The 54,267-nt window shown below is 64.4% G+C and carries 58 protein-coding genes and 1 tRNA gene (2 of these 59 cut by a window edge); 36 read left to right on the top strand and 23 right to left on the bottom strand.

Annotated features, from left to right (window positions below):
• The 5 genes from sucC to AC1DGP_RS24220 form a co-directional block, all read left to right on the top strand.
• Positions 1-574: the 3' end of an ADP-forming succinate--CoA ligase subunit beta gene (gene sucC / locus AC1DGP_RS24240; RefSeq protein ID WP_441492436.1), read on the top strand. 623 nt of this gene lie to the left of the window's left edge; the window shows 574 of its 1,197 coding nt (coding positions 624-1,197); its start codon lies beyond the left edge, outside the window; the stop codon is at positions 572-574.
• A gap of 9 nt (positions 575-583) precedes the next feature.
• Positions 584-1,468, top strand: a complete 885-nt coding sequence (sucD, locus tag AC1DGP_RS24235; RefSeq protein ID WP_476775534.1) for a succinate--CoA ligase subunit alpha — start codon at positions 584-586, stop codon at positions 1,466-1,468.
• A 111-nt stretch (positions 1,469-1,579) separates the two neighbouring features.
• Positions 1,580-4,537, top strand: coding sequence for a 2-oxoglutarate dehydrogenase E1 component (locus tag AC1DGP_RS24230; protein ID WP_441492437.1), 2,958 nt, complete (start codon positions 1,580-1,582; stop codon positions 4,535-4,537).
• Positions 4,538-4,582: 45 nt separating this feature from the next.
• Positions 4,583-5,809: a 2-oxoglutarate dehydrogenase complex dihydrolipoyllysine-residue succinyltransferase gene (gene odhB / locus AC1DGP_RS24225; RefSeq protein WP_441505794.1), complete on the top strand. Its 1,227-nt coding sequence runs from the start codon at positions 4,583-4,585 to the stop codon at positions 5,807-5,809.
• 165 nt (positions 5,810-5,974) lie between these two features.
• Complete coding sequence (locus AC1DGP_RS24220; protein WP_441505793.1) at positions 5,975-6,400, top strand: VOC family protein; 426 nt, start codon at positions 5,975-5,977, stop codon at positions 6,398-6,400.
• Positions 6,401-6,426: 26 nt separating this feature from the next.
• Here the strand turns inward: AC1DGP_RS24220 and AC1DGP_RS24215 are convergent, their stop codons facing one another.
• Entirely contained in the window at positions 6,427-8,088 is a 1,662-nt protein-coding gene (locus tag AC1DGP_RS24215) for an L-lactate permease (RefSeq protein WP_441505792.1), read from the bottom strand.
• Between the two features lie 221 nt (positions 8,089-8,309).
• On the opposite strand from AC1DGP_RS24215, the gene lpdA reads away from it, so the two are divergent.
• The gene (gene lpdA, locus AC1DGP_RS24210) at positions 8,310-9,707 is read left to right on the top strand and encodes a dihydrolipoyl dehydrogenase (RefSeq protein WP_441505791.1); all 1,398 of its coding nucleotides are present in this window, start codon (positions 8,310-8,312) and stop codon (positions 9,705-9,707) included.
• Positions 9,708-9,845: 138 nt separating this feature from the next.
• On the opposite strand, the gene folD is transcribed toward lpdA, so the two are convergent.
• A complete protein-coding gene (gene folD, locus AC1DGP_RS24205) occupies positions 9,846-10,709 on the bottom strand; it encodes a bifunctional methylenetetrahydrofolate dehydrogenase/methenyltetrahydrofolate cyclohydrolase FolD (protein WP_441505790.1) in 864 nt (287 codons plus the stop codon).
• Between the two features lie 223 nt (positions 10,710-10,932).
• On the opposite strand from folD, the gene AC1DGP_RS24200 reads away from it, so the two are divergent.
• From AC1DGP_RS24200 to AC1DGP_RS24180, 5 genes are all read left to right on the top strand, one after another.
• Positions 10,933-12,261, top strand: coding sequence for a cytosine deaminase (locus AC1DGP_RS24200; RefSeq protein ID WP_441505789.1), 1,329 nt, complete (start codon positions 10,933-10,935; stop codon positions 12,259-12,261).
• Entirely contained in the window at positions 12,258-13,685 is a 1,428-nt protein-coding gene (locus AC1DGP_RS24195; RefSeq protein ID WP_069878773.1) for an FAD-binding oxidoreductase, read from the top strand. The genes AC1DGP_RS24200 and AC1DGP_RS24195 overlap by 4 nt, the downstream gene beginning before the upstream one ends.
• Positions 13,686-13,687: 2 nt before the next feature.
• Positions 13,688-14,269, top strand: a complete 582-nt coding sequence (locus AC1DGP_RS24190; protein WP_441505788.1) for an NAD(P)H-dependent oxidoreductase — start codon at positions 13,688-13,690, stop codon at positions 14,267-14,269.
• A 93-nt stretch (positions 14,270-14,362) separates the two neighbouring features.
• Positions 14,363-14,845 carry a MarR family winged helix-turn-helix transcriptional regulator gene (locus AC1DGP_RS24185; protein WP_441480592.1) on the top strand — a complete coding sequence of 161 codons (483 nt, stop codon included), beginning with the start codon at positions 14,363-14,365 and terminating at the stop codon, positions 14,843-14,845.
• A 97-nt stretch (positions 14,846-14,942) separates the two neighbouring features.
• Positions 14,943-15,857, top strand: coding sequence for a DMT family transporter (locus tag AC1DGP_RS24180; protein ID WP_441505787.1), 915 nt, complete (start codon positions 14,943-14,945; stop codon positions 15,855-15,857).
• A gap of 13 nt (positions 15,858-15,870) precedes the next feature.
• Here the strand turns inward: AC1DGP_RS24180 and AC1DGP_RS24175 are convergent, their stop codons facing one another.
• Complete coding sequence (locus tag AC1DGP_RS24175; protein WP_476832623.1) at positions 15,871-16,788, bottom strand: NAD(P)-dependent oxidoreductase; 918 nt, start codon at positions 16,786-16,788, stop codon at positions 15,871-15,873.
• 98 nt (positions 16,789-16,886) lie between these two features.
• Here AC1DGP_RS24175 and AC1DGP_RS24170 point away from each other — a divergent pair, with 98 nt between their 5' ends.
• On the top strand, positions 16,887-17,966 hold the full coding sequence (locus tag AC1DGP_RS24170; protein ID WP_441505785.1) for a LacI family DNA-binding transcriptional regulator: 1,080 nt from the start codon (positions 16,887-16,889) through the stop codon (positions 17,964-17,966).
• 7 nt (positions 17,967-17,973) lie between these two features.
• Here AC1DGP_RS24170 and AC1DGP_RS24165 read toward each other — a convergent pair whose 3' ends face one another.
• The 5 genes from AC1DGP_RS24165 to AC1DGP_RS24145 form a co-directional block, all read right to left on the bottom strand.
• Positions 17,974-18,873, bottom strand: coding sequence for an NAD(P)-dependent oxidoreductase (locus tag AC1DGP_RS24165; RefSeq protein WP_441505784.1), 900 nt, complete (start codon positions 18,871-18,873; stop codon positions 17,974-17,976).
• 47 nt (positions 18,874-18,920) lie between these two features.
• Positions 18,921-19,826 (bottom strand): carbohydrate ABC transporter permease, encoded by a 906-nt coding sequence (locus AC1DGP_RS24160; protein WP_441505783.1) that lies wholly within the window; start codon positions 19,824-19,826, stop codon positions 18,921-18,923.
• Positions 19,827-19,837: 11 nt separating this feature from the next.
• Entirely contained in the window at positions 19,838-20,737 is a 900-nt protein-coding gene (locus AC1DGP_RS24155; RefSeq protein WP_441492533.1) for a carbohydrate ABC transporter permease, read from the bottom strand.
• Between the two features lie 129 nt (positions 20,738-20,866).
• Positions 20,867-22,186 carry an ABC transporter substrate-binding protein gene (locus tag AC1DGP_RS24150; protein ID WP_441492451.1) on the bottom strand — a complete coding sequence of 440 codons (1,320 nt, stop codon included), beginning with the start codon at positions 22,184-22,186 and terminating at the stop codon, positions 20,867-20,869.
• A 179-nt stretch (positions 22,187-22,365) separates the two neighbouring features.
• Positions 22,366-23,418: an ABC transporter ATP-binding protein gene (locus AC1DGP_RS24145; RefSeq protein WP_069878780.1), complete on the bottom strand. Its 1,053-nt coding sequence runs from the start codon at positions 23,416-23,418 to the stop codon at positions 22,366-22,368.
• 258 nt (positions 23,419-23,676) lie between these two features.
• Between AC1DGP_RS24145 and AC1DGP_RS24140 the strand changes: the two genes are divergently transcribed.
• From AC1DGP_RS24140 to AC1DGP_RS24130, 3 genes are all read left to right on the top strand, one after another.
• Positions 23,677-24,438, top strand: coding sequence for a FadR/GntR family transcriptional regulator (locus AC1DGP_RS24140; RefSeq protein WP_441505782.1), 762 nt, complete (start codon positions 23,677-23,679; stop codon positions 24,436-24,438).
• A 171-nt stretch (positions 24,439-24,609) separates the two neighbouring features.
• Entirely contained in the window at positions 24,610-25,569 is a 960-nt protein-coding gene (locus AC1DGP_RS24135) for a 2-hydroxyacid dehydrogenase (RefSeq protein ID WP_441505781.1), read from the top strand.
• A gap of 134 nt (positions 25,570-25,703) precedes the next feature.
• Positions 25,704-26,381, top strand: coding sequence for an AprI/Inh family metalloprotease inhibitor (locus AC1DGP_RS24130; RefSeq protein ID WP_441492454.1), 678 nt, complete (start codon positions 25,704-25,706; stop codon positions 26,379-26,381).
• Positions 26,382-26,486: 105 nt separating this feature from the next.
• On the opposite strand, the gene AC1DGP_RS24125 is transcribed toward AC1DGP_RS24130, so the two are convergent.
• On the bottom strand, positions 26,487-27,809 hold the full coding sequence (locus AC1DGP_RS24125) for a dicarboxylate/amino acid:cation symporter (RefSeq protein WP_441492455.1): 1,323 nt from the start codon (positions 27,807-27,809) through the stop codon (positions 26,487-26,489).
• A gap of 134 nt (positions 27,810-27,943) precedes the next feature.
• Complete coding sequence (gene hppD / locus AC1DGP_RS24120; protein ID WP_441505780.1) at positions 27,944-29,077, bottom strand: 4-hydroxyphenylpyruvate dioxygenase; 1,134 nt, start codon at positions 29,075-29,077, stop codon at positions 27,944-27,946.
• 117 nt (positions 29,078-29,194) lie between these two features.
• On the opposite strand from hppD, the gene AC1DGP_RS24115 reads away from it, so the two are divergent.
• Together AC1DGP_RS24115 and AC1DGP_RS24110 are read left to right on the top strand one after the other, a co-directional pair.
• Positions 29,195-29,674, top strand: a complete 480-nt coding sequence (locus tag AC1DGP_RS24115; RefSeq protein WP_441505779.1) for an Lrp/AsnC family transcriptional regulator — start codon at positions 29,195-29,197, stop codon at positions 29,672-29,674.
• A gap of 106 nt (positions 29,675-29,780) precedes the next feature.
• Positions 29,781-30,674 carry a tellurite resistance TerB family protein gene (locus tag AC1DGP_RS24110; protein ID WP_476832622.1) on the top strand — a complete coding sequence of 298 codons (894 nt, stop codon included), beginning with the start codon at positions 29,781-29,783 and terminating at the stop codon, positions 30,672-30,674.
• Positions 30,675-30,694: 20 nt separating this feature from the next.
• Here the strand turns inward: AC1DGP_RS24110 and AC1DGP_RS24105 are convergent, their stop codons facing one another.
• Together AC1DGP_RS24105 and AC1DGP_RS24100 are read right to left on the bottom strand one after the other, a co-directional pair.
• Positions 30,695-31,027: an NIPSNAP family protein gene (locus tag AC1DGP_RS24105; RefSeq protein WP_441505815.1), complete on the bottom strand. Its 333-nt coding sequence runs from the start codon at positions 31,025-31,027 to the stop codon at positions 30,695-30,697.
• A 2-nt stretch (positions 31,028-31,029) separates the two neighbouring features.
• Positions 31,030-32,214, bottom strand: a complete 1,185-nt coding sequence (locus tag AC1DGP_RS24100) for a pyridoxal phosphate-dependent aminotransferase (protein ID WP_476768431.1) — start codon at positions 32,212-32,214, stop codon at positions 31,030-31,032.
• A gap of 366 nt (positions 32,215-32,580) precedes the next feature.
• On the opposite strand from AC1DGP_RS24100, the gene AC1DGP_RS24095 reads away from it, so the two are divergent.
• The 11 genes from AC1DGP_RS24095 (at position 32,581) to denD (AC1DGP_RS24045) (ending at position 43,346) form a co-directional block, all read left to right on the top strand.
• Complete coding sequence (locus AC1DGP_RS24095; RefSeq protein WP_441492460.1) at positions 32,581-34,401, top strand: IlvD/Edd family dehydratase; 1,821 nt, start codon at positions 32,581-32,583, stop codon at positions 34,399-34,401.
• Between the two features lie 31 nt (positions 34,402-34,432).
• Entirely contained in the window at positions 34,433-35,335 is a 903-nt protein-coding gene (locus tag AC1DGP_RS24090) for a LysR family transcriptional regulator (RefSeq protein WP_441505776.1), read from the top strand.
• Positions 35,336-35,425: 90 nt separating this feature from the next.
• Complete coding sequence (locus AC1DGP_RS24085) at positions 35,426-36,439, top strand: tripartite tricarboxylate transporter substrate binding protein (protein WP_476768430.1); 1,014 nt, start codon at positions 35,426-35,428, stop codon at positions 36,437-36,439.
• A 9-nt stretch (positions 36,440-36,448) separates the two neighbouring features.
• Positions 36,449-37,480: a zinc-dependent alcohol dehydrogenase gene (locus AC1DGP_RS24080; RefSeq protein ID WP_441505774.1), complete on the top strand. Its 1,032-nt coding sequence runs from the start codon at positions 36,449-36,451 to the stop codon at positions 37,478-37,480.
• Positions 37,477-38,133, top strand: coding sequence for a hypothetical protein (locus tag AC1DGP_RS24075; RefSeq protein ID WP_476832621.1), 657 nt, complete (start codon positions 37,477-37,479; stop codon positions 38,131-38,133). Before AC1DGP_RS24080 ends, AC1DGP_RS24075 begins: the two co-directional genes overlap by 4 nt.
• A gap of 125 nt (positions 38,134-38,258) precedes the next feature.
• Positions 38,259-39,098, top strand: coding sequence for an isocitrate lyase/PEP mutase family protein (locus AC1DGP_RS24070; RefSeq protein WP_441505772.1), 840 nt, complete (start codon positions 38,259-38,261; stop codon positions 39,096-39,098).
• Entirely contained in the window at positions 39,095-39,421 is a 327-nt protein-coding gene (locus tag AC1DGP_RS24065) for a hypothetical protein (RefSeq protein ID WP_476832620.1), read from the top strand. Before AC1DGP_RS24070 ends, AC1DGP_RS24065 begins: the two co-directional genes overlap by 4 nt.
• Positions 39,418-40,542 carry a GNAT family N-acetyltransferase gene (locus AC1DGP_RS24060; RefSeq protein WP_476832619.1) on the top strand — a complete coding sequence of 375 codons (1,125 nt, stop codon included), beginning with the start codon at positions 39,418-39,420 and terminating at the stop codon, positions 40,540-40,542. Before AC1DGP_RS24065 ends, AC1DGP_RS24060 begins: the two co-directional genes overlap by 4 nt.
• A gap of 32 nt (positions 40,543-40,574) precedes the next feature.
• Positions 40,575-41,321, top strand: a complete 747-nt coding sequence (locus AC1DGP_RS24055; protein ID WP_441492468.1) for an SDR family oxidoreductase — start codon at positions 40,575-40,577, stop codon at positions 41,319-41,321.
• Positions 41,322-41,340: 19 nt separating this feature from the next.
• A complete protein-coding gene (gene denD, locus AC1DGP_RS24050; RefSeq protein ID WP_441505770.1) occupies positions 41,341-42,336 on the top strand; it encodes a D-erythronate dehydrogenase in 996 nt (331 codons plus the stop codon).
• A 26-nt stretch (positions 42,337-42,362) separates the two neighbouring features.
• Complete coding sequence (gene denD, locus AC1DGP_RS24045) at positions 42,363-43,346, top strand: D-erythronate dehydrogenase (protein ID WP_441505769.1); 984 nt, start codon at positions 42,363-42,365, stop codon at positions 43,344-43,346.
• A gap of 60 nt (positions 43,347-43,406) precedes the next feature.
• Here the strand turns inward: denD (AC1DGP_RS24045) and AC1DGP_RS24040 are convergent, their stop codons facing one another.
• The 3 genes from AC1DGP_RS24040 to rplU all read right to left on the bottom strand — a co-directional run bounded on the left by AC1DGP_RS24040 (position 43,407) and on the right by rplU (position 45,236).
• On the bottom strand, positions 43,407-44,042 hold the full coding sequence (locus AC1DGP_RS24040; RefSeq protein ID WP_069878797.1) for a GNAT family N-acetyltransferase: 636 nt from the start codon (positions 44,040-44,042) through the stop codon (positions 43,407-43,409).
• Between the two features lie 153 nt (positions 44,043-44,195).
• The gene (gene rpmA, locus AC1DGP_RS24035) at positions 44,196-44,462 is read right to left on the bottom strand and encodes a 50S ribosomal protein L27 (RefSeq protein ID WP_043241804.1); all 267 of its coding nucleotides are present in this window, start codon (positions 44,460-44,462) and stop codon (positions 44,196-44,198) included.
• A 99-nt stretch (positions 44,463-44,561) separates the two neighbouring features.
• Positions 44,562-45,236, bottom strand: coding sequence for a 50S ribosomal protein L21 (rplU, locus tag AC1DGP_RS24030; RefSeq protein ID WP_069878798.1), 675 nt, complete (start codon positions 45,234-45,236; stop codon positions 44,562-44,564).
• A gap of 303 nt (positions 45,237-45,539) precedes the next feature.
• On the opposite strand from rplU, the gene AC1DGP_RS24025 reads away from it, so the two are divergent.
• Positions 45,540-45,629, top strand: a tRNA-Ser gene (locus AC1DGP_RS24025).
• A gap of 61 nt (positions 45,630-45,690) precedes the next feature.
• On the opposite strand, the gene AC1DGP_RS24020 is transcribed toward AC1DGP_RS24025, so the two are convergent.
• On the bottom strand, positions 45,691-45,981 hold the full coding sequence (locus tag AC1DGP_RS24020; protein ID WP_441505768.1) for an I78 family peptidase inhibitor: 291 nt from the start codon (positions 45,979-45,981) through the stop codon (positions 45,691-45,693).
• Positions 45,982-46,025: 44 nt separating this feature from the next.
• Complete coding sequence (locus tag AC1DGP_RS24015) at positions 46,026-46,559, bottom strand: hypothetical protein (protein WP_441505767.1); 534 nt, start codon at positions 46,557-46,559, stop codon at positions 46,026-46,028.
• A 262-nt stretch (positions 46,560-46,821) separates the two neighbouring features.
• Here AC1DGP_RS24015 and AC1DGP_RS24010 point away from each other — a divergent pair, with 262 nt between their 5' ends.
• On the top strand, positions 46,822-47,217 hold the full coding sequence (locus AC1DGP_RS24010; protein ID WP_069878801.1) for a PRC-barrel domain-containing protein: 396 nt from the start codon (positions 46,822-46,824) through the stop codon (positions 47,215-47,217).
• 606 nt (positions 47,218-47,823) lie between these two features.
• On the opposite strand, the gene AC1DGP_RS24005 is transcribed toward AC1DGP_RS24010, so the two are convergent.
• Positions 47,824-47,985, bottom strand: coding sequence for a hypothetical protein (locus AC1DGP_RS24005; protein WP_476768423.1), 162 nt, complete (start codon positions 47,983-47,985; stop codon positions 47,824-47,826).
• A 579-nt stretch (positions 47,986-48,564) separates the two neighbouring features.
• Between AC1DGP_RS24005 and AC1DGP_RS24000 the strand changes: the two genes are divergently transcribed.
• Positions 48,565-48,783, top strand: coding sequence for a DUF4167 domain-containing protein (locus AC1DGP_RS24000; protein ID WP_476768422.1), 219 nt, complete (start codon positions 48,565-48,567; stop codon positions 48,781-48,783).
• A 10-nt stretch (positions 48,784-48,793) separates the two neighbouring features.
• On the opposite strand, the gene AC1DGP_RS23995 is transcribed toward AC1DGP_RS24000, so the two are convergent.
• From AC1DGP_RS23995 to AC1DGP_RS23985, 3 genes are all read right to left on the bottom strand, one after another.
• Entirely contained in the window at positions 48,794-48,964 is a 171-nt protein-coding gene (locus AC1DGP_RS23995) for a DUF2934 domain-containing protein (RefSeq protein WP_476768421.1), read from the bottom strand.
• 162 nt (positions 48,965-49,126) lie between these two features.
• Entirely contained in the window at positions 49,127-49,651 is a 525-nt protein-coding gene (locus tag AC1DGP_RS23990; protein ID WP_476768420.1) for an L-2-amino-thiazoline-4-carboxylic acid hydrolase, read from the bottom strand.
• A gap of 326 nt (positions 49,652-49,977) precedes the next feature.
• The gene (locus AC1DGP_RS23985; protein ID WP_441492477.1) at positions 49,978-50,982 is read right to left on the bottom strand and encodes a SphA family protein; all 1,005 of its coding nucleotides are present in this window, start codon (positions 50,980-50,982) and stop codon (positions 49,978-49,980) included.
• A gap of 201 nt (positions 50,983-51,183) precedes the next feature.
• Here AC1DGP_RS23985 and AC1DGP_RS23980 point away from each other — a divergent pair, with 201 nt between their 5' ends.
• Positions 51,184-51,462, top strand: coding sequence for a hypothetical protein (locus tag AC1DGP_RS23980; RefSeq protein ID WP_476769460.1), 279 nt, complete (start codon positions 51,184-51,186; stop codon positions 51,460-51,462).
• A 114-nt stretch (positions 51,463-51,576) separates the two neighbouring features.
• Here AC1DGP_RS23980 and AC1DGP_RS23975 read toward each other — a convergent pair whose 3' ends face one another.
• Positions 51,577-51,882, bottom strand: coding sequence for a hypothetical protein (locus AC1DGP_RS23975; protein ID WP_476775522.1), 306 nt, complete (start codon positions 51,880-51,882; stop codon positions 51,577-51,579).
• 209 nt (positions 51,883-52,091) lie between these two features.
• Between AC1DGP_RS23975 and AC1DGP_RS23970 the strand changes: the two genes are divergently transcribed.
• Together AC1DGP_RS23970 and AC1DGP_RS23965 are read left to right on the top strand one after the other, a co-directional pair.
• Complete coding sequence (locus AC1DGP_RS23970) at positions 52,092-52,355, top strand: hypothetical protein (RefSeq protein ID WP_441492480.1); 264 nt, start codon at positions 52,092-52,094, stop codon at positions 52,353-52,355.
• Between the two features lie 120 nt (positions 52,356-52,475).
• Positions 52,476-52,781: a hypothetical protein gene (locus tag AC1DGP_RS23965; protein ID WP_084651267.1), complete on the top strand. Its 306-nt coding sequence runs from the start codon at positions 52,476-52,478 to the stop codon at positions 52,779-52,781.
• A gap of 191 nt (positions 52,782-52,972) precedes the next feature.
• Here AC1DGP_RS23965 and AC1DGP_RS23960 read toward each other — a convergent pair whose 3' ends face one another.
• The gene (locus AC1DGP_RS23960) at positions 52,973-53,575 is read right to left on the bottom strand and encodes a hypothetical protein (protein ID WP_476832618.1); all 603 of its coding nucleotides are present in this window, start codon (positions 53,573-53,575) and stop codon (positions 52,973-52,975) included.
• A 192-nt stretch (positions 53,576-53,767) separates the two neighbouring features.
• Between AC1DGP_RS23960 and AC1DGP_RS23955 the strand changes: the two genes are divergently transcribed.
• Both AC1DGP_RS23955 and AC1DGP_RS23950 read left to right on the top strand, forming a co-directional pair.
• On the top strand, positions 53,768-54,037 hold the full coding sequence (locus tag AC1DGP_RS23955; protein WP_441492482.1) for a hypothetical protein: 270 nt from the start codon (positions 53,768-53,770) through the stop codon (positions 54,035-54,037).
• Between the two features lie 115 nt (positions 54,038-54,152).
• Positions 54,153-54,267, top strand: partial view of a polyhydroxyalkanoic acid system family protein gene (locus AC1DGP_RS23950; RefSeq protein ID WP_476769458.1) — the start only. It continues 206 nt past the right edge of the window; the window shows 115 of its 321 coding nt (coding positions 1-115); its start codon is at positions 54,153-54,155; its stop codon lies off the right edge, out of view.

The following is a 54,267-nucleotide window of genomic DNA, read 5'->3' as shown; positions in this document are numbered from 1 at the left end:
CAACCCGCTGATCGTGACGACGCAGGGCCAGCTCAAGTGCCTCGACGCCAAGGTCTCGTTCGATTCCAACTCGCTCTATCGTCACCCCGAGGTGATGACGCTGCGCGACGAGACGGAAGAGGATGCCAAGGAGATCGAGGCGTCCAAGTATGACCTCGCCTATATCGCGCTCGACGGCACGATCGGCTGCATGGTCAACGGCGCGGGCCTCGCCATGGCGACGCTCGACATCATCAAGCTCTACGGCGAGGAGCCGGCGAACTTCCTCGATGTCGGCGGCGGCGCCTCGGAAGAGAAGGTCACTGCAGCCTTCAAGATCATCACCGCCGACCCGCAGGTGAAGGGCATCCTGGTCAACATCTTCGGCGGCATCATGAAGTGCGACGTCATCGCGCGCGGCGTCATCGCCGCCGTGAAGGCGGTCGGCCTCCAGGTCCCGCTGGTGGTGCGCCTCGAGGGCACGAATGTCGAGGAAGGCAAGGAGATCATCCGGACCTCCGGCCTCAATGTCATCCCGGCGGACGACCTCGACGATGCGGCACAGAAGATCGTCGCTGCGGTCAAGAAGGCTTGAGGAAAAACAATGTCCATCCTGATCGACAAGAACACCAAGGTCATCTGCCAGGGCTTCACCGGCAAGAACGGCACCTTCCACTCCGAGCAGGCGATCGCCTATGGCACGCAGATGGTCGGCGGCACCTCGCCCGGTAAGGGCGGTGCGCTGCATCTCGGCCTGCCGGTCTTCGACACCGTCGCCGAGGCGCGCGCCGCGACCGGGGCCGATGCCTCCGTCGTCTATGTGCCGCCTCCGGGCGCGGCCGACGCGATCTGCGAGGCGATCGACGCCGAGATTCCGCTGATCATTTGCATCACCGAAGGCATCCCGGTGCTCGACATGGTGCGGGTCAAGCGTTCGCTCTCCGGCTCGAAGTCGCGCCTGATCGGGCCGAATTGCCCGGGCGTCGTCACCGCCGGCCAGAGCAAGATCGGCATCATGCCGGCCAATATCTTCAAGCCCGGCTCGGTCGGCATCGTCTCGCGCTCCGGCACGCTGACCTATGAGGCCGTATTCCAGACCACCCGCGAGGGTCTCGGCCAGACCACGGCCGTCGGCATCGGCGGCGACCCGGTCAAGGGCACCGAGTTCATCGACATGCTCGAGATGTTCCTGGCCGACCCCAAGACCGAGTCGATCGTCATGATCGGCGAGATCGGCGGCTCGGCGGAAGAGGACGCCGCGCAGTTCATCAAGGACGAGGCCAAGCGCGGCCGCAAGAAGCCGATGGTCGGCTTCATCGCCGGCCGCACGGCTCCTCCCGGCCGCCGCATGGGCCATGCCGGCGCGATCATCTCCGGCGGCAAGGGCGGCGCGGAAGACAAGATCGCCGCGATGGAAGCGGCCGGTATCCGGGTCTCGCCTTCGCCGGCTCGCCTCGGAAAGACCTTGGTCGACGTGTTGAAGGGCTGAACGCCCACGCGACGAGATGGCCGGGCCAGCCCGGCCATCTTACTTAAGACGCAATGACGGCATGAGACGCTCCGGGAACGGGGCAGGACGACGGTAGAAGGCAGGACGACAATGGCTCGCCAGGACATCAACGAGGCTCTCGCGCAGACGGGTTTCCTCTATGGCGGCAACGCGGCCTATATCGAGGACCTCTATGCGCGCTATCAGGCCGATCCGAATTCGGTCGACGAGCAGTGGCGCGGGTTCTTCGCCGGGCTGAAGGATGATGGCCCGGCCATTATCCAGAACGCCAAGGGTGCGTCCTGGACGAAGCCGAACTGGCCGATCCATGCCAACGGCGAGCTCATCTCGGCGCTCGATGGCCATTGGGGCGTGGTCGAGAAGGTCATCGGCGACAAGCTCAGCGCCAAGGCCAAGGCTGCCGGCGCGACGCTCAGCGCGTCGGACGTGCAGCAGGCGACGCGGGATTCTGTGCGCGCCATCATGCTCATCCGCGCCTACCGGATGCGCGGCCATCTCCACGCCAAGCTTGATCCGCTCGACATTGAGCAGGCGAGGGATCCCGAGGAGCTGTCGCCGGCCACTTTCGGCTTCACCGACGCCGATCTCGACCGCAAGATCTTCATCGACAACGTGCTCGGCATGGAGTTCGCCACGCTTCGCGAGATGGTCGCGATCCTGCAGCGGACCTATTGCAACACGATCGGCATCGAGTTCATGCACATCTCCGATCCGGAGCAGAAGGCATGGCTGCAGGAGCGGATCGAGGGGCCGGACAAGGAGATCGCCTTCACCCGCGAAGGCAAGAAGGCGATCCTCAACAAGCTGGTCGAGGCCGAGGGCTTCGAGAAGTTCATCGACCTGAAATATACCGGCACCAAGCGCTTCGGCCTTGATGGCGCCGAGGCGCTGATCCCGGCGCTGGAGCAGATCATCAAGCGCGGCGGCGCGCTCGGCGTGCGCGACATCGTCTTCGGCATGGCCCATCGCGGCCGCCTCAACGTGCTGACCCAGGTGCTCGGTAAGCCGCACCGCGCGCTGTTCCACGAGTTCAAGGGCGGCTCCTTCGCTCCCGACGATGTCGAGGGCTCGGGCGACGTGAAGTACCATCTCGGTGCCTCGTCCGACCGTGAGTTCGACGGCAACAACGTCCATCTCTCGCTGACCGCCAACCCGTCGCATCTCGAGATCGTCGATCCCGTGGTGCTCGGCAAGGTCCGCGCCAAGCAGGACCAGTTCGGCGATATCGTCGAGCGCTCCAAGGTGCTGCCGCTGCTGCTGCATGGCGATGCCGCCTTCGCCGGCCAGGGTGTCGTGGCCGAGTGCCTCGGGCTGTCCGGACTGAAGGGCCATCGCACCGGCGGCTCGGTGCATTTCATCATCAACAACCAGATCGGCTTCACCACCTATCCGCGCTATTCGCGGTCCTCGCCCTATCCGTCCGACGTGGCGAAGATGGTCGAGGCGCCGGTCTTCCATGTGAACGGCGACGACCCCGAAGCGGTCGTGTTCGCCGCCAAGATCGCGATCGAGTTCCGGCAGAAATTCCACAAGCCGGTCGTCATCGACATGTTCTGCTATCGCCGCTTCGGCCATAACGAAGGCGACGAGCCGGGCTTCACCCAGCCGCTGATGTATCGCAAGATCCGCGGCCACAAGACCACGCTGGAGCTCTACGCCACCAAGCTGGAAGCCGAAGGCGTGGTGCAGCCGGGCGAGTTCGACGAGATGAGGGCGGCCTGGAAAGGCAAGCTCGAGATCGAGTTCGACGCCGGCCAGACCTTCAAGCCCAACAAGGCCGACTGGCTGGACGGGCGCTGGGCCGGCATGAAGGCGATCCGCGCCGACGAGGACGACCCGCGCCGCGGCGCGACCGGCGTTCCGGCCGCGGTGCTGAAGGAGATCACCGAGAAGATCACCTCGACGCCGCCCGGCTTCAACGTCCATCGCACGATCCAGCGCTTCCTCGACAATCGCCGCAAGGCGGTCGAGGCCGGGCAGGGCATCGATTGGGCGACGGCCGAGGCGCTCGCCTTCGGCTCGCTGCTGCTCGACGGCCACCCCGTGCGTCTCTCCGGCCAGGATTGCGAACGCGGCACCTTCTCGCAGCGCCACTCGGTGCTGATCGACCAGGAGACTGAGGCCCGCCATACGTCGCTGAACAACATCCGCGAAGGCCAGTCACGCTACGAGGTCATCAACTCGATGCTCTCGGAAGAGGCGGTGCTCGGCTTCGAATACGGCTACTCGCTGTCGGAGCCCAACGCCCTGACTGCCTGGGAAGCGCAGTTCGGCGATTTCGCCAATGGCGCGCAAGTCGTGTTCGACCAGTTCATCTCGTCGGGTGAGCGCAAGTGGCTGCGCATGTCGGGCCTCGTCTGCCTGCTGCCGCATGGCTATGAGGGCCAGGGGCCGGAGCATTCCTCGGCCCGCCTCGAGCGCTTCCTGCAGATGTGCGCCGAGGACAACATGCAGGTCGCGAACTGCTCGACCCCTGCGAGCTATTTCCACATCCTGCGCCGGCAGCTGAAGCGCGACTTCCGCAAGCCGCTGATCCTGATGACGCCGAAATCGCTGCTGCGCCACAAGCGCTGCATCTCCGACCTGTCGGAGCTGGCCGAGGGCTCGACCTTCCACCGCGTGCTGCATGATGATGCCGAGCGCGGCCGGTCCGAGACGAAGCTGGTCAAGGATGGCAAGATCCGCCGGGTCGTGCTGTGCTCCGGCAAGGTCTATTTCGACCTGCTCGACGAGCGCGAGAAGCGCGGCATCGACGACGTCTACCTGATGCGCGTCGAGCAGCTCTATCCGTTCCCGCTGAAGACGCTGGCGCAGGAGTTGGCGCGCTTCAAGGCCGCCGATGTGGTCTGGTGCCAGGAGGAGCCGAAGAACATGGGCTCCTGGACCTTCGTCGAGCCCTATCTCGAATGGGTGCTGGGCCATGCCGGCTCGAAGCCGAAGCGCCCGCGTTATGTCGGACGCCCGGCCTCGGCCGCGACAGCGACCGGCCTGATGTCGAAGCATACCGCCCAGCTCGCAGCGTTCATGGACGAGGCCTTCGCGGCCTGACCCTGTCCGAAGACGCCAGACAAAGACACGAACAAGAGGCCTGATATGGCGACCGAAATCCGCGTACCCACACTCGGCGAATCCGTCTCGGAGGCGACGATCGGCAAATGGTTCAAGAAGCCGGGCGAGGCTGTGAAGGCCGACGAGCCCCTGGTCGAGCTCGAGACCGACAAGGTCACGCTCGAGGTGAACGCCCCGGCTGCCGGCGTCCTCGGCGAGATCGTCGCCAAGGAAGGCGAAACGGTCGGCGTCAACGCCCTGCTCGGCTCGATCTCGGCCGGTGACGGCGTGGCTGCAGCTCCGGCAAAGCCTGTCGCGGCTGCCGAGGCTGCGAAGCCTGCCGCTGCTCCGGCCGCTGCTGCTGCGCCGGCGACCAAGGCTGCCGATTCCGGCCCGGCCGTCGCGCGCCTCGCCGCCGAGAGCGGCGTCAATCCGGCGAATGTCGCGGCGTCTGGCAAGGACGGTCGCGTCACCAAGGGCGACATGCTGGCCGCCATCGCGACGGGTTCAGTGGCTGCGGCCGCGCCCGCAGCTCCGGTCCAGGTCCGCGCCCCGTCGGCTCCCGATGACGCTTCGCGCGAAGAGCGCGTCAAGATGACGAAGCTGCGCCAGACCATCGCGCGCCGCCTCAAGGAGGCGCAGAACACTGCCGCCATGCTCACCACCTTCAACGAGGTGGACATGTCGGCTGTGATGGCGCTGCGCAACCAGTACAAGGACGTGTTCGAGAAGAAGCACGGCGTGAAGCTCGGCTTCATGGGCTTCTTCGTGAAGGCCTGCGTGCAGGCCCTGAAGGAAATCCCCTCGGTCAATGCCGAGATCGACGGCACCGATATCGTCTACAAGAACTACTACCATATCGCGGTCGCGGTCGGCACCGACAAGGGCCTCGTCGTGCCGGTGGTTCGCGATGCCGACCAGCTCTCGATTGCCGGTGTCGAGAAGGAAATCGGTGTGCTCGGCAAGAAGGCGCGCGATGGCGCGCTCAAGATCGAGGACATGCAGGGCGGCACCTTCACGATCTCGAATGGCGGCGTCTATGGCTCGCTGATGTCGACGCCGATCCTGAACGCGCCGCAGTCGGCTATCCTCGGCATGCACAAGATCCAGGAGCGCCCAATGGTGGTCGGCGGCCAGATCGTCGTGCGCCCGATGATGTATCTGGCGGTCAGCTACGATCACCGCATCATCGACGGCAAGGAGGCTGTGACCTTCCTCGTTCGCATCAAGGAAGCTCTTGAGGACCCGGCACGTCTCGTCCTGGACCTCTGAGTTCGCATAGGACTGCGGGAACCGTGCCCGTGCCCGGCACGTCGCTCAGGCGGCCATCGCCGGGTGCGAGCTTGGTTCCCATTTCAAGGGCCTGATCCGGCTGCGCGACCACTCGGCTTGTCTTGCGGTCTCGCGCTGGGATCAGGGATAGGGAAGGAGTTCGCGATGGCTTTTGGCCCCAATCCTCCCTCGCTCCAGGCGCATCTTTGCGTCAAGGGCGGCCTCCAGGCGATCGCCTTCTACGAGAAGGCTTTCGGCGCCGAGTGCACCTTCAAGCAGATGGCGCAGGATGGCGTGCGGGTGTTGCACGCCAATCTTGCGCTGTTCGGCAGCGAAATCCTGCTGCATGACGAGTTCCCGGAATTCGGGGGGCCTGTCGCTTCGCCGCATGCACATGGCGGCGCCAGCATCGCGCTCAACGTCAATCTGCCGAGCCCGAGCGATGTCGACGCGGCAATGGCCCGGGCGGAAGCTGCGGGCGCAATCACCTTCATGCCGGCGGGCGATGTGTTCTGGGGCGCGCGTTACGGCCGCCTGACCGATCCCTTCGGCCATGTCTGGGCCTTCAACGCGCCGCTGGCGCCGGGCTGAAGCCTAAGCCCGATCGCGCCATTGCTTCAGTGCACGACCATCGCCGAGAAGGGGTGGACATAGGCCTGCAGCATCACGAGGCCGCCGACGAGGCAGGCTAGCGCGATCGAATGCCAGAAGACGAAGCGCAGGATCGTGCCCTCGTGCCCGAACCAGTTTGTCGCCGTGGAGGCGACGACGATCGACTGGGCATCGATCATCTTGCCCATGACACCGCCGGACGAGTTCGCCGCCCCCATCAGGATCGGCGAAAGGCCGAGCTGTTCTGAGGTGACCTTCTGCAGATTGCCGAACAGCACGTTCGAGGCGGTGTCCGAGCCCGTCAGCGCCACGCCGAGCCAGCCGAGCAGGGTGCCGAAGAAGGGATAGAGCACCCCGGTTCCGGCAAAGGCGAGCCCGAGGGTGGCATCGATGCCTGAGAGCCTGGTCAGGGTACCAATCGCCAGCATGGCCGAAATGGTGATCAGAGAATAGGCGCAGAGCCTGATCGTCCGGACATAGGTCATGATCATGCGACCAGGCGTGAATCCCATGACGAAGCCGGAAATGATCGCTGCGATCAACATGCCCGAGCCGGTATAGGAGAGCCAGGTGAACGAGAACACGGCGGCCTCCGGTGTCGGACGTGGCGCAACCGGCGCCACCTTGGCGATCTGGTTATGGAGATCCGGCACCGGATAGCTCCACACGGCCCAGGAATTCACACTGGTCTTGAACCAGTCCGTGCCCCAGATCAGCAGGATCGCGCAAACGATGATCCAGGGCGCCAGGGCCATCCAGACCTGCGCAGGTGCGGATCGCTCCGTGGATACAGCCGGTATGATTCGCCCCTCGGCGGAGACGTCATGGCCGCGCAGGGCCGGTGAGGCCCAGATCTCGCGGGGCTTCCAGATCTGCAGGAAGCCGATCAGGCAAGCCATCGAGATCAGCGAGGCGCCGATATCGACGATCCAGGGATTGATGAAGTTCGAGATGAGGAACTGCGGCACCGCAAAAGAGACGCCGGTGACCAATATGGCCGGCCAGATCTGCAGCATGCCACGCCGGCCGGCGAAGACCCAGATCAGCCAGAACGGCACGAGCAACGAGAAGAACGGCAATTGTCGGCCGACCATGGCTCCAAGCAGGAACGGATCAATTCCGGTGACCTGGCTGAGCCCCTGGATCGGTGTTCCAAGAGCACCAAAGGCGACCGGCGCCGTATTGGCGATGAGCGAGAGCCCAGATGCTGCCAAGGGGGAAAAGCCGAGCCCGATCAGAATCGCGCCGGTCACCGCGACCGGGGTGCCGAAGCCCGAAGCGCCCTCGAAGAAGGCTCCGAAGGCGAAGGCAATCAGCAGGAGCTGAATCCGTCGGTCGCTGGTCACTCCGCCGATCGTGGTCTGCAAGGTTTCGAAGGCGCCTTTCTCGACCGTAAGCCGGTAGAGAAAGATCACATTTAGGACAATCCAGCCTATTGGGAAGAATCCAGTCACCGCTCCGAGCGCCGTAGCGCGGGCCGACATTCCGGCGGGCATCGTGAATATAAATATCGCCACAAGATTGGCGACAATAAGAGCAATGATCGCTGCAATATGTGCTTTGACGGTATTTGATGCGATCAATCCTAATAATACAAGGACCGGAAGCGCTGCGGCGAGCGTCGACAGGGCGCTGTTTCCGAATGGGTCGTAGACCTGATTCCACATGGCGCTATCTTCCCTTGAGCCGTCGCAAGGCGGGAACGCGAAATGTGTTTCTTGGTATTGTTGCGAATTATACGCTCAATCAACGGAAATGATAGCAATCGCGCTCGCAATGTCGACATCTATTGCGGGCATGGCGGACTGCGTCAAAGCGATGTATTGCGGCCGGTAAGACGCCGCGCCGCGAGTGTCGGCGCGCATTGCCTGCTCAACGGAAGGAAGTCATGTCCTACGATCTCGTCGTCATCGGTACTGGCCCCGGGGGCTATGTCTGTGCCATCCGCGCCGCTCAGCTCGGCCTCAAGGTCGCCGTGGTGGAGAAGCGCAAGACTCATGGCGGCACCTGCCTGAATGTCGGCTGCATCCCGTCCAAGGCCTTGCTGCACGCGTCGGAAATGTTCGAAGAGGCCGGCCACACCTTCCCGAGTCTCGGCATCAGCGTCGGCACGCCCAAGCTCGATCTCAAGCAGATGTTGGTCCACAAGCAGGAGACGATCGACGCGAACGTCAATGGCGTCGCCTTCCTGCTGAAGAAGAACAAGATCGAGGCCTTCCAGGGCACCGCGAGCATCCCCGGCGCGGGGAAAGTCGAGGTCACGGGTGCGGACGGCAAGAGCCAGGTCCTCGAGACCAAGAACATCGTCATTGCGACGGGTTCGGAAGCGGCCGGCCTGCCAGGCGTCGAGATCGACGAGAAGACCGTGGTGACCTCGACCGGCGCACTCGAGCTTGCGTCCGTGCCGAAGGAGCTGCTGGTGGTGGGCGCCGGCGTAATCGGTCTCGAAATCGGTTCGGTCTGGAGCCGTCTCGGCGCCAAGGTCACCGTGGTCGAATATCTCGACCGCATCCTGCCCGGCATGGATGACGAGATCGCCAAGCAATTCCAGCGCATCCTGCAGAAGCAGGGCTTCGAATTCCACCTGGGTTCCAAGGTCACCAAGGTCGAGACGGGCAAGAAGGGCGCGACCGTCACGGTCGAGCCCGCCGCCGGCGGTGAGGCCAAGACGCTGTCTGCCGATATCGTGCTGGTCGCGATCGGCCGTCGTCCGAACACCGATGGCCTCGGCCTGGACGCCGCTGGTGTCGCGACCGAGCGTGGTCGCGTCGTGATCGACGACCATTTCAAGACCAACGTCGCGGGCATCTATGCCATTGGCGACGTGGTGCGCGGTCCGATGCTCGCTCACAAGGCCGAGGACGAGGGCATGGCGGTGGCCGAGCTGATCGCCGGCAAGGTTGGGCATGTGAACTATGACGCCATCCCGAGCATCATCTACACGGCTCCCGAAGTCGCCGCGATCGGCAAGACCGAGGAGGAGCTGAAGGCTGCGGGCATCGCCTACAAGATCGGCAAGTTCCCCTTCACCGCCAATGGCCGCGCCCGCGCCATGCGCCACACAGAGGGCTTCGTGAAGTTCCTCGCCGATGCGGCGACCGACCGCGTGCTCGGCTGCCATATCATCGGCCCGCATGCCGGGGACCTGATCGCCGAAGTCACGGTGCTGATGGAGTTCGGCGGCTCGTCGGAGGATCTCGCCCGCACCTGCCATGCTCATCCGACGCTGGCCGAGGCGGTCAAGGAAGCTGCGCTCGCCGTCGACAAGCGCGCGATCCATATGTGAGCGGCATCTCGATTCCCGGCCGAAGCGTAGGCGGAGGCCCGGGAATCTCAGCCCCTATGACAAACGCCCGGCGCTTCGCCGGGCGTTTCACGTTTCGGGTGATGCGAAGGCAGAACCGGCGTCCGCGTGACCTCGGCTTTATCGGCCCCGCCTTGCATGAAAGGCGGTCAGGGTGTTGCGCAGCAGGCAGGCGATGGTCATCGGGCCGACGCCGCCCGGTACAGGCGTGATCGCGCCTGCAACCTTCACGGCCTCGGCAAAGTCGACATCGCCGGCGAGCTTGCCGTCGGGCAGGCGGTTGATGCCGACATCGATTATGGTGGCGCCGGGCTTGATCCAGTCACCCCTTACGAAGTGGGGCCGCCCGACCGCCGCGACCAGGATGTCGGCGCGCCGGCAGATTGCGGGAAGATCGCGGGTACGGGAATGGGCGATGGTGACGGTGCAGTCGGCCTGGACCAGCAACTGCGCCATCGGCCGGCCGACGATGCCCGAGCGGCCGATCACCACGGCTTCCAGTCCGGCGAGCGTTGGCAGGGTCTGCTTCAGCAGGATCATCGAGCCGAGCGGCGTGCAGGGGATCAGGCTGGCCTGGCCGTTGGCGAGGCGGCCGACATTGATCGGATGGAAGCAGTCGACGTCCTTGGCGGGGTCTATCGCCTCGATCACACGGTCGGGATTGATGTGCTTCGGCAAGGGCAATTGCACCAGAATGCCGTCGACTCTGTCGTCGGCATTCAGCGCGGCGACCTTGGCCAGCAACTCCGCTTCGCTGGTCTCGGCCGGCAGGCGGTGAACCGCAGAGTTCATGCCGATCTCGCCGGCAAGCTTTTCCTTGGAGTTCACATAGACACGGCTCGCCGGGTCGTCGCCGACGAGCACGACATGCAGGCCGGGGACCAGGCCCCGTTCAGCCTTGATCGCGGTGATCTCCTGGCCGATCTCGGCACGCAGTGCCGCAGCTGCCGCCTTGCCGTCGATGATGCGCGCCTGATCCGCCATGACCCACCGCCTGTGTTTCGCTGAGTGCTCCTCATGCGCGATCATCGTGCGGGCGGCAAGTATCGACGCACCATTATCGATGCGCCGTCGCCTTGGCCATTTGCGCCAAAGGCGCTGTTCTTGCCTGCGGCGACGGCAGCGTGATCGCCGCCTTGCCGCCACTCATGCTGGCCTGTATCGAGCGAGGGCAAGGCAGCGATTGACGGGATGGAGTGCTGACGACGTGACGACAGGATTTGCCGCCATTCCCGCCTCGACCAGCTATCGCCTGACCAATGCCCGCTCCCCGCTCTGCCTGATCGAGGGCGCGGACCTTGCTGCCGATCGTGATGGACTGGCGCTGGTCGACCTTCGCGTCGAGGATGGGCGCATCGCGTCGATCCTGCCGGCCGGTACGGAAGCGCCGGAGGGCGGTCCCAGGCTCGATCTCGATGGCGGCATCGTGCTGCCGCGGCTGGTCGATGCGCATGTCCATCTCGACAAGGGCCATATCTGGCCGCGCCGCCGCAATCCGGACGGCACCTTCATGGGCGCACTCGAGAATGTCATGGCCGATCGCGAGGCCAATTGGACGTCGGAAGATGTGCGTGCCCGCATGGATTTCGGCCTGCGCTGCGCCTTCGCCCATGGCACGAGCGCGGTCCGCACCCATATCGACTCGCTCGGCAAGCAGATCGGCATCTCCTGGCCGGTGCTGGCCGAGATGCGGGCGGAATGGGCCGGGCGTGTCGCGCTGCAGGCCTCGCCGCTTTTCGGCATCCAGTTTGCGCTCGACGCCGAGCACATGCAGGCGGTGACGCGGGCCGTGAAGGCGCATGGCGACGGCATCTTCGGCTGCGTCACCTATATGATCCCGGAGCTCGCGGAGGCGCTCGACATCGTCTTCCGCACGGCGATCGAGAACGGCTTCGATCTCGACTTCCATGTCGATGAGACCAATGATCCGGCGGCGCGGTCGCTTGAATACATTGCCGAGGCCGCACTCCGGCATCGCTTCACCGGAAAGATCCTCGCCGGCCATTGCTGTTCGCTCGCTGTGCAGGCTCCGCAGGATGAGGCGCGGATCATCGCCAAGGTCGGGCAAGCCGGCATTGCGGTTGTGTCCCTGCCGATGTGCAACATGTATCTGCAGGACCGCGACGGCGGCCGCACGCCACGCTGGCGCGGCGTCACTGCGCTGCACGAACTGAAGGCTGCCGGCGTGGCGGTGATGATCGCTTCCGACAATACGCGCGATCCGTTCTATGCCTATGGCGATCTCGACCTCGTCGAGGTGCTGCGCGAAGGCACCCGCATCCTCCAGCTCGATCATGGCCCGACTGATTTCGCGGCGATGATCGCGCGCGCACCGGCTGCGATCATGGGCGTCGCCGACAAGGGCGTTGTGGCGCCAGGACTGTCCGCCGACCTGATCCTGACCCGCGCCCGCGATTGGACCGAATTCTTCGCGCGCCCCCAGGCTGATCGCACGGTGCTGGTCGCCGGCAAGGCGATCGACCGGACGCTGCCGGATTACCGCGAACTCGACCATCTGATGAGCAAGAGCGCATGAGCCCCCGCTACGACATCGCCGCCCTGAAGAACCGTCTCGGCGGAATCAGGACCGAGGACAATCCGGCGCTGGTGAAGCAGAAGAGCCGCGACTTCTTCTGGTACTCGCCGACCCTCAAGCGTCAGCTCGACCACGTCACGGCCGATATCATCGTCTCGCCGACCAGCGAGGCCGAGGTGCTGGACGTCCTTGCGGCCGCTCATGCACTCGGCATTCCGGTGACGCCGCGCGGCACCGGGACCGGCAATTACGGCCAGGCGATGCCGCTCTCTGGCGGGGTGCTGCTCGATCTCTCGGGGTTCAACAAGGTCAAGTCGATCGGGCCTGGACGCTATGTCGCCGAGCCGGGCGCGGTCATGGCCCGCATCGACGAGCAGACGCGGGCGCATTCCAGGCAGGAGCTGCGCCTGCATCCCTCGACCTATCAGACCGCCTCGATCGGCGGCTTCATCGCCGGTGGTTCGGGCGGCGTCGGCTCGATCAAATGGGGTGGCCTGCGCGACTGGGGCAACATCATCCGGCTCAAGGTCGCGACGATGGAGGCCTCGCCCCGGATCCTCGAATTCACCGGCGACGACCTGCACAAGGTTGCCCATGCCTATGGCACCAACGGCATCATCACCGAGGTCGAGATGCCGCTCGGGCCCGCCTATGACTGGGTCGACGTCATCCTCGGCTTCGACACGCTGCGCGCGGCGACCGAGTTCGCCAATGCGCTTGGTGAGCAGGACGGGCTGGCTCTGAAGAACCTCGCGGTCGTCGCGGCCCCGGCGCCGCATGACTATTTTCTGCGGCACAAGAAATTCCTGCCGCGCGACAGCCATGTCGTGATCGTCATGGCGGCGGATTTCGCAGTCGATGCACTGCTCGCCTATGCCCGGCATTTCCGCGGCGCCGAACTGCTGATGCGCTCCGACAAACTCTCGCCGGAAGAGGCCAAGGGCCTGCCGCCCGGCTATGAGCTGGGCTGGAACCACACGACGCTGCGGGCGCTGCGGGTTGACCCGTCCATCACCTATCTCCAGGTGCTCTACCCCTTCCCGAACCAGGTCGAGCTGATCCAGCGCATTCATGAGCGCTTTGGCGACGAGGTGCGCTGCCATCTCGAATTCGTCCGCTTCGACGGCAAGGTCACCTGCTTCGGCCTGCCGCTGGTGCGCTTCACCAGCGAGGAGCGGCTCGAGGAGATCATGGCGATTCATGAGGAGATGGGAGCGCCGATCTTCAACCCGCATCGCTACACCTTGGAAGAAGGCGGCATGAAGCAGACCGACGAGCTGCAGCTCGCTTTCAAGCGCGAGGCCGATCCGCAAGGCCTGCTCAATCCCGGCAAGATGATCGCCTGGGAGGATCCGTCCTACGATTACAAGTCTGGCAAGACCTTCCTGTTCCGCAGCCTGGCCGATGCCGGCGTGGGTGGATGATCATGCGCGTGCTCGTCCTCTACGCTCATCCCGATCCGGACAGTTTTGGGGCGGCGTTGCATCGGGCCGTGGTGAAGGGGCTCGAAGAGGCCGGCCATGAGGTCGACGATTGCGATCTCAATGCCGAGGGCTTCGATCCGGTGCTGAGCCGGGAGGGCCGGGTCGGCTATCACGATGTTGCCAGCAACACGCTTCCGGTTGCCGGCTATGTCGAGCGGCTACGAGCAGCCGAGGCGCTGGTCCTGTGCTTTCCTGTCTGGAATTTCGGCTATCCCGCGATCCTCAAGGGCTATTTCGATCGCGTCTTCCTGCCCGGTGTTTCGTTCAAGCTGAACGATGGCAAGGTCAGGCCCAATCTCTGGAATATTCGCCGTCTCGTGGCCGTCACAACCTATGGCGGCTCGCGCTGGCGCGCCTTTCTGATGGGCGATCCGCCGCGCAAGGTGGTGTGTCGGGCCCTGCGCGCCGTTTGTCATCCGAGTGCACGCCCGCTTTACCTGGCTCACTACGACATGAATCGCGCAACAGCGGGCAGCCGCGACGCCTTCCTTGCGCGCGTCTCGAAAAAGATGCGTACTCTGTGATTGTGCGCTGCACTTGCGTCATCACACTGTCATGATCGCAAGCGATCTCAGAGCCGGCGAATAGATTTCCGAGCAGTTTCCAAGGACCGGCTCATGACCAAGTCCCTCGAGAAAAGCGTCGGTCGAGCTCTCCTTGTGGCTGCGCGCCTGCATCGGGCGCGCATGGGCGAGAGGCTCAACGGCCTCGGGCTCTTTCCCGGGCAGGAGCAGGCGCTGAAGGCCCTCCAGCCAGCCCCTATGACGATGGGCGAACTGGCGACCCTGCTTCGGGTCAAACCGCCGACCGTGTCCAAGACCATTGGCCGGCTCTCCTTGCAGGGGCTGGTGACGCGCGAGGGCGGTAGCCGCGATGGCCGGCTGGTTCAGGTCGCGTTGACCGAGCACGGTCAGAAGACCGCGGCTGCGCTCGATGCGGTCTGGAATCAGGTCGAGGACGAACTGCTGGAAAAGCTCGACGCCAAGGAGCGCAAGCAGCTCCGCAAGCTGCTGCGCAAGGCCTCGAAGGGCCTGTCCAAGGCCGGGGCCGAAATCGACGAGCCTGACGCCGATGGGGACGAGGCCGAGGCTGAGGCCTGATCAGCGCATGGAACGCATGCCCTCTGGCGCTGGCGTCGTTCCCTAAATCGGTTAAATCTCTCTCCGTCATTCTTCTCACGCATGACGGGACGGTCCTTTGCCCGCCTATTCCCATCGACCGGAAACGGGCCGCTCCCGCCTGATCGCCATCGGGCTGATGTGCGGTGCCGTGCTGTGCTTCTCGCTGCTCGATACCAGCGCGAAATGGCTGGCCGGTCATATGGACCCGCTTCAGGTGGTGTTCGCGCGCTATGCCGGCAGCATGATCCTGGTCTCGCTGCTGCTGAACCCCTGGAGCCATCCCGGTATCCTGCGCACCAAGAAGCCCTGGCTGCAGGCGGTGCGTTCGCTGCTGCTGCTCGGTTCAACGGCCCTGAACTTCTTCGCGCTGAAATATCTGCAGCTCGCCGAGACCGTGTCGATCATGTTCGCGACGCCGCTTCTGGTGGCGCTGGTTTCCGGGCCGCTGCTCGGAGAATGGCCCGGGCCACGCCGGCTCGTCGCGATCGGTGTCGGGTTCATCGGCGTGCTCGTGATCACACGGCCCGGCCTTGGCGGCATGCATCCGGCGGCGCTGCTCTGCATGATCGGCGTCGTCTGCTACGCCTTCTATTCGATCTCGACCCGGCTTCTGGCGGCCTTCGACCCGCCGGAGACGACAATGGTCTATTCCGGCGTCGCGGGAACGGTCGCGCTGCTGCCGCTTATTCCCCTGTTCTGGACCTGGCCGGATGGACCGTTGCCCTGGGCGTTGATGCTGGTGACCGGCGCCATGGGCGGCTTCGGGCATTGGCTGCTGATCCTGGCGCACCGGCTGGCGCCCGCGACGGTGCTGGCGCCGTTCATCTATTCGCAGATCGTCTGGATGGTCACGTTGGGCTATCTCGTCTTCGGGCAGCTACCCGACCGCTGGACCTTCATCGGCGCAGCCATCGTGATCTCGTCGGGCCTCTATCTGCTCTATCGCGAGCGGGTCCGGGCCGTGCCCGAGGGCTCGGCCCGGCTCGATTGAGCACTGGCAGGGCTCAGCCCTTCGGGGCCAGCGAAAGGCCGCTCTGCTGGGCGATCCAGTCGGAGAGCATCGGCACGTAATCATCGCCCCGGCCATTGGCAACGGCGGAGGCATAGGCGTTCTTGACGGCGTTGCCGATCGGGTTCGGGACGCCTGCCGCATTGGCGACGCCTTCGAGATAGCGCACATCCTTCAGCGCGTTGACCAGCGTGAACTTGTGCGCGTCACGGTCGCGCTCCAGTACGTATTTCATGAAGGTCTGATAGAAGCCGCAATCCATCCGGCTGCCGGAGAGCACGCTGTTGAAGGTCTGCGGCGTGATGCCGATCTTCTGGGCCAGAGCGAGCGCCTCGGAATAGATCGCGCCATAGCCCATCGACAGGAAGTTGTTGAGCAGCTTCATCTTGTGACCGTCGCCGACGGGGCCGAGATGGACGACCTTCTGCGCCCAGGCCTCGCAGGCCGGCTTGATGCGCGCGAAGACCGCATCGCTGGCGCCGATCATGGTCGAGAGCTGGCCCTGAGCGGCCTGTGCCGGCGTGCCGCCGAGCGGTGCGTCGCAGAGATGCAGGCCGTTCGCCTCGAGTTCGGCGGCAAGGCGGATGGTCGAACCGGGATCTGAGGTCGAGCAATCGACCACGATCGTGCCGGGCCCGGCGCCGGCGACGATGCCGTCCGGGCCGTTCAGCACGGCCTCGACCTGGGGCGAGCCGGTCACGCACAGGAAGATGATCGTCGCCTGCGAGGCCAGTTCCTTCGGTGTCCTGGCTTCGGTTGCACCAGCCGCCACCAGTTCCTCGACCGGCTTGCGGTTGCGGTGGCCCATCACCGTCAGCTGGAAGCCCTTGTCGAGGAGATTGCGGGCCATGCCTTGCCCCATCAGGCCGACGCCGATGAAGCCGATCGACTCTTTCGCGGTGCTCATCTTCAATTTCTCCGACTTATATGAGAAGGACTCGATCAGACGGCCTTTCGCAGGCCGGTTGAAACTCGCGGGACTCTTTCGCTTCCGTCTGAAGAGGGCGTGTCATGACCAGCAACGGCCACACCCCCGAGGCCGGGCCAGCCGGGAAGGCGGGACTGGCTGCGCCGGGCCGTGGGCGGGTGACATTGCAGATCATCGCCGACCATCTCTCGGTGTCGACGGCGACGGTGTCGCTGGCCCTGCGCGGCTCGCCTCTCGTCGCGGACGCGACACGGCTGCGGGTTCAGCAGATCGCGCGCGACATGGGCTACAGCTACAACCGCAGCGCCGCGTCGCTGAGGACCGACCGCACCAATATCCTTGGCGTCGGCTTCCACGACATCACGAATCCCTATTTCGCCGAACTCCTGGCCGCGATCGAGGAAACGGCGACGGCGCATGGCCGCTCGATCCTGCTCGGTACCTATGCGGAGAACCTGGAGCGGCAGGACCGGGTCCTGAACACCCTGAAGGAGTATCGACCCGACGGCATGGTGATCTGTGCCGCAGGCGGCAGCACGGCTGAAACCTTCGGCCATCTGATTGAGGCCGGTGTCCCGCTGGTCCAGCTCTCCCGGGAGATTCCGGGTCTCGACCTCGATTTCGTGGGGTCGGATGATCATCACGGCACCGTGCTGGCGCTGGAGCATCTGATCGGTCTTGGCCACCGGCGCATCGCCTTCCTCGGCGAAAACAACCTGATCTCGACGGGCCGCAACCGGTATCGGGGCTATTGCGAGACGCTCGCCCGGCACGGGATTCCGCTTGATCCTGCGTTGGTCTATGCGTCGATCGGCACCCGCGAGAACGGCCTCAAGGGCATTCAGAAGGTGCTCGATGCGCAGAATCCGCCAACCGCGGCCGTCTGCTTCAATGACCTCATCGCCTTCGGCGCGATGCTCGGCCTGCGTCATCGTGGGCTGGAGGCCGGGGTCGAGTTTTCGCTCGTGGGCTGCGACGACGTCCAGGAAGCGGCGCAGTGGTATCCGGCGCTGACCACGCTGAAGAACTTCCAGGACGAGATGGGCCGCAAATCGGCGGAACTGCTGATCCGGCGCATCGAGAATCCGACTGCGCCGACGCAGCGGATCGTGCTGACGCCGGAGCTCGTCGTGCGGGGCACGACGACACCGCCCAAACGCTAGATCCCGCTCATGGATCATTCGCGGGTTTGGCGTTGAGCGCGCGATAGGCGCGCACGACCTGCGAATCGTCGCGCGCGCCATGGCCGAGGCCCGAGCTCGCCAGGAACATCTGATGTGCAGCGGCGGCGAGCGGCAGTGCTGTCCTGGCGGCGCGGCCGGCATCGAGCACGATCCCGAGATCCTTGACGAAAATGTCGACCGCACTGGCGACGGGGGCATCTTCCAGCAGCATGCGCGGACCGCGATCCCGCAGCATCCAGGACGAGGCAGCCGAGCCACCCATGATCTCGAAGAGAATCTTGCCGTCGATCCCCGCCTTCTCGGCGAGCGAGAGCGCTTCGGCCGCCACCGCGATATGGACGCCGCAGAGCAGTTGGTTGACCGTCTTCACGGTCGCACCCTGCCCGGGCTTCTGGCCGACATGGAAGACCTTGTCGCCCATCGCATCGAGCACGGGCTTTGCCAGTGCGAAACTCTCCTGCGGCGCACCGACCATGATGGTCAGCGTCGCGCCGCGCGCGCCGCTGATGCCGCCGGAGACCGGGGCATCGACGAAGTGACGGCCGGTTTTCGTGACCTCCGTCGCGATCGCCTCGACCTCGCCGGGAGGGCAGGTCGCCATCAGCAGCACGCTCGCGCCGGGCGCGAGTGCCGCCAGGGCGCCGGCCTCGAACAGGACCGAGCGCGCCTGCGCGGCATTGACGACCATCAGGACGAGCGCATCGGCATCTCTTGCGGCCGCCGCGGCGCTCTCGGCAGCGTGGCCTCCGGCTGAAACTAGCGCCTCGCGGGCGCTCTTGCGCATATCGAAGCCAGTGACCCGGAACTGACGCTTCACGAGGTTCTCGGCCATCGGCGCCCCCATGGCGCCGAGCCCGACGAAGGCGATGGATTTGATCTCGTTCACGAACGCAGTCCCTCAAACGCAAACGGGGCCCGGCGGGCCCCGCTGGATTATTCCTTCACGGCTCCGGTCATCGACGAGACGTAATGCTCGACGAAGAAGGAGTAGAGAATGACGACCGGGAGCGAGCCGAGCAGCGCGCCGGCCATCAGCGCCCCCCATTCATAGACGTCCCCGCGCACCAGCTCGGTGAGAACGCCGACAGCGACGGTCTTGTTCTCCGAGGACTGGATGAAGGTGAGCGCGTAGATGAACTCGTTCCAGGAGAGGGTAAAGGCGAAGATGCCGGCCGAGATCAGCCCCGGCACCGCCAGTGGCAGGATGATCTTGACCAGGATCTGCCAGCGGCTGGCGCCGTCGACGAGCGCGCATTCCTCCAGCTCGTAGGGGATCGAGCGGAAATAGCCCATCAGCAGCCAGGTGCAGAACGGCACCAGGAAGGTCGGATAGGTGAAGATCAGCGCGAGCTTGGTGTCGTAGATGCCGAAGCCGAAGATCAGCACGGCGAGCGGGATGAACAGGATCGAGGGAGGTACGAGATAGGCGAGGAAGATCGCCAGCCCGGTGACCCGCGAGCCGCTGAAGCGCAGACGCTCGATCGCATAGGCGGCGAACACGGCGGCGGTGAGCGACAGGATCGTCGATCCGATCGAGACCAAGATCGTGTTGAGCAGCCAGTGCGGATATGTAGTTTCGAACAGCAGATATTTGATGTGGCGCAGCGTAGGCTCGCCCGGCCAGAGCGGGTTGTGGCTCTTGAAATCCGTCAGCTCGTGATTGGGCTTCAGCGCCGTCACGCCCATCCAGTAGAATGGAAACAGCAGCACGAAGATGAAGACGATGAGCGGCAACCAAGTGGTCACCAGCCGACGCGGCAGGTTGGCCATGTAGCTGGTGCCGACGCTTTCGTCGGTGAGCTGAACGCGCGGGGCGGTCGGTTGACTGATGTCGGTCATGGCTGGCGTCCTCAGTCCGCGCCGCCCTGCTGCCATTTCCGCCGCTGCAGGCCGAAATAGCTGAACAGGATCGCTCCGAGCAGGAAGGGGATCATCGCGACTGCGATCGCTGCGCCTTCGCCAAGCTGGCCGCCGGGGATGGCGCGCTGGAAGGAGAGGGTCGCCATCAGGTGAGTGGCGTTGAGCGGGCCGCCGCGGGTCAGCACGTAGATGAGCTGGAAATCGGTGAAGGTGAACAGCACAGAGAAGGTCATCACGACCGCGATGATCGGCGAGAGCAGAGGCAAGGTGATGAAGCGGAAGCGCTGCCAGTTGGTTGCACCGTCGAGCATCGCGGCCTCGTAGAGCGAGGGCGAAATGGTCTGCAGGCCGGCCAGCAGCGAGATCGCGACGAAGGGAATGCCGCGCCAGACATTGGCTGCGATCACCGAGGCGCGCGCATTCGTGGTGTCGCCGAGGAAGTTGATATTGGTCGAGATCAGGCCGAGCTCCTTCAGAGCCCAGGAGATCACCGAGAACTGGGTGTCGAAGATCCACCAGAAGGCGATCGCCGAGAGTACGGTCGGCACCACCCAGGGCAGCAGTACAATGGCGCGGATGAAGGCCTTGAAGGGTAGGTGCTCGTTCAGGAGCAGCGCCAGCCAGAGCCCGAGCGCGAATTTCAGGGCCGAGGCGACGACCGTGTAGAGGATGGTGTTGAAGACCGCGAGCCGGAACACCGAGTCGGTCAGCAGCGACTCGTAATTCTCGAGCCCGATGAAGACGCCCGCCCGGCCGATGCGGGTATCGGTGAAGCCGAGCCAGACGCCGAGGGCCAGCGGCCAGGCGAGGAAGACGATCAGGAAGATCGCCGCGGGCACCATGAACAGGATGCCGAGTCCGTTGCGGCTCTGGCCCAGCCGCGCCAGCATAGAAGGTCTCGCACGCTCCGCCGGCCGCGCGATTGCGGTGTCAGCCATGGTGATCTCTCCCGGATGCAGGGCCGGCGGCTCTTCGCCGCCGGCGGGCGCGGCCGTGGCCGCGCCGTTTCGTTGCAGCGATCAGACGCGATAGTAGCGGTTGATCCGTGCCTCTGCGCGCTTGGCCGCTTCCTCAGGCGTCCGCTGGCCGGTGGCGCCTTCCGCGAACATGTCGACAAGAACGTAGTCGGCCATCACCGCAGCCGAAGCGTAGCCGAGCGGGCCGGAATAGCCGTTCGGGCGCAGTGTCTCAGAGGCCTTCTGATACGGGGTGTGAACCGGATCCGAGGTCCAGACCGGATTATTGGCGTAGGCCTTCAGCGGCTGGCAGCAATAGGCGCTGGCCTGGGTGATCCAGGTCGGCATCTGTTCCTGCTCGTACATGAACTGGAGATAGGCCTGTGCCGCCTGCGGGAACTTGGTGTGCTTGAAGATCACGCAGGTGGTGGTCTGGTGCAATTCGACCGACTGGCCCACCGGGCCGATCGGCATGTTCGCCGACCTCATGTCCTTGGCCATGTCGGCGAGCTTGGGGTCGTTCTTCGCGGAGTAATAGAGCGAGACGCCGTTGGCGGTGACCGAAACCTCACCGGCCAGGAAGGCGCGGTTGTTGTTGATGTCGAGCCAGCTTTCCGTGCCCGGGATGAAGGTCTTGTAGAGCTCGGCGGCGTATTTGATGGCCGCGATCGTCTCGGGGCTGTTGATCGCGACCTTGCCGGCATCATCGACGGTTCGGCCACCATGGCTCCAGAGCAGCCAGTGGCAGAAGTTGTTGCCGTCGCCGACACCCTTTCCGAGGGTGAAGCCGGCGGGGTGCCCCTTGGCCTTCAGCGCCTTGCAGAGATCGAGGAAGGCGTCGGTCTTGGTCGGGAAGGTCGAGTGGCCGGCTTCCTTGACCCAGCTGTCGCGATAAAGCACGGCGTTTGCGATGGCAGCCAGCGGCAGGCCGATGAACTTGCCGTCCTTCTTGGCGTAACCTTCAAGGCCGGGATACCAGCCGCCATATTTGCCGCCGAGATAATTGCCGAGCTCGGTGACGTCGAGCAGCTTGTCGGGATACTGGAAGGCATCGTCGAACCAGACGAGCACGATGTCGGGGCCTGCGCCGACATTGGCGGCGACGGCGGCCTTCGGACGAATATCTTCCCAGCCTTCCTTGTCGACCCGGATCTGAACGCCGGTCGCATCCGTGAACTTCTTGGTATTGGCGAGCCAGGCGTCTTCCTCACCCTTGACGAAGGGGGCCCAGCGCAGCACGCGCAGTTGAGCGCCTGGTTCGGGGGTGAATTTTGGAGCGGCCGCCTGGGCGAAGGCGGGGGCGGTCCCCAAGTGCCCCATCAGGCCGGCGCCCGCAGCCACGCCGGCGCTGCCCAGCAGCATATCGCGTCTTGAAATCGTCATTGGTTGTTCCTTCCCGGAAAGAAGGGACCTTTTTTATGTGGCCTGCGACCCGTCCCTGGAAGTCATCGCCGGCTCTTTTGGCTGCGCCAGGCCAGCCGGTGTCCGTGCTGGCCTGTCGTAACGTCATGTCATGCGGGCCAAGGCGCAATCAGGCGCGGGCCTCCGCAGCAGTCAGAAGCTCAGATACGCTTGCCGGTGGCGGCGTCGAACAGATGCGTGACGCTGGTGTCCGGCGTGATGCCAATGGTCTCGCCGGGCTTGGCCGTGATGCGTTCGCGGAAGACGCAGGTCAGTTCCTGCCCGCCGCAGCGCACGACGACCTGCGTCTCGGAGCCGGTCGGTTCGATGACCACGACCTCGGCCTTGAGGCCGTTGGGGTTGAGTTGGAGGTGCTCCGGACGGATGCCGAAAACCGCGGCCTTGCCGTTCGAGTCAGCCGGATGCTGCCCGATGGGCCAGATCACGCCGCCCTCGGTCTCGAACCCGGCCGCGGTGATCTTGCCCTTGAGGAAGTTCATCGACGGCGAGCCGATGAAGCCCGCGACGAAAAGGTTGTTCGGCCGGTCGTAGAGGTCGAGCGGAGCGCCCATCTGCTCGACGATGCCGTCATGCATCACGACGATCTTGTCGGCCATGGTCATGGCCTCGATCTGGTCGTGCGTGACATAGACCGTCGTGGTCTTGAGACGCTGATGCAGTTCCTTGATCTCGGTGCGCATCTGCACGCGCAGCTTGGCGTCGAGATTCGAAAGCGGCTCGTCGAAGAGGAAGACCTGCGGATCGCGCACGATCGCGCGGCCCATGGCGACACGCTGGCGCTGACCGCCCGAAAGCTGGCGCGGATAGCGGTCGAGCAGCTTGTTGAGGCCGAGAATGCCGGCAGCCTTGTTGACGCGCTCGTCGATCTCGGCCTTGGGGGCATTCCGCAGCTTCATCGAGAAGGCCATGTTGTCGGCCACTGTCATGTGCGGATAGAGCGCGTAATTCTGGAACACCATGGCGATGTCGCGCTCTTTCGGCGGCACGTCGTTGACGACGCGCGGGCCGATGCGGATCTCGCCTCCGGAAATATTCTCCAGCCCGGCGATCATGCGCAGAAGGGTCGATTTTCCGCAGCCGGAGGGGCCGACGAGAATAACGAACTCGCCATCGTTGATGTCGATATCGACGCCATGGATGACCTGCGTCGAGCCGTAAGCCTTGCGCACATCAGCGATCTGGACTGAGGCCATCTGAACCCTCTCCCGGACTTAAGTTTCCTCTGGGGTCCGGTATCGTCCCGTGTCCGGGCACTCCGCACCGCCGCTGCTGTCGGCTTCTCGTGACCGACCGACGAAAAGCGCCGCAGACCAGGCAGTGCCTGTTGCGCCGGGTTTCATCTACGATAAAGTCATACGATACGGACAGGCGTGTCAAGCGCCGGAATCGCTCCAATGAAACCGCCTTCCGGCGGCTTGGGCGCGATTGAAAACGGGTGAGGACGCCAGCAGATGCGGGTGCGCGACTTTTCGCGGCCGACGACCCTGAATCCCGACCGCCTGTTCGGGCAGGTGGCTCAGAAGCTCGCGGTCGCGATCATTTCAGGGACGTTCAAGGCCGGCGAGCTGTTGCCGAACGAAGCCGATCTGAAATCCGAAATCTCGGTCTCGCGCACCGCCTATCGCGAAGCTGTGAAGTACCTGACGGCGAAGGGGCTGGTCGAGGCGCGCCCGAAGAGCGGCACGCGGGTAGCGCCGCGCGACGGCTGGAACCTGCTCGATCCCGACGTGCTGTCCTGGCATTTCGAGGCCGACCCGAACGAGAAATTCATCCGCGACCTGTTCGAGTTGCGCAGTTTTGTCGAGCCGAGCGCAGCGCGCCTTGCGGCCCTGCGGCGTACGCCCGCCGATCTCGTACGAATCCAGGCGGGTTATCACGGCATGATCGACAACCCGCCCTATGCCGAGGCAACCATTCGTGCCGACCTGGCTTTCCACGAGGCGATCCTCGCTGCCGCGCAGAATTCGACGCTGCAATGTCTGGCAAGCGTCGTCTCGGCGACGATCCAATGGTCGCTGCTGCTGAAGTCGGGAGACGATCAGGGGTTCTATGTCACGTCGCTGTTCGATCACGAGCGGGTGCTGGATGCGATCATCCAGCGGGACGGCGATCTCGCCGCGGCCCGGATGAGTGCGCTGGTAACGGACAGCCTGAACACCACGCTCACCTTCCTGGCATGGGCCGGACAGCAGAGCACCCCGAAAATCGCCTGAATAAGTCATACTACATATGACAACGACGCGCTTTTCTCGCTCTGCAGCCCGTGTAGTACTGCTCTGCCGATGCCGCGTGGCGGAGGCCTTGAGGTTTCGCGATCTAATCGTTTTAAAGAATTGAAATCAAGCCAGCCGCTCTGACACTCACGCCCGACGAAAGTTCACGATATGACCGACATCATCATGACCGGCCCGCTGATGGCCTATGCTGCCGACCAGTTGAAGGCCCGTTTCACGGTGCATGAACTCTGGAAGGCAGAGGACCGGACCGCCATGCTGAAGGAGATCGGCGGCAAGGTTCGTGGCGTCGCCGGGGGCGGCGCGCATGTCAGGATCGATGGCACGCTGTTCGACGCCCTGCCGAAACTGGAGATCGTTGCCAATTTCGGCGTCGGTTACGACACCGTCGATGCCAAGGAAGCCGGCAAGCGCGGGCTGATCGTCACCAATACTCCGGACGTGCTGACCGATGAGGTTGCGGACTTGGCACTCGGCCTGCTGCTCGCGACGGTGCGCCAGCTGCCGCAGGTCGACCGGTACCTGCGCGCCGGCAAGTGGCTGGAGAAGGCCTATCCGCTGACGACCTCGCTGCGGACCCGCAAGGTCGGCATCGTTGGGCTCGGCCGAATCGGCAAGGCCGTGGCGCAGCGTATCGAGGCCTTCGGCCTGCCGGTCAGCTATCATGGCCGCACCCGCCAGGCGGATGTGTCCTATCGCTACTATCCTTCGCTGATCGAGATGGCGGCCGATGTCGACACCCTGATCTCGGTTGCGCCTGGCGGCGCTGCGACTCATCACATGATCAATGCCGACGTCCTGAAGGCGCTCGGCCCCAATGGCATCGTCATCAATGTCGGCCGTGGTTCGGTGGTCGACGAACAGGCGTTGATCGAGGCGCTCAAGAACAAGGTCATCCTTTCGGCCGGCCTGGACGTCTTCGAGGACGAGCCGCGCGTGCCGGCCGAACTGATCGCGATGGATCATGTGGTGCTGTTGCCGCATGTCGGATCGGCATCGGTGCATACGCGTGAACAGATGGGCCAGCTTCTGGTCGACAACCTGGTTTCATGGTTCGATGGCAGGGGTCCTCTGACGCCGGTTGCCGAGACACCATGGAAGAAAGCCTGAGACACCACGTTTTGGTTCAGATGAGGCGCGGATGCCTGCCGCTTGTGGCGGGCGTCCTTTTCGCGGGGCCCGTACAGGCGCAGAAGCCGCCGCTTCCGAAGGGAGCGGAGACCGCGCCTGACACCGTTCGCCCCATGATCGGTGCCTGGAACCTCGAACAGGTCGGCGCGCCGCGCCAATGCACCATTACCCTTGGAGCGGAACAGTCGGGACAGGGGCGGCAATTGCGCTTCCCTGCCACCTGCCGCCGCGCATTGCCCATTATCGGGCAGATTGTGTCCTGGAGTGTGGCTGAGGGGGGCGGGCTGCGCCTGAATGACGAGGCCGGCAAGGCCGTGATCACGCTCAGCAAGTCCGGCGCCGGCCTGAATGGCAAGGGCACGGACGGGCAGGACTATCTGCTGGATCCGAAGGATCATCCACGCAGCGCGCGTCCAGTGCCTCCGAGCGCGGCAGAGCGCGCCGCGACCGCTGCGGCCCGGCCGACCGTTGTCGACCCTGCGGGCGCGCCTGCCACCGACGCCGTGCCCGGCCGCTATGTCACGATGCGCCAGCAGAACCGCGAGGGATGTCGCCTCATGCTTGCGGCCGGCCCCGCAAATTCTCCGGGTGGCGCTCCCGCCCGTTTCGACGGGCGCTGCGACGATACTGGCTTGACGATCTTCGATCCCGTCGGTTGGCGCTATGCGGCCGGGCGCCTTTCGCTGGTTGCACGCAAGGGGCACAGCGTCGATCTCGTCTTCGAGAACGGCCAATGGCGCAAGGACCCTGCGGTGGGCGCACCGCTGATGCTGCGCAAGCTCGCGCCCTAAGCATCGGCCCGAAAAGTGGATCGCGGTTTTCGGGAAAGCCGATGCAAACACAAAGGTGAGATCATCGGGCTGGATACGATATCCCGTCAGATGATCTGGCAGCGCTCAGACCGCCACGACGCGCTCGGGCTCGGCGGCGTCGTAATCGGCTTCCTTGGCGAGGATGCGCTGCATGCGACGCTCGTCGAGCGAATTTTCCCATTTCGCCACGACGATCGTCGCGACGCCATTGCCGATCAGATTGGTGAGGGCGCGCGCCTCCGACATGAAGCGGTCGACGCCGAGGATCAGGGCGATCGACGCCACGGGAATAGTGCCGACCGAGGCCAGTGTTGCGGCGAGTACGATGAAGCCGGAGCCCGTGACGCCGGCCGCGCCTTTCGAGGTCAGCAGCAGCACGGCGATGATGCCGATCTCCTGCGACAGGCTCAGCTCGGTATTGGTTGCCTGGGCGAGAAAGATCGCGGCCATCGTCAGATAGATGCAGGTGCCGTCGAGGTTGAAGGAATAGCCGGTGGGGATGACCAGGCCGACGACATTCTCCTTGCAGCCGAGATAGCTCATCTTGGCGATCATCCGTGGCAGGACGCTCTCGGAGGAGGAGGTGCCGAGCACGATCAGCAGCTCTTCCTTGATATAGGCGATGAACTTCACGATGCTGAAGCCATGCAGCCGGGCGATCGTGCCGAGCACGAGGAAAATGAAGATGAGGCAGGTCGTGTAGAAGGCGGCCATGAAGCTGCCCAGCGACAGCAGCGTGCCGATGCCGAATTTTCCGATCGTGAAGGCCATCGCGCCGAAAGCACCGATCGGTGCCGCCTTCATGATGATGCCGACGATCTTGAAGAAGACCTGGGCGATATCGTCGACGAAGTGCAGGACCGGCTTGCCGCGTTCGCCGAGCATCTGCAGACCAAAGGCAAAGAGCAGGGCGAAGAACAGCACCTGCAAGATTTCGCCGGTTGCGAAGGCACCGACCACTGTCGCCGGGATGATGTCCATCAGGAAGCCGATGGTACTCTGCTCCTTCGCCTTGGCCGTGAACGCGGTGATTGAGCTGGTGTCGAGCCCGCCGACATCGACACTCATGCCGACTCCGGGTTTCCAGAGATTGATCACGATGAGCCCGACGATGAGCGCAAGCGTCGTCACCACCTCGAAATAGAGCAGTGCCTTCACGCCGACGCGGCCGACCTTCTTCATGTCGTCCATCGACGCGACGCCGTGCACGACGGTGAGAAAGATGATCGGCGCGATGATCATCTTGATGGCCTTGATGAAGGCGTCGCCGAGCGGCTTCATCGCCTCGCCGGTATGCGGATAGAAATGCCCGACGAGCACCCCGATCGCGATGGCGGTCAGCACCTGGACGTAGAGATGCGTCCACCAGGGACCCTGATGACCGCGCGTGATCGCAGCTGTCGACATGGGCAGTCCCTCGAGACGCGCACTTGGCTGCGTGCGCGCTCCCGAAAATGCTACGCTTGTCTTGGCTCCCCGACAAGCGAAACGCGGCGCTGCCGTGGGGGGCGGCGCCGCGTCCTGTGCCGCGATCGCGGAGGTTACTCGGCCGCCTCGACCTTCAGCACGCCGCGACGGATCTGGTCCTCTTCGATCGACTCGAACAGGGCGCGGAAGTTGCCCTCGCCGAAGCCGTCATCGCCCTTGCGCTGGATGAACTCGAAGAAGATCGGCCCGAGCACCGTGCCGGAGAAGATCTGGAGCAGGACCTTGCTCATCCGGCCCTCCTTGGAGCCGACCGCAACCGCACCCTCGCCGTCGATCAGGATGCCGTTGGCCTTCAGCCGCTCGACCGGTTCGCCATGGCCGGGAACGCGCGCCTCGACGCGCTCATAATAGGTTGCCGGCGGCGCCGGCATGAAGGGCAGGGCGTTGCGGCGCAGCTGCTCGACGGTGGCGTAAATGTCGTGGGCTCCGAGCGCGACGTGCTGGATACCCTCGCCCTTGTACTGGCGCAGGTACTCCTCGATCTGGCTCTTGTCGTCGAGCGACTCGTTGATCGGGATGCGGATCTTGCCGCAGGGCGAGGTCAAGGCGCGCGAGATCAGGCCTGTGAGCTTGCCCTCGATATTGAAGAAGCGGATCTCGCGGAAGTTGAAGAGTTTGCCATACCAGCCCGCCCAATGGTCCATGCGGCCGCGATGGACGTTGTGGGTGAGGTGGTCGAGGTAATAGAGACCAGCCTGCTCCGGGTGCGGATCCGGCTCGTCGATCCACTCGAAATCGACATCCCAGATCGAGCCCTTCGCGCCATAACGCTCGACGAAATACAGGATCGAGCCGCCAATGCCCTTCACGGCGGGAATTTGCATCTCGCCGGGGCCGACCTTGCTTTCATAGGGCTCGGCGCCAAGCGACACGGCGCGCTCGAAAGCATGCCTGGCATCGACGACGCGGAAGGCCATGGCGCAAGCGCAGGGGCCGTGCTCGGCCGCAAAGCGCTGGGCAAAGGAATCCGGCTCGGCATTGACGACGAAATTCACGTCACCCTGACGGTACAGCGTGACCTTCTTGGAGCGATGCCGGGCGACGGCGGTGAAGCCCATCTGCTGGAAGAGCGGGCCGAGCTTCTCTGGCTCGGGATGGGCGTATTCGACGAACTCGAATCCGTCCGTTCCCATCGGATTGACCTCGGAAATAGCGGGAGGGGCGGTGTCGTGCGGAAATGGACCCATGGCGTTCTCCTCTCGATGTGATTGCCGACATGGTCGCGCACGGCGAAGGCAAGGAGCTTGCAAAATGCCGCGTCATGGCGCGAGATCCGCACAACTTGTGCAGGGAGGTCACCAACGGTGCGTGATGTGAGCGGTCTCGATTCCTTCGACTGGCGCTTGATCGATGCGCTCCAGCAGGATGCCTCCCTGACGAATGGCGCGCTGGCCGAGAAGGTCGGGTTGTCGGCGAGCCAGATTTCCCGCCGGCGCCAACGGCTCGAGGAGGAGGGGACGATCCGCGGCTACCGCGCGCTGATCGATCCGGCAGCCGTCGGGCTCGGCGTGACCGTCTTCATCCATGTCGCGCTGAACACTCATTCGCGTGACAATGCCCGCCGCTTTCGCGATCTCGTCAGGCTGACTCCCGCGATCCTGGAGGCGCATGCCCTGACGGGTGAGGCGGATTATCTGCTCAAGGTTGCGGTCGGCGACCTCAAGGAGCTCTCGCGCTTCGTCAACGAGATCCTGATGCCGCATGAAAGCGTCGCGCGGGTCCGCTCGGAAATCGCGCTCGAGACGTTGAAGGAGCCGGGGCTCCTGCCGTTGCCTTCGTCATGATCGCGTCAAGGTTCCCTTCCATGCGGGGCGGCTTGTGAAGCCCGTGACCCGGGTGCAGGTTACGCCGCCGCTTTGCGGTGAATGGCCTAAACGAGGGAGCCTCTCGATGTTCAACGCAAAATCTCTGCTGGACGCGCTGGTCAGCGCCGGCAATCAAGCCGGTCAGCAGGTCGGCCAGTCCGGGGGGCTCGGCGGAATGCTGGGCAATCTGGCGCAACAGGTTCAGCAGGCCGGTGGTTCGGGTGGCATTGGCGGCCTCGTCGGCAGCGTGCTCGGCCAGGCGACGCAGGGCATGCAGGATGCCGCGCGCCAGACAGGGCTGGAGCAGAAGGCGAGCGACGTTCTCGGCCAGGTCTCCGGCGGCAAGACGCCCGACCAGTTGCTGGAACAGGCCAAGGGGATGTTCAGCAGCAACCCGGCCGTGGCGACTGCGGTGCTCGGCGGCCTCGGCGCCTTGCTCTTCGGTTCCTCGACAGGGCGTTCGGTTGCCGGCTCTGCGGCGAAACTCGGCGGCCTCGCGCTGATCGGCGGCCTCGCCTACAAGGCCTACCAGAACCATCAAGCCGGCAAACCCCTGCTCGATCTGAAGCGTCAGGAGGTTCTGCCGGCACCAGTCGGGACCGGTTTCGAGCCGGAGGCCGCAAGCGAGGCAACGGCCCTGATCTTCATCCGGGCGATGATCGCAGCCGCTGCCGCCGACGGTCATATCGACACCGAGGAGCGCAATGCCATTCTCGGCGGCCTGCGCGACGCCGGTTTCGATCCGGAAGCCAATGCCTGGCTCGCCCATGAAATGGCCAATCCGGCTTCGGTCGATGTCCTCGCCGAAGCGGCGGAAACGCCGGAACTCGCGGCGCAGATCTACACGGCGGCTCGCATCGCCATCAATCCTGATACGCCCGCGGAGAAGGACTTCCTCGCCGGGCTTGCGGGCTCGGTCGGGCTCGATGCCGAACTGGTCGCCAATATCGACGCGGCCGCGAGCGCGGCGAAAGCCTGACGCCGTTCCAATCGGCGCGATCAGGGTGCGCGGCGCGCACCCTGATCGTCTTCGAAGACCGGTCGGAAGAACGAGCGTTCATAGCTGATGATGAAGCGGTGCTTCTCGTTCATCGCCACGGCCGCCAGGCATTCCTCGTCCCTGAACGAGGCGGTGCGATACTCCTCATAGGCCGCAAGCGACGGAAAGCTGAACATCGCCAATGCGACGTTCGACGTGCCTTCCGAGGGCATGAAATAGCCGTGATGCTTGCCGCCGAATTTCTCGACCAGCCTGATCCAGAGCTTGCCATAGGCCTCGAAGGCCGGCAGCTGGTAGGGATCGACGATATAGCTCAAATGGCAGGTGATCATCGTCATGCTGCCTTCGCGTTGGCGAGGAAGCTCTTCATCCGCTCCAGCGCGCGTTCGATGTTCTCCAGCGAGTTGGCATAGGACAGGCGGATATAGCCTTCGCCATGGATGCCGAAATCGGGCCCGCCGATCGTCGCGACACCCGCATCCTCGAGCAGGGCGGAGGCCAGTTTCTTCGCCTTCCACCCGGTCTTCGAGATATTCGGGAAGGCGTAGAAGGCGCCTTTCGGCACGGCGCAGGACACATCGGGCAAGGCGTTCAAGCCGGCGACCACCGCCTTCCGGCGCCGATCGAACTCTGCGACCATGGCATGCACCGCGTCCTGCGGGCCGGTGAGCGCGGCGAGCCCCGCCCATTGCGCCGGGGCGTTGACGCAGGAATGCGAATTGACCGCGAGCTTGCGGGCATTGTCGTAGAGCGGCTTCGGCCAGACCGAGAACCCCATGCGCCAGCCGGTCATGGCATAGGTCTTGGACCAGCCATTGAGCAGGATCAGCCGGTCGCGAATTTCGGGATAGCTCAGCAGGCAGACGTGCTTCTCGCCGTCATAGAGCATCTGGTCGTAGATCTCGTCCGACATCACCGCGACATCGGGGAAGCGGCTGAGCCCGGCGACGAGCTTGTCGACCTCGGCCTTCGGCGTGACGCCGCCGGTCGGGTTTGCCGGCGAATTGACGATCAGCAGCCGGGTTTTGGGCGTGATCAGCGAGAGCGTCTCCTCGGCCGAGAAGGCAAAGCCGTTCTCCTCGCGGATCGGTACCGGGATCGGGGTCGCGCCGGTGAACTCGATCATCGAGCGATAGATCGGGAAGCCGGGATCGGGATAAAGGATCTCGGCGCCGGGCTCGCCGAACATCAGGATCGCCATGAACATGGTGACCTTGCCGCCCGGCACGATCATCACCTCTTCCGGCGAGACGTCGACCGAGAAGCGCTTGTGCACGTCGGCGGCGACCGCCTCGCGCAGCGGCAGGATGCCATTGGCCGGCGTATAGCCGTGATGGCCGTCGCGCAGCGCCTTCACCGCGGCCTCGACGATGTGGTCGGGCGTCGGGAAATCGGGCTGGCCGATGCCGAGATTGATGATGTCCTTGCCCTTGCGCTGCAGCTCGGTCGCTCGTGCCAGCACGGCGAAAGCGTTTTCCTCGCCGATCCGGGCGAAGGAGGAGACGGTCTGCAGCGTCATGGTGCGTTTTCCTCTGCAAGCTCTCGACGAGGCGGCCCTGTCGTGGGCCTTGCGCTGTCGTGGTGCGCTGTCTTGGCCGGAAACGCAGCGGCGATGCAAGCCCGCCGTCTGCACCGGCCGCCGGGCGCCCGCGCATTTGGAACACTTGCAAACTGCAGGGCGGCGACCTTTCCTGCGCAGCCGGCATCTGCATGGATTGGCGAAGTAATTTGTGTGCTGTATGCAGAATGCAGGTGACGCGATTTGGTCGAATTTGGCTCTTGTCGCGCGCATGGCGATCGGCATGATTGGCTGGTCAAATCGATTTAAAGACCATGGCGGACGCGGCGCGAAGGCTGCGCGCCGGTGCGAGAGGGAATGACGGGGATGGCCAAGACGCCTGCAAGGAAGTCGGTCCGCAAGATCAAGCCGGAGCAGCTGCGCTCCAAGGCCTGGTTCGACAATCCCGCCAATGCCGACATGACCGCGCTCTATATCGAGCGCACCATGAATTTCGGCCTGTCGCGCGAAGAGCTGCAGTCGGGCCGCCCGATCATCGGCATCGCCCAGACGGGCTCCGATATCGCGCCCTGCAACCGCCATCATATCGAGCTCGCCGCCCGCGTCCGCGACGGCATCCGCGAGATGGGCGGCGTGCCTTTCGAGTTCCCGATCCATCCGATCCAGGAAACCTGCAAGCGCCCGACCGCGAGCCTCGACCGCAACCTGCAATATCTCTCGCTCGTCGAGATCCTCTATGGCTATCCGCTCGACGGCGTCGTGCTGACGACCGGCTGCGACAAGACCACCCCGGCACAGATCATGGCGGCCGCCACGGTCGACATCCCGGCCATCGCACTGCCGGGCGGGCCGATGCTGAACGGCAATTTCCGCGGCGAGCGCACCGGTTCGGGCACGATCGTCTGGAAGGCGCGCCAGATGATGGCCGCCGGCGAAATCGACTATCGCGGCTTCGTCGATCTGGTGGCGTCGTCGGCTCCGTCGGCCGGCCACTGCAACACCATGGGCACGGCCTCGACCATGAACTCGCTGGCCGAGGCGATGGGCATGACCCTGCCCGGCGGCGCCGCCATCCCGGCGCCCTATCGCGACCGTTATGAGATGGCCTACCACACCGGCAAGCGCATCGTTGAGATGGTCTGGGAGAACCTGATCCCGTCGAAGATCCTGACACGCGAAGCCCTGGAGAACACCATCGTCGTCAACTCGGCGATCGGCGGCTCCACCAATGCGCCGATCCATGTCAACGCCATCGCCAAGCATATTGGCGTGAAACTCGACAACGAGGATTGGACTGCGATCGGCTACGACATCCCGCTGCTGGTCAACCTGCAGCCCGCCGGCGAATATCTCGGCGAGGATTTCTACCGCGCCGGCGGCGTGCCTGCGGTCGTTGCCGAGCTCGTCGCCAAGGGCAAGATCAAGCCCGCCATCACCGCCAACGGCAAGACGCTGGCCGAGAACTGCGAAGGCTTCTTCTCCGGCGATCGTCGGGTCATCAAGGCCTATGACGAGCCGATGAAGGCGCAGTCCGGCTTCCTCAATCTGCGCGGCAACCTGTTCGATTCCGCGATCATGAAGACCAGCGTGATCACGCCGGAATTCCGCAAGCGCTATCTCGAGAACCCGAAGGACCCAATGGCCTTCGAGGGCAAGGCAATCGTCTTCGACGGACCGGAGGATTACCACCACCGCATCGACGATCCGTCGCTCGCGATCGACGAGCACAGCGTGCTCTTCATTCGCGGCGTCGGGCCGATCGGCTATCCCGGCGCGGCCGAGGTCGTGAACATGCGGCCGCCGGATTACCTGATCAAGAAGGGCATCACGGCGCTGGCCTGTATCGGTGACGGCCGCCAGTCCGGCACGTCGGGCTCGCCCTCGATCCTGAACGCCTCGCCGGAAGCGGCGACCGGCGGCGGACTTGCGCTGCTGAAGACCGGCGACAAGGTCCGCATCGACCTGAAGAAGCGCACGGCCGACATCCTGATTTCCGACAAGGAGCTGGACGAGCGCCGCGTCGCGCTGAAGGCGGCCGGCGGCTACAAATATCCGAAGAGCCAGACCCCCTGGCAGGAGATCCAGCGCAAGATCGTTGGCGAGCTCTCCGAGGGCATGGTGCTGAAGCCGGCGGTCAAGTACCAGAAAATCCACAAGAAGTTCGGCGTTCCGCGCGACAATCACTAGTCGGTCGTCGCTGGCGCAGGAGCGCGCCGCTTTGCTGCTCACGCTGAGGCAGATCGAGGTCTTCCGCGCCGTGATGCGCGCTCGCACCATCGTCGGTGCGGCGCGCGATCTCGGTATCGCCCAGCCGACCGTGACCAAGACGGTGCGGCGGATCGAGGATATCTGCGCGTTTGCCCTGTTCGACCGGCATGGCGGCCGCCTGACGCCGACGGCGGAGGCGCATCGTCTTCTCGGTGAGGTCGACATCGCCTTCGACCAGCTCGAAGGCGCTTTGGCGCGGGCGCTCAGGCTGGCGCGGGCCGATACCGGCTCGCTCCGTCTCGGCGCTTCGCCGAGCATTGGCCGCGTCCTGATCCCGCGCGCAGCCGCCAGCCTGCTGAATGACCATCCCGGCCTCAGCCTGCATCTCGATATCCTGTCGGTCAGCCAGGTGATGGAGTATCTGCTCTCGGCTCAGGGCGAGGGTGCCGTCACCTTGTTCCCTATTCTTCATGCGGGAATCCGGAGCATATCGGTCGGGACCGGCAAGGCGGTTGCCGTGTGTCCGCGTGACTGGCCGCTGGCTTCGGCCAAGCGCCTGTCGCCCTCGGCTCTGGCTGGTATTCCGATCATCGTGTTCGAGCCACAATCCGTGCATGGTCAGGTCGTCGACGCGGTGCTGCGCGACGGTGGCGTCGTGCCGGAGCGGACGCATGTCGCCCGCTTCGCCGAAACCGCGATTGCGCTTGCCGAGGCGGGGCTCGGTCTTGCCATCGTCGACCGTTTCAGCGCGCTGGCGGCCAACCGCGATGTGGTCGCGCTTCTGCCGCTCGATCACCCGGCCCAGTACGAGGTCTTCCTGCATCGGAATGTCGAACGCGCGCGCAGTCGCCTGATCCAGCATTTCGAGACGGCCTTGCGGGCCGAGATCTCAAAAGTCGGGGCTGATCTATAGCCTCAGGCTATCGCGGGACGCAGGATTCGCTGTTGTCGCCCCTCCCCATCGATGGCCTTGTCGTTTGCAATAAGAGCAGGAGGAAACATCATGACGGACCCGTTGGCGCTTACCCCCATCCGGCCGGGCCCCCTGAGCAGGCGTGAGGCGATGGCGGCGGCGCTCGGGCTGCTTGCGGCAACGGCTGCCGGGCCGGCGCGGGCCCAGGCCTATCCGGTGCGGGCCATGCAGCTTGTCGTGCCCTTTGCCGCAGGTGGTGGCGTCGATGTCGTGACGCGCGTCGTTGCCGAAGCGGCGGGCGACGTGCTCAAGCAGCGCTTCGTCATCGAGAACCGCGGCGGTGCTGCCACGATCCTCGGCTCCCAGACCGTCGCCAAGGCGGAGCCCGACGGCTACACGCTGCTCGCTGCGCCGACCACGATGGTGATCAATCCCGCGCTGAAGGCGACTGTGCCCTTCGATTGGGAGAAGGATTTCGTCCCGGTCGCGATGATCGCGAAGCTGCCCTTCGTTGTTGCGGCCGGGAAATCCTATCCGGCCAATACGATGAAGGAACTGGCTGCGCATGGGCAGGCGAGCAAGCGGCCGATCACCTTCGGTTCGGGCGGCACCGGCACGGTCGCGCATCTGGCTGGAGAATTCTTCGGCCTGGTCTCGGATACCAAGGTCCAGCATGTGCCGTATCGCGGCGAAGCGCCAGCTTTGACCGATGCGATCAGCGGCAATATCGACGTCATGTTCTCGACCCTTGCCGGCGCCTCCAGCCACGTCAAGGGCGGCACGATGAAGGCGCTCGCGGTGACCACGGGCAAGCGTGCCTCGCTGTTGCCGGATGTGCCGACTGTCGCCGAGCAAGGCTATCCCGGCTACGACCTCTCGGCCTGGGTCGCCCTCGTCGCCCCCAAGGGAACGGCCCCCGAAGTGGTGCAGGTGCTCAATTCCGCGATCAATGCGGCCTTGGCCCGGCCCGATGTGAACGCCCGCCTGGTCGAGATCGGCGCCGAGCCGGCACCCGGCACGCCGGCCGAACTCGCGGCGTTCATGGCCAAGGATGCCGAAACTTGGGCAAAGGTGGTCAAGTCGGCTGCGATCAAGGTCGAGTGAGAGCGGTTCATGCTCGCGCTTCGCAAGACCGCCCCCGCGCCCGGGCTCTGGCTCGGTGAGATATCCGAGCCGAGTGCCGGTCCCGGCGAAGTGCTGCTTGAGGTTACGGCTGCAGGTCTTTGCGGCACGGATCTCCATATCGCGGACTGGTCGGGCGGGTACGAAGCGATGGCGGCCGCAATGCCGGTCACGCTCGGGCACGAGTTCGTCGGCCGCGTCCGGCATTTCGGTGAAGGCACCGACGGCATCGCGGTCGGGACACGCGTGGTGGTGCGTCCCTCCGTCGTCTGCGGGCGTTGTGAGCGTTGCCGCTCAGGACGGGCAGAGGATTGCGCCATGCGGACCGGCATCGGCATTGCTCGCAATGGCGGCTTTGCAGCCCTTGCCGCCGTTCCGACAGAGAATTGTATCGCACTCCCCGATGAGCTCGATGATGCAGTTGCGGCACTCGCCGAGCCCATGACGGTTTCGACCGAGGCCGTCGATACGGGCGGGGTGAAACCGGGCGATATGGTGCTGGTCATCGGGCCCGGTACGATCGGGCAAGGGGCGGCGCTGGCCGCCGAGGTGGCTGGTGCAGCGCGGGTTGTCGTGGCTGGGCGCGACGACGCGGTGCGCCTCGCCACCGTCGAGGCACTCGGCTTTCCCGAGACGGTTGACACGGCCGGGACGACCTTGCGAGAGGCGCTCACGCGCGTCGGCCTGCCTGTCAGCTATGATGTGATCATCGAGGCCGCGGGCGCACCGGTAGTGGTGCGGGAGGCGATCGATCTGCTTGCATTGCGCGGTGTCCTTGTCATCTGCGGGATTCATTCCCGTCCGGCGCCAATCGACCTGACGGCGCTTGTGCGGCGGCACCAGCAGATTCGCGGGAGTTATCGCTCGCCATTGGCAACGTGGCCGCGGGTGATCGCGCTCATGGCTGCGCAACAGGAGCGCATCCGGCGGATGATCAGTGAAGAGATGCCGCTCGCAGCGGGGCTCGACGCCTTTGCAAGAGCAAGCCGTCGCACTGCATCCAAGATCGTCCTGCGGCCATGACGGGCATGCCGTCAGGTTCGGCCGATTGGCCCGGACCAGTCTTCCTGGCGATCGGCAACAGCGTCGACCCGGCCATGCGCCCGGATTACGAGGTCTGGCACGGGGGCGAGCATGTCCCGGAGCGGCTGACTATGCCCGGCTTCCTCGCCGCGAAGCGTTACGCCGGGGGGCGTGTCGCCTCCGCCCGCTATCTGACGCTCTACGACCTCGGCTCGGCAGAGGCACTGGAGACGCCCGAATATCTCGATCTGCTTGCCAATCCGACCCCGGAAACGCGCAGGATGCGACCGGCCATGGGGGCGTTCAGCCGCTCTGTCTATCGTGAGACGGGCCGGGCCGGGCGTGGCCTCGGCCGCTATCTCGCTGGAGTGACATGGCAGGGCGCGGGTGAAGAGGCGGTGCCGCCACCGAGCCTGGTGGACCTGATCGGGCGTTCTGGCGTCCTCTCGGTCCGAACAGGCGTTGCCCTGGCGGCCAGGCCCCATCCCGCCTTTCCCACAATGCAGGATGCGAGTGCAGCGCAAGGCATTGCCCTGCTCAGCGGCTCAGACCGGGAGGCACTGCCTGCGCTGCTGCGCGGTGCTCTTGCCTCCAGGATTCCGAGCCCGGCCGGTCTCACGGCTTTCATCTACGAGCTGATTGCAGCCTATTGATCGGCCTCCATGCCGGTTGCGCATCGGTGCCGAGCCTTGACGCATGACGTGAAGGGCTGACAAACGGCACGCGCCCGGACAGTATGGGGCATCGCTCGGCCAACTCGCATCTGAAACGATTTAAAATGACCGACAGTCCGCAGATCGCCGCCTTTCGTGCACTTCACGAATCTGGCTGCTTCGTCATGCCGAACCCATGGGATGTCGGTTCGGCGCGCTGGCTGCGCGGGCAGGGTTTCAGGGCGCTGGCCACGACCAGCGCCGGTTTCGCCTTCACGCAGGGGCGGGCTGATCAGGACGTGCCGCGCGACATGATGCTCGCTCATATCGCGGATATGGTGAAAGCCGTACCCGACCTGCCGATCAATGCCGATTTCGAGAACGGCTATGCCGACGGACCGGCCGATGTCGCGCTCAATGTGAAAGCCTGTGTGGCGACCGGGGTCGCCGGGCTCTCGATCGAGGATGCGACCGGGCGCGATGACGTCCCGCTCTATCCTTTCGAGCTCGCGGTCGAGCGGATCCGCGCGGCGCGGCGGGCGATTGACGAGACCGGCTCCGGCGTTCTGCTGACGGCGCGTGCCGAGTGCTTTCTCACCGGCCATGACGATCCGCTGAACGAATCGGTCAGGCGCATTGCCGCCTATGCCGAGGCGGGCGCCGATGTGCTTTATGCACCCGGGCCAAAGACCCGCGAGCAGATCGCCGCGATTGTCGCGGCTGCCGGCGGCAAGCCGGTCAATGCGCTGATCTATGGCGATTTCGGCCTGACGGTGTCTGATGTCGCCGCACTTGGTGTCCGGCGCATCTCGATCGGCGCGGCGTTGGCGCGCGCGGCCTGGGCTGCCTTCATCGAGGCGACACGCCTGATCACCGAGCAGGGCAGTTTTGCAGGCTTCGCCGGCAACGGGCCGTCGGTCCCGCTTAACAATTTCTTCGAGGACGACCTCAAGGCGCGCTCGTGAGCAGCGAACTCGTCATTGCGCCCGAATGGCTCGGGCGAAGCGGCCTCTGGATGATCGACGCCAAGGGCAGGCGCAAGGCGATCGACGCTGAGGACGCCGGTCTCTCCGAGGCGTTCGGCGATCGGCTGGAAGCCTGGATGGATGCGTTCGACGCGATCTACGATGAAGAGGACGAGGCGGCGTCGGCCTTCGCGAACGAGGTCGAGCGGCTTGCCTGGGAGGCGGAGGGTTCAGCGCTCGCCCATGCGGCCGCTGCCGAGCTCGGTGCTGGCTGGAATATCTCGCTCGATCTCTCCGCCTGGCATGCGCGGGGGAAATCATGACCCTTTCGCCTGATTGGAAAGCACCGCCCTTTCCGCCCGCCAAGGTACTGGAAGGGCGCTATTGTCGGCTCGAGCCGATCGATCCGGACCGGCATCTTGACGATATCTGGCAGGCCAATGGCGGGCATGATCAGATCTGGACCTGGATGCCGGCCCATCCGCCGCAGGATCGCGAAAGCTATCGCGAGCTGCTGACGACGATGGCGGCGAAGGCCGGCATCGTGCCGTTCGCGGCGATCGACAGGGCCGACGGCAAGGCCAAGGGCCATCTCTGGCTGATGGAGATCAGGCCCGAGCATGGCGTCTTCGAGGTCGGCTACATCACCTATTCGCCGAGCCTGCAGAAGACCCGGGTTGCGACCGAGGCGATCTATCTGTGCGGCGCCTACGGATTCTCGCTCGGCTATCGCCGTTTCGAGTGGAAGTGCAACACCCTGAACGAACCGTCGAAGCGGGCCGCTCTGCGCTTCGGCTTCCAATACGAGGGTCTGTTCCGCCAGCACATGGTGGTGAAGGGCAGGAATCGCGACACCGCCTGGTATTCGATCCTCGACAGCGAATGGCCGGTGCGGGCGCAAGGCTTCCAGCGCTGGCTGGATCCCGCGAATTTCGACGCCGAGGGCCGGCAGAAGCTGGCGCTCGGGACCTTCAACCAGATGCTGGGCGGGATCGATGGGCTGTCCTTGCGCCGGGCGTCATCCGGCGACATTCCCGCCATCAGGGCGCTGAAGAGCGCAGCCTATACGCCGAACGAGGCCATTATCGGCGTGCCTTCGCTCCCGCGGATCGCCGATTATGCGCAGGTCGTGGCCGAGCATGAGGTCTGGCTGGTCGACGGCGACAACGGGCTGGATGCCGCGCTTGTTCTCGAGATCTCTCCGGACGATTTCACGATCTGGAGCGTGGCGGTCTCCCCAGGGGCACAAGGGCGCAAGCTCGGTCTGCTGCTGATGCGCTTTGCCGACGAGCGCGCCGCCGCACTCAGCTTTGGTTCGGTGCATCTCTACACCCACGCGAAACTAACCGAGCGCATCGCCTGGTATGAGCGCCTGGGTTTCGCGGTTACCCATCACACTGATCTGGCCGATCGGCGCCTGACGCATATGCGCAAGCAGCTCTGACAATAAGCCGGCTTAACAAGAGGACCAAGGACATGGCAGGACGTTTGAAGGGCAAGGTCGCCGTCGTCACGGCCGCGGGGCAGGGCATCGGCCGGGCGATCGCGGAAGCCTTCGTCAGGGAAGGCGCGACGGTCTGGGCAACGGACAAGGATGTTGCGCTGCTGGAGGGAATCCCGAAGGCGAAGAAGCGCAAGCTCGACGTGCTTTCGAGCAAGGCCGTCGACGCTTTCGCCGAGAAGGTCGGACCGATCGACATCCTGGTCAATGCCGCCGGCTTCGTTCACCACGGCACCGTTCTGGACTGCGACGACAAGGCCTGGGATTTTTCCTTCGACCTCAACGTCAAGTCGATGCACCGCACGACCAAGGCCTTCCTGCCGGGGATGTTGTCGAAGGGCGCGGGCTCCATCGTGAATATCGCTTCGGGCGCCGGCTCGGTGCGCGGCATTCCAAACCGCTATGCTTATGGCGCGACCAAGGCGGCCGTGATCGGCCTGACCAAGGCAGTCGCCGCCGACTACATCAAGAAAGGCATTCGCGCGAACGCGATCTGCCCGGGCACGATCCAGTCGCCCTCGCTCGACCAGCGCATCGCCGATCTCGCCAAGGTGACGAAGACGACCGAGGCGGCTGCGCGTCAGGCCTTCGTCGACCGCCAGCCGATGGGCCGGCTTGGCACGGCCGAGGAAATCGCCTGGCTTGCCGTCTATCTGGGTTCCGACGAGTCGAGCTACACCACCGGGCAGATTCATCTCGCCGATGGTGGCTTCGCGCTCTGACGCAGGGAAGGGCGCGTCGATGCACGTCCTGGTGACAGGCGCGGCCGGCATGGTCGGCCGCAAGCTCGCAGCGCAGCTGGCGGCTGACGGTGCTTGCGCCGGCAAGGCTATCAGCAAGCTGACGCTGACCGATGTCGTTACGCCGGAGACGCCGGGGGGCTTTGACGGCGAGATCGAGATCCGCACCGAGGATTTCGCCGATCCCGCCATCGCCGCGGAGCTGATCGGGGCCCGCCCGCTCGTGATCTTCCATCTTGCTGCGATCATCTCCGGCGAGGCCGAGCGAGATTTCGACAAGGGCTATCGGATCAATCTCGACGGGACCCTGAGCCTGCTCGAGACGATCCGCCGGGAAGGACGGAAGGATGGCGGCTCCTATGTGCCCCGTCTCGTCTTCACCTCGTCGAGCGGCGTCTTCGGCGCGCCCTATCCGGCGGTGATTCCGGACGAGTTCCATGCCACGCCGCTGACCTCATACGGGACGCAAAAGGCGATCGGCGAGCTGCTGCTTGCGGATTACGCGCGGCGGGGTTTCGTCGACGGCGTCGGAATTCGCTTCCCGTCGATTGCCGTGCGCCCGGGCAAGCCGAACGCCTCGGCCGGTGGCTTCTTCTCCAGCATCATCCGCGAGCCGCTGGTCGGGCTGGAGGCGTCATTGCCGGTCGGCGACGATCTCGTGTTCACGCATGCGAGCCCGCGTTCTGCTGTCGGCTTCCTGCTCCATGCTGCCGGGCTGGACCGCGAAACCCTCGGCCCGCGGATCAATCTGACCATGCCGGGCGTCTTCTGCTCGGTCGGGGAGCAGATCGCGGCCCTGCGGCGCGTGGCCGGCGAGAAGGCGGTCAATCTGATCCGCCGTGCTCCGGACAAGGCAGTCACCGAGATCGTCGCCGGCTGGCCGACCGGCTTCGAGGCCAGGCGCGCGCTTCGGCTCGGTTTCCGGGCCGAAAAGGATTTCGACGAGATCATTCGCGTCCATATCGAAGATGAACTCGGCGGGCGCCTGCCACACTGATCAACAACAAGCACCAGGAAATCCCCATGCATATTCTCGTTCTCGGTGGCGCCGGCATGGTCGGCCGCAAGTTCATCGAAAGACTGGCCCATGACGGTCAGCTCGGCGGCAAGCCGGTCACCAAGATCACGGCCCAGGATGTCATCGCCGCAAGCGCGCCAGCCGCAGCGCCCTTCATCTTCGACGTCGTCGTCTCCGACATGTCGAACGAGGGGGAGGCCGAGTCGCTGATCGCTTCCCGCCCCGACCTGATCGTCCATCTCGCGGCGATCGTCTCGGGCGAAGCCGAGGCCGATTTCGACAAGGGCTACCGGATCAATCTCGACGGCACGCGCCATCTCTTCGAAGCGATCCGAAAGGTCGGCGGCGGCTACAAGCCGCGTGTCGTCTTCACCTCCTCGATCGCGGTCTTCGGTGCGCCCTTCCATGAGAAGATCGAGGACGAGTTCTTCACCACGCCGCTGACCTCCTACGGGACGCAGAAGGCGATCGGCGAGCTGCTGCTCTCCGATTACTCCCGCCGTGGCTTCTTCGATGGCGTCGGAATTCGCCTGCCGACGATCTGCGTGCGTCCGGGCAAGCCGAACAAGGCCGCGTCCGGCTTCTTCTCCAACATCATCCGCGAGCCGCTGAACGGTGAAGAGGCGGTGCTGCCGGTTTCCGATCAGGTCCGGCACTGGCATGCCTCGCCGCGTTCGGCCGTCGGCTTCCTCATCCATGCCGCGACGATGGATACCGGCGCCATCGGGCCTCGCCGCACCCTGACCATGCCCGGCTATTCCTGCACGGTGGCAGAGCAGATCGAGGCGTTGCGCAAGGTCGCCGGCGAGAATGTGGTGAAGCGGATCAAGCGGGTTCCGGACCCGGTCATCGATGGCATCGTTGCCGGCTGGCCGCGCAACTTCAACCCGCAGCGTTCGACCGCGCTCGGCTTCAAGGCGGAAGCGAGCTTCGAGGAGATCATCCGCGCCCATATCGATGACGAGCTTGGCGGCAACTTCGTTAGGTAAGCCTGGAGCTCACGGCCAACAGCAATCAGCCCCGGCATCATCTGCCGGGGCTGTTTCGTTTCAGGCGACGCAGAATTCGCCGGGGGTCTCGATTTCGGGCGCGTGGGTCCAGCCCGTTGCTCCCCAGCTCTTCAGGGCAGCCCAGGTCGAGCGGTCGAGCCGGTACTGCTCGCAGGGGAACAGCCCGCCGCGAGCCGGCAGCGACTTCAAGAAGGAGCCCTCCTGCCGGAAGCCGGACTTCTCCAGCACCCGGCGTGAGGCCGGGTTGATGACGCGCGTGTCCGCCTCGATCGCCGGAATGTCGAGCAAGGTGAAGAGCGTGTCGATCAGAGCCTGCGCGGCCTCGGTCGTGTAGCCCTTGCCCCAGTGCGGGGTGCCGAGCCAGTAGCCGATGAAGGGGATGCCGGTCGCCTGCTTATGGGCGCCGATCATGCCGATGAGCTCGTTCGGCCTGGAGCGCGGCGTGATCGCCAGCGCCAGATGCTCGCCGAGCGCATTGCCCTTGCGCATGGCGAAAATGAAGGGCTCGACCGCATCCGCCGGATAGGGATGCGGGATCGAGGCCGTCATCTCGGCCACGGCTTTCTCCCCAGCCTGGCGCAGGATGGCGGAAGCGTCTGCCATGCGCGGCCAACGCAGCCAGAGACGGCGGGTCTCGAGCCGGAAGACATCGTCGCGGGTCAGTTCGGGGAACATCGGTCTCTCCGTCGGCGCAAACGAAAAAAGGGAGCTGGGACTTTGGTCCCATCTCCCCTTTCGCTTGACCTTCGGGAGACCCTTGTCGGGCCTTGCCCTTGATCCGATCGGTTCGATGGAACCGGCGGATCAAGGAACTTCCCTATCCGCCTTTTACTCTGCGGCCTCTTGGGCCGGGACTACGTTCACGAAAGCTCGGCCGAGTTTCGTCGTGAATCGGACTCGTCCATTGGTCGTCGCAAAGAGCGTATGGTCTTTGCCCATGCCAACGTTCACGCCGGCATGCCACTTGGTGCCGCGCTGACGAATAATGATGTTGCCGGCCACGACCGCCTGGTCGCCGAAGCGCTTCACGCCGAGACGCTTGCTTTCGGAGTCGCGACCATTGCGCGACGAGCCGCCTGCTTTTTTGTGAGCCATAACGCCCTACCTCGAAACTACTGTTGTCTCTCTAACCCGAATCGGCGGCAAAAGCCACCGGTTCGGAGATGAAAGCCGAAGACTGCCTGACAGGAGCTGTCAGTAGTCCTCGCCGGAAGCCTGTTCGGCCTGGTCGACCTTGGCGCGCGGGGGCTTGCCGGCCAGGAGTTCCTTGGCCTGAACAACCCACTCCTCGCGGGTGGCGCGGCCACGCAGCTTGAGCTCTTCGTCCCACTTGGCGACGTCGGCCTCGGACCAAGCGGCGATGTCGTTCCAGGAGGTGATGCCGGCAGCGCGCAGCTTCTTCTCGATGGTCGGGCCGACGCCCGAGATCAGCGAGAGGTTCGAGGCGTCGAGCGCCTCAGCCTTGGCTTCAGCCTTCGCCTTGCCCTTGACGGCGCTGGCGGCGGCCTTCACGGCAACGGTCGAAGCGTCACCCTTCTTCATCTCGGGCTTCTTGCCGCCCGTGAGGATGTCGGTGATGCGCACGATTGTCAGCTCGGCGCGGAAGCCACGCTTGCGCTTCGAGTTCTGGCGGCGGCGCTTCTTGAAGGCGATGACCTTCTCGCCGCGGGCCTGGCGCACGATCTCACCGGCAACGGTGATCTCGGCCAGTTCCTTCGCGCCGAGCGTCGACTTCTCGCCGTCGGTCAGCATCAGGACGTTGCCGAAGGCAACGGTATCGCCAGGCTCGCCTTCGAGCTTGGCAATGGTGATTTCATCGTTCGCGGCGACGCGGAACTGCTTACCGCCGGTCTTGATGACTGCGAACATCGTTGTTCTCCATGTTCAGCCCCGCCCTGTCATGGCCTCGCGAGGCGCATGCGGGACGGCTTTTTGGCAGTCGTTACGTGGTCGGGTTCACTCTTCGATCATGCCGGATGCCGCAACGCGGAGCCGGACACGCAAAAGAGATCAGGCGCGGGTTTCCCCACGCCGGACGAGGCTCGATAGTCTTGGCGGCTCTTCAGGTCAAGTCGCGAGGCTTCAGATTCGTCGGATTTATGACAGCGAGGAGACTTGTAACCGTCCGATGTGGCGTGTAGTAACCAGCCCGCTTCGACCGAAGGCGACCGCGGACAGGTGGCAGAGTGGTTGAATGCACCGCACTCGAAATGCGGCATACCCGCAAGGGTATCGGGGGTTCAAATCCCTCCCTGTCCGCCATCTTCCCGCTCAGGGTTTCATCGCCTCGAGCAATGGCCCCCCTGCGGAGCGCCGTTTGGCGTCAGCCGCAGAGCGCCCGCTGGATTTTTCCGCTCTCATCCACCTCGATCGTCACCCGCTCCCGGCGGTAATCCATCGTCATGGGCGAGCCGGGTGAAAGACGTCGCACCACACTTGCGCCGGTCGCACGCATGACCTCGGCGTCGCTCTTGCCGATCTGCCCTGCAAGGCGCTTGGCTCCTTCGGGCGAGCACGGACTTGGCGGCGCGGCACTGGATGGTTGACCGGCGGCCGTGCAAGCAGCGAGCGCCAATGCTGCGATCGAGCCGAGGAGGTGAAGAGATCTGGTCATGGGGCAAGACTATCCGCGAATTGCTCTTCGCCAAGCCCCTGTCCTCAAGGGCCGCGCCGTTTTCCGCTGAGGCGCAGGTCGAGGTTCTGCCCTTGCCCCGGCTGGCTCGCTCTGAGCGCCAGGGCCAACCCTTCTGCGTGCCGGCTGATCGTCAGCGTGGCCGGCGGACTGGGCCGAACGCTCTCCGCCGTCTCGCGGAAGGACAATGCGAGATTGTCACCACGACGTGCGCCGGCGAGGTTTGCCACAGTGCCCTTGCTCTCGCGGAACTCACCGTCATAGCGCTGCGTCCTGGGATCATAGCGCAGATCGATCTTCACGGTCGTGGAGAGGACCAGCGCGGTCGAGCAATGGCCGCTTAAAGTGACCCGGGAGCCCTGCTGATCGCCGTCGAATTTGCAGTTCAGTTTATGGCTCGATCCGCCCGCATTTTCGAGCGTCCCGGTGCCCGTGAAGCGTCCTTCGAATGCCTGTAGAAAGGACGCTTCGTCGATCATGGCCTGCTGGGCTGAAGCCGGCGTCACCGCGGTCGTCGCAAGCATCACGGTGAATGCCTTGAGCATGTGATCATGTTTCATGGCCGTTCCTCCTGCCGGCTAAACGCCCGAGGCAGGGATCGGATCAGTCCTTCTCGAAAATCGTGATCTCCTGGAGAGATGTTCGCCCGCGCGCTCCTGCGAATATCCAGGCGCGCGATGCAGATGTCAGCGGTCCCACCGGGCCATGAGCCCCCTTGTCGCACTGCAGATATTCCCGGAACCGATCGGGAGGCCGGGAATTACCTCTCTGTCACGCCGCAGCGGTCTCCGACTGCGGCCCAACAAGAAGGTTATCCCAAAAATGCGTCCCATTGCTCTTGCTCTCGCCGCCACCGTGCTTTCCAGCGCCGCTTTCGCGCAGACCGCTCCCACTCCGGCTCAGGCTCCGGTCTTCGTCTCAGTGAACGAAGCATCCGCCCTGACCAGCAGTCTCAAGGGGCTCAACGTCAAGAATGCCGGTGACGAGAATGTGGGTGAGATCGAGGACGTCGTCATCGCCGGTAACTCCCTCGCCTCTTACATTCTGTCGGTCGGCGGCTTCCTTGGAATGGGCACGCACTATGTTGCGGTCAGCCCGAACGCGCTCGCCATCACCTGGAATGCGACCGACAAGAAGTGGAATGCCAGGATCAACGCCACCAAGGACCAGCTGAAAGCGGCGCCGCAGTTCAAATATGAAGGTCGCTTCGCGAAATAGGCTCAATCGCCATAGCCTTGAACAGGGCCCGGCTCCTCGAATGGGGCGCCGGGCCCTTACGCTGTGGGACACGGCACTCTCGCGGAAACCCGTCTGCCGGATTGATCGCCGCGCCGGAGTTTTCAGTTCCAGGCCTCGTCTCCCTCGCCTCACCATCGCGGTCGCGGCGGAACTGACGAGGCGCGATCGACACCCGGCGCGACACGCGCGGAAGTTGCGAAGCTCACCACCGCAGATCGATGATACGCAGCATAAAGTCTAGCTGTCGGCCTCCCGAAGCGTGTGGAATCGTATGGTCAGCCGGGAGAGAGCGCAGGGCTAGTAATAATCTCGGGGGAACGCCGTTCTGCGGGAGGAGGCTGCTGTTCGGGAGGGCGGCAGCCTCTTTCCACAGGGCGGACATCGCTTTTCCCCTTCGGCTTCAGTCGCGGCAACTCCTGACACAGTCTTCGGCGAATCTGTATGATCGGGCGCGGGGGCTTGAACGGTGTGCAAGGTCAAGGGCGAGAGCCAGACGGCATCGTCTGCCAACGGGGCCTGACAATTGGTGTCCCGCGCCCATGCGATCTGCGCCATCTGTCCTGTTGGGAGTCGAAGCTCGGCGCATCATTTCGGATTGCCGGTCGGTCCTGAGCGGCGGCGGACAAGCAGGAGAGACTGTGCTGCAAGCTGCAGGGCTTCGTCCGCCCGGCGCTGCCATCGACGCGCGCCGATGATATCTCCGAGCAGAAGCCCACTCATGAAGGCGAGGATGAGCCATCCGATCATGTTGGGTCTCTCCCCGGGAGGAGGGGCCATGATGCTGGCGGCGCTTGTTCCCCGGCAAGCGACGAAGGTCCTGGCTTTTTGAGCGACGCCCCGCCGTGGCGCGCAGGGGCGTCGCATCCGACCGTTGGTGCGGATGATGGCCCTGGCTTCCTGAAAGGCGACGCCGGTTGCTCGATCAGCAATTGGACAACCTGAATTCGCCACATTGTTCCGCTAACAGTGCCGGGTCGACTTAGAAATGCTCGGCTTGGCTCATGTCTCCTGAGAGAGCACGGAGCCTCAACCCGTATCCCTTCGACGATTGATCGCTGCCTCGATGCAGCGCGCCCGTCGCATGCATTTCGCTCGACGATTCTCCAACACGAATGCCTTGCGGCCTCGCCGCGTGGCCAATGGACCTACATGCACAACAACATTGAAACGAAGCCTGTTGAGGCGCGTGCGCGCCCCGAGATCTTGAGGAAGAATGCCATCGTCCCGCTCAGGGCAGATCCGAACTGGAAGCCCGAACCCTGTGGCCTCAGCCGTGAGGAGCTCCGCAAGATCGTGGCTGAGATCCTAGGTTAGGGAGAAGCAACGATGCCTCGCACCTACTCCATCCCGTCGCGCCCGCGTCCATATCGCGTGCCGCAGTCCGGGCGCGCCGAACAGGCGCCGCTCCAGGGCGCGCGGCAGCACTATGAGCGTGCCCTGAAACTTGGTGATGCCGAAGCCTTGGCCGGTCATCGCATCGAGGCCGAGCGCTATTATCAGCTGGCCGAGCACTATCTGCGATCCGGCAGCGGTCGAGCCGCGTGAGAGCGGGTCTCTAGCGCGGTATCACCGTCTTGTGTCCACCGGCTTCGTGGTTGCGGAAAGCCCAAATGACTTTGGCCGCTTCCCAATGTTCGCGATCGCGGCCGTCCGGCTGGCCTTGCTCCATCCAGAGGGCATAGGCAATTTTGCGGATTTCCCGCTGGGCACTGTCCTTGCTGGCCATCTCTCGCTCCCTTCGCCAGTCACAACCGGATGAAACCGCGCGTTCGCTCCGGCGTTCCCCTGCCGCGACAATCTGGCTCGACCCCAGGGCCCAGGCTCGAGCCGCATCCTTTCTTGCGGCGGTCCGTGCCGGTGAAGCGGGGTCGCAGGAACGCGGTGCCGCTCACTCCGGGGCGGTGTCGAGCTTGTCCGAGAAACGATACTTGAAATCGCAGTGCGAAGCGCCCTCCATCACGGTCTGGCTGCGCTCCAGCGAGATCCGTGGGTCGTAACCCGTGCAAAAGACTCCGTCGCGATTGCACGAGAGCAGATGGCCGATATGGCCGAGGCCCATCTCCCGATAGGTCTCAGCATAGCGGCACCGTTTGACGTTGTAGTGAAATTCCGCGTCGGTGGCCTTGATGACCTCGATCGTCAGCGCATCGTCCTGCGTCCAGAGATCCTGGAGTTCCTGGAAGGTGCGCAGTGTCGTCCCTCCCGGTGTCTTGGCGGCAAAGGCCTTGCCGGTCTCAACGGCGGCCCGCCTGATCGCCGTGTCGAGAATGGATTGTGCCAACTCTTCGCCCAGCTTTTCACGCATGACCTCGTAGATCGGCGCGATGATTCCGGCCTCGATCTTGCGACGTGCGAGAATTCCGATCTCGCCATCGATCGCAGTGCGCGAACCGGCCTCAGAGTCCTTGTCCATCATGGTATTCCCCTGGATTGCCCGGCGTCGGCATCGCGCTGGCACGACGAGGCCCGCTGCCGTCGGATGATGTCATGCGAGGCCGGCCCGACCGCCGCAAATGATAGCGTCGCATCTTGGCTCGATGGACGGAAATGACAAGATTCCCTGCAGGCAGCCGGCACGGCAGCCTGGCATGCCGGTGACACCGGCCAGCGTCAGCGCGTGGCTTTGTGGCAGCCTTCGTGGAGCGAGAGCGGAGTCTTGATGGGGACGCTGCGTCCGCGACCTTGGCCGGCAAAGTTCGGTATCGCCGGTCGGACCAGGTTCTTGGCCGGGGTGTGGGGTCAGTGCTTGACGATGGTCGGCTTGGGCGCTGCCGGAGCCGCCTGTCCCCCGAGCGGGAAGGCGACTGTGAAGAGCCCGATCGTACCGCGCGGGCGGTTCTCGACCCCCACCTCGCGAAGGACCTTCAATCGCGTCGAGATCGGGAGGCCACCAACCTCGAAATTATAACCGATGGTTCCGCCGATCGCCGTGGTCCGACCCTTGAACGGGCCCAGCGAGGCGCCGCTGCCGCCATCCCCGCTCACCTGCTGGTAATGGCCGACCTGCACGCCGATGGAAAAGTCCTTGCTCAGGTACTGGCTGATCGAAAGATCGGCGTGAAAGGCGTTGCCGCTGTTGTAGTCGGTGGCAGTGTTCGTGCCGTTGATCTCGAATCCGGCTGCGGCCGAGACTTCCAGCCCCGTGGTCGTGTTGAGATAGGTCACGGCGCCGTAGAGGTCGCCAATCCAGCGATTGAGCGCGACATTCGACAGCTGGCCGTCCTGATAGGCGCCGGCGGGAATGTTGACGGCAACACCGGTCGTCCAGTGGAAATTGCCGGAATGCCAGCCGATGAAGCTGGTGACGACGGGATCGCCGATGTTGAAGGTGGCGTCGCGCTGGCTGAAGGCGAAAGCTCGCCCCAGGCGCGGGGCGGCAATTAGGGCTCCGGCGCTGACTCTCGGAATGCCGAAGGGCAAGGTCACGGCGAAGCCGAGATTGCCGCCCAGGACCTCGAGCGGAGTCACCCAGGTCGGTGTCAGGAAATCGACCCGCGCCTCGACCTTGACGTCGCTGAGGACGGCCCCGCCGAGCTGGAGACGGCGGGAGCCCGGCAAGCTGCCGGAATAGCTGTAGAAATCATTCTGAAAATAGAAGCCCGGCGGCGGCACCAGGCCCGACAGAGCCCCGCGCAAGCCCGGGATATAAAGACTAGCGCCGCCTTCGGTCGCAAATGCCGGGCCCGCTGCCAGGCCGGCGAAGGCGCAGATTGCGGCACCGATTTTCAAAACGTGCCGCCGCATCGATTCGGTCCCCACATCGTGATGGAGGGAAGCTGGGCCGGCCTCGGTTTCATCGTCAAGCGAAGAGTTTCGGTGCAGAGACAGAAGACTGGCGAAGGTTTTCGAGTGTGGTGTTTACGACCCGGTAAGACGCAGACGATGTTATGCTGGGGGTGCAAGACGGGTGCCCAGACCGAAGAGGCTCCAATCCATGACTGTCTCATGAGCAGAGTTCTGTTGAGCGGCCTTGCGGCAGCGACAATCGTCGCTGCACTGTCGTCGCGCGCCGAGGCTTTCTGGGAGCGCTCCCAGATCATGGCCTGTGCGGAAGCCCAGTCCGAAGCAGAGCGGATCAGGCGGCAATGCTGGATTTTCGCTCCTGTGCCGGAGTTTCCGGCGCCGGTGCTGTCCGGGTACCGGTATGTGCCTTATGAGAAACGCTCCGGGCGCGCGCGTGGTCCCTGGCCGAATGGCGAGAAGGTCATCCGGCGCCTCGGCTAGGTCTTTCCTGAACCGAACGAGCGTTTGCCGCGGCGTTTCCTATTGTCGTGCTGCCGCGAAGGAACGAACGAAACCCGACGCAATCCGAGCCTCGGGCCGATCCCCAGGCGGGTCTCAGCACTTATAGACTGTGCCGGCGGTGCTGGGTCCCTTCCAGGTATGGGCTGCGACCGGTGAGACCACATGTGTCCCGCCGGCTTCGGCGGCACGGATCTTCAGCCTGGCAAGGGCACTGTCGCGGGCGCTGTCGATCAGCAGCGTCTGATTGATGGTCGAATCGCCATTGATCTCCGCGATCTGCTTGCAGGCTTGAACGATTTCCTTGTTCTCCGTCACGACGACTGCGTTGGAGCGCGAGTTCGGAACGGCGCAGGCGGCGAGTGCGAGCGTCGACAGGAGCAGTATCGGGCGCAGTAGCATCGGGGTCTTTCCTGAAGGCCTGTGTGTGGCCATATCACATTTCGCACGATCAGCCGCCTGGCTGCAATTTCGGGAAACAGGCCGCCGCGGACGATCGCATTGAACCGCGGACGCAGGTGTTCTATCCCGGGGCCGCTTTCACTCAGGTCGCTTCAAGAGCCGCAGGCCCATCGCGCCGCAGCCGGCGACCTTTCGCATAAGGATCGACCATGGCCCGCAAGAAATCCAAACCGCTCGATGCCGAGTTCGTCATGTTCGACATCGTCTATTCCGATGGCTCGCGCTCGTCGAACCGGCGGGTTCCCTCCGACCTGCTCGGCGGGCTCGATGGTGACGAGCCGGCGCGCGAGGCCATCATGGAACAGGACCAGATCATCGCGGAGAAGTCCGGCAGGCCGGCTCTCGCGATCACCTCGCTGACCCGTTCCGGAAAGGCCGCCCCGGAAAAGCCGGCGCAGAAAGCCCGCCGCTAGCACGCGTAACCGCGACGCCACACATGCGGAAACCTTAATATCTCGTCTGCCTTGACGGTTGCCGTAGCGATAGTTTTCATGCGAATTGGCGGTCTTGGGTGGCTGAAAAAGGATATATTGATGCGTTCTCTTATTGTCGTGGGGCTTCTGGCCGCGGGGCTGGCCGGCTGCCAGACTGCACAGGAATCGATGGCCGACGCAGAAATCACCTGCGAAGCTCAGGGCTTCCGTCCGGGCACGCGCGCTTATCAGCAGTGCCGTTCTGCCAATTATGTCGAGAACCGCCGTGCATCGAATGAGACCGCCAGTGCGGTGACCGCCGGCGTTGCCGCGGGCGTCGTCGGCGGCGCAATTGTCGGTGCCGCAGCGTCTCGCCCCTATTACGGTCGCGGCTATTACTATGGCCGTCCCGGCTACTGGTGGTGACATTCCATTTCCGGGAGGCTTCGGCCTCCCGGTTTTTGTTTGAAGCGCGCACTGGTTGGTTGACCGGCTGCAGGTCTCCCCGATCACTTTTTAAGATCACCGGACTGGATCTCGAAATCCGTCCAATGATTTCACTTCTCTGTTTGCATCGGCTTGCCCGAAGGCCGCGATCCACCTCTCGGGCCGATGCTCTAGCGTTTCGTGCTGCGGCGTCGCACCGGAGCCGGCGCTGGCTCGCTCGATGACGTCAGCAGCGAGCCGAGCACATAGACCGCGATGCCAATGCCGAGCAACGCTGCGAGCGGCTCCTTCTCCGTCCGTTTCGCCAGCAGGCGGCCGCCATCACGGGCATAATCCTGGGCGATATTGCCTGACGATTGCAGCCAGCTTTCGCCGGCCTTCATCGAATCTCTCCCCGCCTTGATCATGTCGTCTCCGCCATAATCGGAGAAGAGCCGGCGCAGGCGCCCGTAGTCGGGCTCCCATTGCGGTCGTGCGGGTCGCATGCTCGCCCAGGCGATCAAGCCGACGCTGAGGGCGCCGAGGCCGAAGGCGACGACCGGATGGCGTTGGATGGCGCGCAGGGCAACCTCGCCCTTTTCCTGGGCGTAATGCCCTGCCTCGCCGGGATCGACATCGCGGATCGCGTCCTTGGCGCGATCATAGCCATCCTTGACGGTCCCAGCGAGATCGGCCGCCTTGGCGCGGATCGTATTGCCGGCACGCTTGGCCTCATCCTCTGCCTCGTCCCAATCCTTCGGCATGTCGGGCGGAAACGCATTGTTGGTCGCCATCGCGGACACTCCAGTCTCTCGTTTCGGGTGTGCAAACTGAACGATGCTGTAGCGACAGAGTTCCGTCAGCGTTCACGGAAATGTGCCGAGCCTGCCGGCTAAGGCTTGTTGAGGCCGACTTCCGGTCACGAGGGTGCCCAGATTGGATGCGAGGTCGTCACCATCCGATCGGGATCGACTAAGGAGATGATCATGGAAACACAGCACCTTCAGATGCAGTGCAACCCCATCATGACCGACCCGGAATGGATTGCCCTTGAAAGCCTCGACGAGGAGACCAAGCACTTCATCTTCGACGATGCCGTGTTGCTGTCGCTGCGGCAGCGGGGACTCGTGGAGCCGGCCGATGGCCTGTGGCGTGTCACTGCGCGCGGCCACCGGGCTCTGAGCGAGCGCAACTATTGGTGGCTCGCGCATACCCAGGCCTCGCGCTCGCTCTGCTCCAGCGCGTTCTCGGGGTGAGCGGAAGCCCTTTCGGCCAAAACCCGGTCTCATGGCCATCATTGGCCGGGTGTGCCTCTGGATATCGCGCGGCGATACATCACATGACAGTCAGTCGTCCTGATTGAAGAGCGCCATGGCCAAGCCTGTCAGCATCACCGTTTCTCATGACCTCGGACGCGAGGCCGCCCTGGACCGGCTGCGCAGCGGCATCGACCGCATCCGCGACAAGCTCGGCATGGTGAAGATGC

The sequence above is a fragment of the Allobosea sp. 05T433 genome (assembly GCF_056396065.1).
Note: the sequence above shows the minus strand (reverse complement) of the source record. Positions and strands in the feature narration are given on the sequence as shown.

Coding starts and splice junctions, on each gene's coding strand:
- AC1DGP_RS24015 (WP_441505767.1), bottom strand. CDS start 46,559: ATGAAACATGATCACATGCTCAAGGCATTCACCGTGATGCTTGCGACG.
- AC1DGP_RS24185 (WP_441480592.1), top strand. CDS start 14,363: ATGACCAAGTCCCTCGAGAAAAGCGTCGGTCGAGCTCTCCTTGTGGCT.
- AC1DGP_RS23965 (WP_084651267.1), top strand. CDS start 52,476: ATGCGTTCTCTTATTGTCGTGGGGCTTCTGGCCGCGGGGCTGGCCGGC.
- AC1DGP_RS24230 (WP_441492437.1), top strand. CDS start 1,580: ATGGCTCGCCAGGACATCAACGAGGCTCTCGCGCAGACGGGTTTCCTC.
- AC1DGP_RS24195 (WP_069878773.1), top strand. CDS start 12,258: ATGAGCCCCCGCTACGACATCGCCGCCCTGAAGAACCGTCTCGGCGGA.
- AC1DGP_RS24110 (WP_476832622.1), top strand. CDS start 29,781: ATGTTCAACGCAAAATCTCTGCTGGACGCGCTGGTCAGCGCCGGCAAT.
- AC1DGP_RS23995 (WP_476768421.1), bottom strand. CDS start 48,964: ATGGCCAGCAAGGACAGTGCCCAGCGGGAAATCCGCAAAATTGCCTAT.
- folD (WP_441505790.1), bottom strand. CDS start 10,709: ATGGCGGATCAGGCGCGCATCATCGACGGCAAGGCGGCAGCTGCGGCA.
- AC1DGP_RS24170 (WP_441505785.1), top strand. CDS start 16,887: ATGACCAGCAACGGCCACACCCCCGAGGCCGGGCCAGCCGGGAAGGCG.
- AC1DGP_RS23980 (WP_476769460.1), top strand. CDS start 51,184: ATGAGCAGAGTTCTGTTGAGCGGCCTTGCGGCAGCGACAATCGTCGCT.
- AC1DGP_RS24135 (WP_441505781.1), top strand. CDS start 24,610: ATGACCGACATCATCATGACCGGCCCGCTGATGGCCTATGCTGCCGAC.
- hppD (WP_441505780.1), bottom strand. CDS start 29,077: ATGGGTCCATTTCCGCACGACACCGCCCCTCCCGCTATTTCCGAGGTC.
- AC1DGP_RS24155 (WP_441492533.1), bottom strand. CDS start 20,737: ATGCTGGCGCGGCTGGGCCAGAGCCGCAACGGACTCGGCATCCTGTTC.
- AC1DGP_RS24145 (WP_069878780.1), bottom strand. CDS start 23,418: ATGGCCTCAGTCCAGATCGCTGATGTGCGCAAGGCTTACGGCTCGACG.
- lpdA (WP_441505791.1), top strand. CDS start 8,310: ATGTCCTACGATCTCGTCGTCATCGGTACTGGCCCCGGGGGCTATGTC.
- rpmA (WP_043241804.1), bottom strand. CDS start 44,462: ATGGCTCACAAAAAAGCAGGCGGCTCGTCGCGCAATGGTCGCGACTCC.
- AC1DGP_RS24060 (WP_476832619.1), top strand. CDS start 39,418: ATGACCCTTTCGCCTGATTGGAAAGCACCGCCCTTTCCGCCCGCCAAG.
- AC1DGP_RS24100 (WP_476768431.1), bottom strand. CDS start 32,214: ATGACGCTGCAGACCGTCTCCTCCTTCGCCCGGATCGGCGAGGAAAAC.
- AC1DGP_RS23985 (WP_441492477.1), bottom strand. CDS start 50,982: ATGCGGCGGCACGTTTTGAAAATCGGTGCCGCAATCTGCGCCTTCGCC.
- AC1DGP_RS24085 (WP_476768430.1), top strand. CDS start 35,426: ATGACGGACCCGTTGGCGCTTACCCCCATCCGGCCGGGCCCCCTGAGC.
- rplU (WP_069878798.1), bottom strand. CDS start 45,236: ATGTTCGCAGTCATCAAGACCGGCGGTAAGCAGTTCCGCGTCGCCGCG.
- AC1DGP_RS24215 (WP_441505792.1), bottom strand. CDS start 8,088: ATGTGGAATCAGGTCTACGACCCATTCGGAAACAGCGCCCTGTCGACG.
- AC1DGP_RS23975 (WP_476775522.1), bottom strand. CDS start 51,882: ATGCTACTGCGCCCGATACTGCTCCTGTCGACGCTCGCACTCGCCGCC.
- AC1DGP_RS24075 (WP_476832621.1), top strand. CDS start 37,477: ATGACGGGCATGCCGTCAGGTTCGGCCGATTGGCCCGGACCAGTCTTC.
- AC1DGP_RS23955 (WP_441492482.1), top strand. CDS start 53,768: ATGGAAACACAGCACCTTCAGATGCAGTGCAACCCCATCATGACCGAC.
- AC1DGP_RS24000 (WP_476768422.1), top strand. CDS start 48,565: ATGCCTCGCACCTACTCCATCCCGTCGCGCCCGCGTCCATATCGCGTG.
- AC1DGP_RS23970 (WP_441492480.1), top strand. CDS start 52,092: ATGGCCCGCAAGAAATCCAAACCGCTCGATGCCGAGTTCGTCATGTTC.
- AC1DGP_RS24040 (WP_069878797.1), bottom strand. CDS start 44,042: ATGTTCCCCGAACTGACCCGCGACGATGTCTTCCGGCTCGAGACCCGC.
- AC1DGP_RS24080 (WP_441505774.1), top strand. CDS start 36,449: ATGCTCGCGCTTCGCAAGACCGCCCCCGCGCCCGGGCTCTGGCTCGGT.
- AC1DGP_RS24140 (WP_441505782.1), top strand. CDS start 23,677: ATGCGGGTGCGCGACTTTTCGCGGCCGACGACCCTGAATCCCGACCGC.
- AC1DGP_RS24055 (WP_441492468.1), top strand. CDS start 40,575: ATGGCAGGACGTTTGAAGGGCAAGGTCGCCGTCGTCACGGCCGCGGGG.
- AC1DGP_RS24020 (WP_441505768.1), bottom strand. CDS start 45,981: ATGACCAGATCTCTTCACCTCCTCGGCTCGATCGCAGCATTGGCGCTC.
- AC1DGP_RS24070 (WP_441505772.1), top strand. CDS start 38,259: ATGACCGACAGTCCGCAGATCGCCGCCTTTCGTGCACTTCACGAATCT.
- AC1DGP_RS24005 (WP_476768423.1), bottom strand. CDS start 47,985: ATGATCGGATGGCTCATCCTCGCCTTCATGAGTGGGCTTCTGCTCGGA.
- sucD (WP_476775534.1), top strand. CDS start 584: ATGTCCATCCTGATCGACAAGAACACCAAGGTCATCTGCCAGGGCTTC.
- AC1DGP_RS23960 (WP_476832618.1), bottom strand. CDS start 53,575: ATGGCGACCAACAATGCGTTTCCGCCCGACATGCCGAAGGATTGGGAC.
- AC1DGP_RS24095 (WP_441492460.1), top strand. CDS start 32,581: ATGGCCAAGACGCCTGCAAGGAAGTCGGTCCGCAAGATCAAGCCGGAG.
- AC1DGP_RS24150 (WP_441492451.1), bottom strand. CDS start 22,186: ATGACGATTTCAAGACGCGATATGCTGCTGGGCAGCGCCGGCGTGGCT.
- denD (WP_441505770.1), top strand. CDS start 41,341: ATGCACGTCCTGGTGACAGGCGCGGCCGGCATGGTCGGCCGCAAGCTC.
- AC1DGP_RS24220 (WP_441505793.1), top strand. CDS start 5,975: ATGGCTTTTGGCCCCAATCCTCCCTCGCTCCAGGCGCATCTTTGCGTC.
- AC1DGP_RS24160 (WP_441505783.1), bottom strand. CDS start 19,826: ATGACCGACATCAGTCAACCGACCGCCCCGCGCGTTCAGCTCACCGAC.
- AC1DGP_RS23990 (WP_476768420.1), bottom strand. CDS start 49,651: ATGGACAAGGACTCTGAGGCCGGTTCGCGCACTGCGATCGATGGCGAG.
- AC1DGP_RS24190 (WP_441505788.1), top strand. CDS start 13,688: ATGCGCGTGCTCGTCCTCTACGCTCATCCCGATCCGGACAGTTTTGGG.
- denD (WP_441505769.1), top strand. CDS start 42,363: ATGCATATTCTCGTTCTCGGTGGCGCCGGCATGGTCGGCCGCAAGTTC.
- odhB (WP_441505794.1), top strand. CDS start 4,583: ATGGCGACCGAAATCCGCGTACCCACACTCGGCGAATCCGTCTCGGAG.
- AC1DGP_RS24130 (WP_441492454.1), top strand. CDS start 25,704: ATGATCGGTGCCTGGAACCTCGAACAGGTCGGCGCGCCGCGCCAATGC.
- AC1DGP_RS24105 (WP_441505815.1), bottom strand. CDS start 31,027: ATGATCACCTGCCATTTGAGCTATATCGTCGATCCCTACCAGCTGCCG.
- AC1DGP_RS24010 (WP_069878801.1), top strand. CDS start 46,822: ATGCGTCCCATTGCTCTTGCTCTCGCCGCCACCGTGCTTTCCAGCGCC.
- AC1DGP_RS24125 (WP_441492455.1), bottom strand. CDS start 27,809: ATGTCGACAGCTGCGATCACGCGCGGTCATCAGGGTCCCTGGTGGACG.